This is a genomic window from Pseudoalteromonas sp. Angola-30 (assembly GCF_028599215.1).
In the GTDB taxonomy this organism is placed as follows: domain Bacteria; phylum Pseudomonadota; class Gammaproteobacteria; order Enterobacterales; family Alteromonadaceae; genus Pseudoalteromonas; species Pseudoalteromonas atlantica.
In genome coordinates this window covers 1-57,671 of record NZ_JAQREI010000007.1, presented here as the reverse complement: position 1 = coordinate 57,671, position 57,671 = coordinate 1, and the positions used below count along the sequence as shown (strand labels likewise).

The following is a 57,671-nucleotide window of genomic DNA, read 5'->3' as shown; positions in this document are numbered from 1 at the left end:
CGACCCTCATATATAAAACGTAATAGGTTTAAACAATAAAGGGTTAATGATGAAAAACGAACTCGATAACAAGCAGATCCTCTCTGTGTACGAACGTATTCAGCAGCGCGGTAAACAAAATGATATTGGTAAACATTATCAAGGTGTTACGGCTTACCCTGACATTGACGGCTACACTATTTACTTAGAAGGTAGCGGCGTATTGTTACGCTTTGGGTTTCATAATGCTTATCACCTAGATTATGAGCATGACAAACATAAAGACGACTTTTTAAAAAAACTATACAACATTGCTAATGAGGAATAATGCAGCCAAGACGCATTCGTAAACGCACCACAAACAAGCAAACCACCTCGTTTATAAACCAGGTCATTACTGAGCTGCAAGCGCACCCAGAAAAGCTGGAGATAATCCGTCGAAACCTAAATGAATACCGCGAACAGACTCACCTTAAACGCGGTTTTTTGCTGGCTATTGAACGCTTTGACTGGGTGTTTGAGGCCAGTAACGATGTTAATTTTATATGCCAACAAATCTTAGCCGATGATTACATAGGTAATCGCCTTAGACGCTACCCGCTATTATTTAAAGGCGTTATTAATAGCGCCTAATTTACACGCCTTTTTTAACCTTAACCCCTCCTCTTATAGCCATTACACACTGCTACTTTTTTAATTAGTACACTAATTAAACATGTGAAATGGTTTCGTTTGCTTATTTAAAATACCCTTCGTACTCTAACTATTACCATTCTAACGAATATTTATCTTTTTTATTACTCATACCCCGTAAACAAATCCTTACTATTTTTAGCGTTTAAAAATAAAAGTGTAACCCATTGAATATAGTTGACTTTATTAATAAAGACCTACATATGGTACTACTACAAATTAACCCGTTTTTATTAATAATCCATCTACATCTTGGTATCTGGTTGTTTACTTGCGCCTTGAATTGTTAGAGCTATTACATTAAGCTTATCTTTATTGAACGTTCAATTAATAAAAATTATGCCTAAAGTCGGAATGGAACCTGTCAGGCGTCAGCAGCTAATTGACGCGACCATTGAGTCAGTTGCACAGCGCGGTTTGCAAGGAACAACCATTAACACCATCAGTAAAAATGCGGGTTTATCATCTGGCATTATTAGCCATTACTTTGGTGGTAAGCAGGGGTTAATAGAGGCAACCGTTAGGTATTTGTTATCGAATTTAAAAAATGAATTAATTGAAAAAGTTGAGCCAACCACCAGCGCAATTGAGCGTTTGATGTTTATTGTTGAGGCCAACTTTGCACTTGTTCAACAGCGCAATGACACCACGCGTACGTGGTTAAGTTTTTGGGCGCAGTCAATGCACGATCAAGAGCTGCACAGGCTGCAAAATGTAAACAGTAATCGCTTGCAAAGTAATTTAGCATTTTCTTTTAAGCAACTAATGCCCGTAAAGCAAGCAAAACAAGCTGCAGAACTTAGCGCCGCCATGATTGATGGCCTATGGTTAAGAGCAGTATTAAGTCAATCTGACGAAAACCAATTTAAACACAGTGAAACATTAGCAAAAAGCTATGTACATTCACTCATCAAGCAATATGGAGCCTAGCGTGACTACACCTGTCTATCAAAACTTTATTAACGGCCACTTCCTTGCAAACCAAAGTGGTGAAACTTTTGATGTAAAAAACCCAGCCACAGATGAAGTTATTTACTCGGTAGAAGTAGCCGACGAATTTATTCAAAACGCGGCTATCGAAAGTGCAAAACAAGGCTTTGCTCAATGGTCAAAAATGAGCCCAATAGAACGTAGCCGTATTTTATTAAAAGCGGTTGCTTTATTGCGTGAGCGTAATGATGAGCTTGCCTTAGTTGAAGTGCTTGATACAGGTAAACCAATGCAAGAAGCTAACTGCGTTGATATAGAAACAGGCGCAGATGTAATTGAATACTTTGCAGGCCTAGCACCAGCGCAAGTTGGCCAGCAGCAAATGGTTGGCGAAGACTTTTACTATACCCGCAAAGAGCCACTAGGCATTTGTGCTGGTATTGGTGCATGGAACTACCCGCTGCAAATTGCATGTTGGAAATCGGGCCCTGCCCTTGCCGCAGGTAATGCGTTTATTTTTAAACCTTCAGAAGAAACCCCTTTAGGTGCTATTAAACTAGCTGAAATTTTTGTTGAAGCAGGCGTACCTGCCGGCGTATTTAACGTTGTGCAAGGTGCGGGTGATGTAGGTCAGTGGTTAACCTCTCACAGTGAAATAGACAAAGTGTCGTTTACTGGTGAAGTAGGCACAGGTAAAAAAGTAGTGGCAAGCGCTGCCGGTACATTAAAAGACGTAACAATGGAATTAGGTGGTAAATCACCTTTATTAGTGTTTGAAGATGCCAATATTGAGCAAGCAGTCAGTGCTGCCATGCTAGGTAACTTTTATACGCAAGGCGAAATTTGTACTAACTGTACCCGTATTTATGTTCATAAAAATGTCTATCAACAATTTATTGATGAGCTTAAAACACGTACTGAGCAAAATATTATTGCCGGCGACCCACAAGATTTAAATACTAACTTTGGGGCATTAATTTCTAAAAAGCATCAAGAATTGGTAATGAGCTACATAGAAAGTGGCTTGGCCGAAGGTGCAACACTACTTACTGGCGGTAAAACTCTTTCTCCTGAATCAGCGCCTAATGGCTACTTTGTAGCACCTACGGTATTTACCGATTGCAACGATGACATGACTATTGTTAAAGAAGAAATTTTTGGCCCAGTTATGAGCGTGCTTGTTTTTGAAGACGAAGACGATGTTATCGCCCGTGCAAATGGTACACACCTTGGCTTAGCTGCAGGCGTATTTACTAGCGATATTAAACGTGCACACCGTGTTATTCACCAATTAGAAGCCGGTATTTGTTGGATTAATGCTTATGGTAATTCACCTGCTGAAATGCCTGTCGGTGGTTACAAGCAATCAGGTATTGGCCGTGAAAATGGCATAGAAACGCTTGATCATTATACGCAAACTAAGTCTATTTATGTGGGCATGGCCGACATAGAAAGTCCGTTTTAAGGTGGCAACTATGAGTAACACTTACGACTATATTATTGTTGGCGCCGGTTCTGCAGGTTGTGTACTTGCAAATCGCTTATCTGAAGATACAAACAATAAAGTGCTATTGCTAGAAACCGGTGGTAGCGATAAAAGTATATTTATAAAAATGCCAACTGCGCTCTCTATTCCTATGAATACAGATAAATACGCATGGCAATTTCACACTCAACCAGAGCCGTATTTAGATAACCGAGAAATGCACTGCCCACGCGGTAAAGTGTTAGGCGGTTCGTCATCAATTAATGGCATGGTATATGTACGTGGCCACGCGAAAGATTTTGACGAGTGGCAGCAACACGGTGCTAACGGCTGGGATTATCAGTCGTGCTTACCTTACTTTAAAAAAGCAGAAAGCTTTTATTTAGGTGAAAATGCGCACCGTGGTGGCACAGGCCCGCTTGGCGTTAATAACGGTAACGAAATGCAAAACCCGCTTTACACCACCTTTATAAAAGCAGGTGTAGAAGCAGGGTATGCACACACAGGCGACTACAACGCAGCTCAGCAAGAAGGCTTTGGCCCGATGCACATGACTGTTAAAGACGGTGTGCGCAGTTCGGCCTCGCGCGAGTATTTAGACCCAGTAAAATCACGCAGTAACCTAACAGTTATTACAGGTGCTTTAGCACAAAAAGTGATTTTAGAAGGCAAAAAAGCCACAGGCATTGAGTACACAGTAAATGGCACTCTTAAAACGGCGCATGCGACTAAAGACGTTGTATTAAGTGCAGGTCCAATTGGCTCACCTCATATTTTACAGCTTTCGGGGATTGGCGATAAAGCCATACTTGAAGAAGCCGGTGTTGAGGTAAAGCATCATTTACCAGGCGTAGGTCAAAACTTACAAGATCATCTTGAGTTTTACTTTCAGTACAAGTGTAAACAACCTATTACCTTAAACGGTAAATTAGGTCTTATTTCAAAAGGCTTAATTGGCGCTAAATGGCTACTGACCCGAAAAGGCTTAGGTGCAACAAACCACTTTGAGTCGTGTGCGTTTATTCGCTCAAAACCAGACGTTGAATGGCCAGATATTCAGTACCACTTTTTACCAGCGGCGATGCGCTACGATGGGCGCAGTGCATTTGCGGGTCATGGTTTTCAGGTGCATGTAGGTCATAACAAACCTAAAAGCCGTGGTAGTGTCACTATTCAATCAGCTAATCCTGAGCAACCGCCAAAAATTTTATTTAACTACTTACAGCATAAAGACGATATTGAAGGTTTTAGAGCGTGTGTGCGCCTAACTCGCGACATTATTGAGCAAAGTGCATTTGATGACTACCGCGATGAAGAAATTCAACCAGGTAAGCACATTCAAACCGACGAAGAAATAGATGCCTTTGTACGCCAAGCAGTAGAAAGTGCCTATCACCCGTCTTGTTCTTGCAAAATGGGCGAAGATGACATGGCCGTGGTTAATTCTAATACCCAAGTTCACGGTATTGAAGGGCTGCGTGTTGTTGACTCGTCAATCTTCCCTACGGTGCCAAATGGCAACTTAAATGCCCCTACAATTATGGTTGCAGAAAAAGCAGCTGATCTAATTTTAGGTAAAACCCCACTTACACAGGCATCGGTAAACGTTGCCATGAGCAGTAATTGGCAAACATCGCAACGTAATAGCGAGATTTAATTAAGCCATAACGTGCCTAACACTATGTAGGGCACGTTCAACTTGCAGTGGCTCACGGCGTAAATTGGTTACGCGGTGTTTGTGCAAGTAATAAAACAAAAACGGAGAACTTATGAGTTACTTTTATTCATTTTGGGAGGGCGATAATGACTATATGGCTTAGTGCTGGCATTATATTTACGCTACTTGCTGTTATTACTATTTTATTTAAATGGGGTAACGTACGCGTAGTAGGCGTAACACCAGTGAGAACTTTTACCTTTATCGCAATCTTATTTACCTCAGGCCTAGACGTTGGCCTAATCATGTTTCCATTAACCGAATTTGCAGGTTATGCAGACATAAAAGCAAGCCCAGAATACGCGTTTGCAAACCCACTGGCTATTGAGTTTGGCTATTGGGGATTCTTGATCTGGGGATTTTACTTTCTTACGTGCTTTTATTTCTGTGTAATAGAGCCCAAAGTTAAATTTTTCGAAATTTCATGGGTTAAGTTCATTAATAACGTAGTTATTATTGGCACATGTGCCTTTACGGCTTACCTACTGCTTTCTAACTTACCCTGGTACTTACCAGAGCTAGGCGATGGTTCGAGCGTTATACCTACCTTCTACTTTATTGTATTTGCAGCTATTTGCTTTGCTGTGTACTCAAGTACAGATATTAAATACGTGCGCTTTTTAAGTATTTCTACAACGTGGTTATTTATCGCATTAATTGCCTTTATGTGGGCAGGTGCCTTTGTCGTTGGTGACAGCGAAATGTCGGCATTTACCAATAACCTTGCTGAAATTGGTACTTACTTTGCCAATATAAATCAGTTTGTTTTACCGCTTAATGACTACCATGAATTTTATCTATTTTGGTGGTTTGCGTGGAGCATTATGATTGGTCAATTTACGTCTCGTTTTGTAGGCGGCCTTAAAACATACCAAGTATTAGGTGCAATGTTGATATTTCCATCTATTCCGATTGCGATTTGGTTTAGCGTACTTTATCACTACCACGAAATGGGTATTTCAACAGCGGGTATTAAAAACTTTGCCATGGTATTTGTTGGGATAGTGTTTGTTATTAATTCGCTTGATTCATTAATACGCTTATACACAGATAACCTTAACTTAACGGTTAAACGTTTAGGTAAAATGAACTATATGATACTCAATATTGTTGCCCTTTCGTTACTAACCCTATTGTTTAAGCTTGAGTTTTTACAAATTCAATGGGTTGGCGCGTTAGTAATTGCACTGTTTTTTGGTTGTGCTGCGTTTATTGGCTACAGCAAATTTAAAACGGTTAACAATATAGACAGTTCGCCAAAAGCAAACAAAATAGATTACACAAAAATAGAAACTGTACATTAGGGATCAACAATGAATAACAAACTAAAACAACTAGCAGTAGCGCTACCTTTCGCTCTTTTATCAACTACGGTGTCAGCTAACTGGTCAACAACCATTACAGCAGCATCTGACTATACTTTTAACGGTGTAACACAAACTGATAACGACCCTGCAATTCAAGCAAGCCTTGATTACGCGTTCGACAGCGGTGTGTACGCAGGTGCATGGGCATCTAATGTAGATTTTGGTGATGACACTGATTTTGAACTTGATGCCTACCTAGGTAAATACGTGCAATTAACTGACACGGTTAGCGCTGATTACGGTATTGCTTATTACACATACCAAGGTAATAACAGCGACGGTAACTACGCCGAAGCCTACACAAAATTTGGCTATGCAAGTGAGTATGGTCAAACAGAGCTAAACTTTTGGTATAGCTGGGATTACTTTGGTACAGGCGCTGGCCATGTTATTTCTATGATTGCCCACACCTTTGAAATTGCCCCGAATCATGCCATTCGTGCAAGCTTTGATATTTCTAATTCGCTTGATGGCGAAAAATGGGCATGGGATGTAAACCAAAAGAAATCATACAAACATTACCGCCTAGCGTACCAAACTAGCTACGAAGGCTTTGGTATTGAGATTGCTGCTGAAGACACAAGCCTAGATTACGATTACGCTGATGAGCGTATAGTACTTGCTATATCACGCACATTCGATTTATAAAATTGTAGCTGTTAGATTCTACAAACAAAAATGCCACTTTTAAAAGTGGCATTTTTTTTACTAAATTTTAAGGCTGTAGTCCTAAAGAACTTAGTTTTATTTAGGGGCAATTAAGCACAATATAGGGTTTAACATTTCGCGGCCTGAATAGCTGCACCAGTGAATGCTCAAGTTAATCGCTATCGGTAGGGGCAATTTAATACCATAGCATGGGCCTAAAACCCTACATAAGCTATTAAATTACCTATAATAAACAGGCTCTAACTTTCTATTTCCCACGCGCTGGTGCCCGCTGCAGATAAGTTAGCCGTATTTTTACGTAAAACTTTGTTACCCACATTGATAGATGATTGAGGGCGACTAACCAAATAGCCTTGCACAGAGCTTACTCCAATGCGTTTTACAAGTTCAAACTGCTCGATTTCTTCTACGCCCTCAGCCACTATTTTAAGTCCTAACTTTTGACCTAACTCGCTAATCGTATTAAGGATGTCATTATACTTTGGACTTTTATCGGCTTGAGAGATAAACGAGCGATCTATTTTTATTACATCAATGGGCAAATCAGCCAATGTACTTAATGAACTAAAGCCGGTACCAAAATCGTCAATAGCAATTGTCACACCTTCTGCACGAAGCCGTTCAAGCTCTTCAATCATACTTTTACTGGCTTTAATAAACGTAGACTCTGTTATTTCTAGCATTAAAGAATGCGATGGCAGCCCTGTGTTTTTTAGGTTTTTCATTATCCAATCGTACACTGAGCGGTGTTTTAGTTGCACACCCGATACATTAACCGAAATTTTTACTTTGCGCATACCGGCATTATGCCATGCTGCCATTTGCCTACACGACTCATGCATAATCCAATCGCCAAGCTCTAAAATAAGGTTAGACTCTTCGGCAATAGGTATAAACTCCGCCGGTGAAATCATCCCTTCTATAGGATGTTCCCAGCGTGTAAGCGCTTCAAAATAATCTATCATGCAATCTTCTACATGCACGATAGGTTGAAAAGATAAGTAAAAGTCTTTACACGCAACCGCCAAACGCAGCTCTTCTAATAAATAGTGATAGCGGCGCATTTTATTACCCATCTCTGGGGAGTACACTTTAAAAATGCCTTTACCATCGCTTTTTGCACGGTACATTGCCACATCGGCCAATTGCAATAATGCTTGTGGGGTTGATGCGCTCTCTGGGTACGCCGCTATACCAATACTGGCGCTAATTTTTATTATTTTATTACCCAGTACAAAGTCTTTTTCAAGTTCACTGAGTACGTGCTTAGCAATATCGACCACTTTATTATCGGTATCTACTGACTCAATAAAAATTGAAAATTCGTCACCGCCTAAACGTGATAAATTTTGCTCTAACTGATTCGCCTCGTTAATATTACTTAACTTATGATGGCGTAATACGTTGGCTAAGCGCGTAGCAACCTGCACCAAAATTTCATCACCAAAGCTGTGGCCAAACGAGTCATTTACCTGTTTAAAGCCATCTAGGTCAATAAACAACAAGGCGCATTTAAGCTGCTCTTCGTCAGTAAAATTTATTTGCCTATCTATATGCTCAATATAAGCATGGCGGTCAATGAGCAAGGTTAGCTTATCTTGGCAGATACTTGTTTGTGTTTGCTTTAAATAATTAGCGACATGGGTATTTAAATTGTTTATTGACTGGCTTAAATTACCCAGCCCTGATGGGTTGTCGTGTTGGGGTTGTAGGTTAAAGGCTACAAGCAATTGATTAGCGTTGTTATTCAGTTGTGCAATTTGATGCTGATAAGATATTTTTTTACGCTCTTTACGAATAATTGTAAAGCCAACAAACAATACCATACACACCAATATAAAGTTTATTGGCGACGTTAGCGTCATTAAAATAAGCTTTGTTGCGTTTGCAGCGATAAATTCCGTGTCGGTAGTTTTAACTAACAAAAAATCGGCAGAAGGCTGGTGTATTAAATAGTGCCCATTGAGCATAGGGTTATACCAAGGCGCCATTTCGAGCGTTGTATCTACAATATCAAAGTGGCGTAAATCTATATCAGGGTTGAATAAATTAATGCGGTTAATTTGGTTTGTTAGTTCGATGTTTAAACAAAAGCAAAACAAGATAAATACAAAAAAAATGCCGCTTAAGGGTTTAAATTTATTCATCAACAAAATCCATCTAAATTACTTATCCTATAAACCCGTTACTAAAATACGATTATATCGCCTATTTTTAGTACTAAGCAAGCCATAGCACAGTCCTTATTCATTGAAATTTTTAGAACTGTACTCAAAAAGAATAAATTAATGCTTAATAATTAACTAATTATAGAGTGTGATGAATAAAAATAAACCTTAAGCTTAAAATGTTTGAAAAAACTAATATTACAAGTATTTAATACATACCATCGATTAGTTCGATAATTTTTTCTTTCGCGTCTATAAACTTATCCAAACCACCGCCGGTGCGATAAGATGCTTGCGCAATTTTTTTATTGGTTTGAGCGTCTGTAACCCAAATATTCGCGTATGACATGTACAACGCTAAATCCCAATGCCAGTTAGCCACGTAATAAGCAACGGCATTACACCCTGCGATGTCAGCATTAGGTAATTCAGTTTGATACTCCTGATGTTTCAATACATAGTTAGCAGCAATTACACGTGTTTTGACGTTATGTTTTGCAAACCCTTCTTCCATTGCTGTGACAACGCCTTCTTTAACTGCCTTATGCTCAGCTATACATACTACTTCTGGTTTCACAGTGTCAAAGCGAGTTATATCTTGCTTAGCAGCACAACCCGCTAGGGTTGCTACCATTGCAGCTGCGATAGTTATTTTTATTTTTTTCATATTCATCCTTTTAATGGTTATTTAAAGTTGCCATGCATAGCTCACTTTTGTAAAAAATGTACGTTGATCTCTTTCAACGTGTTTTAGGGAATCGTCTTGATAGCTTTTATCTGAGTAGCCTAAATAAAATAATGTTTGAGCATTAATTTTGTACGAGTAAACTAATTGGCTGCCATAGTCTTTATTAATGTGGCTAACTTGGTAGTAGTAGGCGTCTTTATTCCTATCAATGTCTTCAAATTGCAATATAAGCTTGAGCATAGCGCGCATGCTAAATTTATAATAAAGCCTAAAATCTAATAAGTTAGCAGTATAAACTCGCTCCCCTTCAGGGTTATCTAAAACGCTGTAGTTATGCGTAGCGTCTACTTGCCAATGATCGTTTATATCCCACGTAACTTGTGTTTGCGTAGCATACGAATCACCAATTTGCTCATTGGCGTAATCAATGCGGCTGCCATACTCACCATAAAACGAAAGCCATATATTATTTTTAGGTTTAAAGCCCGTATAAACAAAGCCAATATTTTGGTTATAAAAAGCATCATTATAGTTTTCATAACGATGCAGTAAGCCAATTTCAAAAATAGACTGCTTTTGCCCTTTTAATGTTATAAACCCTTGGTATTCTTCTTCAAGTAGGTCGCCATTTTGTGCCCATGTTTTATCCCAATCAGCCTCATAAGACCATGACGTTAATAAGCCAGACTCATCTGCATACCAGGTTTGCCCGCCCCCAAAGCCTACGTTCTCATAATCTACTTTTTCTTGATAACCTAAGTCAGTACGATAGTCTTTACCTATGTTTTCGTAGCTGGCAAACAAATTGTAGTCACGTTTATCACGGGTAAACTCTATAGCGTACGCTTCATCAGATTGAGTTTTAGATAAGTTATAGTTACTTGTTAAAAAATCAGAGTTTTTAGAATCTGTTGTAGCTACCTGGTAGGTCAACAGATCTGATTGATTAAACCAATAGCTGCCATCGACAGAAAGCACTGTATTGTAGTAATCATCGCTTTCGCGGTGAGTCGTACTTAGCCCTATAGTGCCTTGTTGGCCAATATCGTATTGATAACGCGCTGCTGCTGCATGGGTTTTATCCTCTAAAATTGCAAAACCAGAGCCTTGATTTGTAGGCAATAAAATATTGCTATTATTGTCATCGGCATACATAAATGCATAGCTATGTTGCCCTGTTTTACCTGTTAATTTTGCCCCTACTTCAGGCTCTGCAATAGTGCGGGTATACAATAGTTCAAATAAACTGCTTTTAAAGTAGGATGCGCCATCTAAAAAAAATGGTCGTTTTTCTGCATAATAAATTGAGTAGGTGGTATTTACATCAAGGGCTAACGCATCACTTTCTATTTGCGAAAAATCTGGGTTTATAGTGGCATTAATTACCGCATCTTGTGTAACCCCCCAGCGTAAATCAAGGCCAGCTTCGGTGTCTATATCGCCATTATCCCACGGCCCTGGCAAGGTAGGTTTTGAATCATTTCTGAGCGCCGTAAGTGTAGGCGTTAGTTGCAGATTTTTACTGGCTTTTATATTTTTAAAACCATTTAATTTATCAAACTGACATAAACTGCATTTTATATCTCGGTCAAACCCCATATTTGAAAGCTGATACAGTACATCACGTTGGTAATTTCGCATAAGGGCAAAGCCCCATGTTAAATCTGTTTTATTTTCAGGAAATCTTAGCGCTTTAAAAGGTATACGCATTTCAACCACAAACCCTTGGTCGGTAATTTGCCCTGCGCTATCCCATATTGCATCCCAAGACGGGTCTGATTGCCAGCCATCGGTGTCACTCATCCGCGTATCACCTTGCGCACCCAATGGGTTTACATAAAATTCGTAAGCTGAACGTTCGTCGTTAAAAGTGTCAATAATTAAAATAACCGTATCATCTTGCCAAAGCGTATCTCTGTCACGTAGTGACGCTGTAATTTCGCTCGGCTGTGGATCTTCGGCTACAAAAGCAACATATAAGTTGCTGCCATCTTCATACATGTAAGCATCGGTTTTAACCGGTGGGGTGCCCTTTTCGTTAGGCTCATCTTGAAATGCTATAGGAACTAAAGTGGCATTTTGCCAGTGGGGTTCATCAAGTACGCCATCTACAGTAATATCTGCATTTATATGTACAAGAGAATGCTGCTGTTTTTCACTGGCATAAAGGTGGTTAGAAAATAAAAGTGCTAATAAGAAGGGGAATAAAGCACTGCATTGTTTTTTTATAATTATTAAGTACTGCATAAACATCCATTTAGACGTGTTTACCCTTAAAAGGTAAACTTATTTATGCAGTGTAATTTAAGTCAGTACATTTGTTAATAGTTTGATACTAAAAACAATAGCTTTTTTAACTAATTAATATTAAAGGCTTAATTTAAAAGCTAGGTTTCAATTAATTTAAGCTTATTAGCCACGCCATTCCAACTATCGGCATCATTAGGCGCTGGTTTTACCTCAACAATGCGTGGCCACACCAATGCAAGCTCAGCATTAAGCTCGGTAAACTCTTTTTGGTCTTCTGGCAGCTCGTCTTCTTGGTAAATTGCTTCAGCTGGGCACTCTGGTACGCATAATCCACAATCTATGCAATCAATAGGGCTTATTGCTAAAAAGTTAGGGCCTTCGTAAAAGGCATCTGCAGGGCACACTGCCACACAATCTGTGTATTTACACTTAATACAGTTTTCGGTGACCACAAACGCCATAATAGTTTAAACCTAGTAATTAATTATTTAAAGCGAGGATCATACCCAACCCCATTAAAAACACAATAAATATGTGCCATCTGCGGTCAATTTAACGTAATATATGCGCCCTTAATGTATAGCCATTACGTGCCCTACACTTCTTATTGTGAGCGGATAATATTACCGCTAAGACACCTAAAAGAGATAACAATGATACGTTTAACCGAAATAAAGCTGCCGCTTGATCATAACGAAGACGCTATAGGCCAAGCCATAGTTGATAAACTAAAAATACAGCCAGCGCAGCTACACAGCTACAATGTGTTTAAACGTGGGTACGATGCACGTAAAAAAACGGCTATTTTACTTATTTATACCCTCGATATTGAAGTAGATAACGAAGAAGCGCTGTTAAACGCATTTGCTAAAGATCAGCACGTAAAACCTGCCCCTGATACCTCATACAAATTTGTTGCCCACGCCCCCGCTAACCTTACTGAGAGACCTGTAGTAATTGGCTTTGGCCCGTGTGGATTATTTGCGGGCTTAGTGCTGGCTCAAATGGGTTTTAACCCTATTATTTTAGAGCGCGGTAAAGAAGTACGCGAACGCACCAAAGACACCTTTGGCTTTTGGCGTAAACGCACCCTTAATACAGAGTCTAACGTGCAATTTGGCGAGGGTGGCGCAGGTACATTTTCAGACGGTAAACTATACAGCCAAGTAAAAGATCCAAAACATTACGGGCGTAAAGTTATCACCGAATTTGTAGAAGCCGGCGCACCAGATGAAATTTTATACGTAAGTAAGCCGCACATTGGTACGTTTAAACTTGTTACCATGATTGAAAAAATGCGCGCACGTATTATTGAACTTGGCGGCGAAATCCGCTTTAGTACGCGCGTAGACGACATTCATATAGATGATGGACAAGTAACAGGCTTAACGCTTTCAAACGGTGAAAAGCTAAATACCCGCCATGTAGTACTTGCTGTGGGACATAGCGCCCGTGATACCTTTAAAATGATTCACGATAAAGGCATTTACGTAGAAGCAAAACCGTTTTCTGTGGGCTTTAGAATCGAGCATAAGCAATCGATGATTGATGAGTGTCGTTTTGGGCCTAACGCGGGTAACCCCATTTTAGGCTCTGCTGATTATAAACTCGTTCACCATTGTGATAATGGCCGCACAGTTTACAGCTTTTGTATGTGCCCAGGAGGGACTGTTGTAGCCGCCACCTCTGAAGAAGGCCGCGTAGTAACAAACGGTATGAGCCAATACTCTCGTAGTGAGCGCAATGCAAATAGTGCCATTGTAGTAGGTATTACACCTGAAAAAGACTTCCCTGGTCACCCGCTTGCCGGCATTGATTTGCAACGTAAACTAGAAGAGCAAGCCTATGCATTAGGCGGTAGCAACTACGATGCACCAGCACAGTTAATTGGCGACTTTTTAAAAGGAAAAGCATCGGGCGATTTAGGTGATGTACAACCATCGTTTACACCAGGAATAAAACTCACCGATTTAGCAAATGTACTCCCGCAGTTTGCTATCGATGCAATACGCGAAGCCATACCTGCATTTAATAAGCAGATTCGTGGTTTTTCTACAAACGACGGTTTATTAACAGGGGTAGAAACCCGTACATCATCACCTATTAGTATCAAGCGCGATAAAAGCTTCCAAAGCATAAATACTAAAGGTTTATACCCAGCGGGTGAAGGCGCAGGTTACGCAGGTGGTATTTTATCTGCAGGTATTGATGGTATTAAAGCGGCTGAAGCCGTTGCACTCTCAATGTTAGAAAACGCTTAACCCTTTTAAATTATTAATCAAAAACCTCACTTAGTGAGGTTTTTTTGTTTACACCTTGAGCTAAATTGAGGCACAAAAAAACCTGAGTAAACCTCAGGTTTTTTATAAATGCTAAATTTTTTAAGCTTACTTTTTAAGGGTAAGCTTGGCGCCTTTTAAGCTTTTACGCACATTTGAAATACGTGAGCGATTTACCGCACGTGCTTCGCCTGTTGCTTGCCCTGTAGGCTTATTCGTACGGCTACGACGTAAATGCGCTGGTTTTTTACCTATTTTATCAATAAGTACTTCACGGCTACTTACTTCATAACCCTCTAAGTAAACACGTTTGATTTTTTGGCCAATTAACGACTCTATTTCAAACAAGGTGTTTTCTTCTTCGCGGCTTACAAACGAAATTGCTTGGCCTTGATTACCAGCACGACCTGTACGGCCAATGCGATGTACGTAATCTTCTGCAAGCCATGGTAAATCAATATTAATTACTCGTGGTAGGCCTTCAATATCAATACCACGCGCAGCAACTTCGGTAGCCACTAAAACACGTACTTTGCCTTCTTTAAATTCACGAAGTGCGCGTCGGCGGTTACCTTGCGATTTATCACCATGACATACAGTGGCAGGAATACCATCAAGGTTAAGTTCTTTAACCAGCTCATCCGCCGTTTCTTTCATGTTTACAAACACAAGTACCTGTTGCCAGTTCTTTTTACCAATCAGCTCAGAAAGCAGCTCTTGTTTACGGCGCTCTTCAACTGGGTACACAACATGCTGTACCGTACTTGCAGTACTATTAGTTTGATCTACGCGAACAATTTCAGGCTGTTTTAATACTTTTGCTGCAAACTGCTTAATAGCCGCTGGAAAAGTGGCTGAGAAAAGTAAAATTTGGCGCTGCTCGTCACAACTTTTAATAACACTTTGCATATCTTCAATAAAGCCCATATCAAGCATACGGTCGGCTTCATCAAGTACTAAGTGTTTAACACTTGCTAGGCTTAAATTACCTAAACGAATATGATCAAGTAAACGCCCTGGAGTTGCAACTACAACATCTACGCCGTCTTTAAGTGCATTTGCTTGGCCTGCGGTATTAACACCGCCAAATAGGCTCACTACTTTTAAAGCGGTATGTTTTGCATAGGCTTTAAAGTTATTTGCTATTTGCTCTGCCAGCTCACGAGTTGGCGCAAGCACTAACGCGTGCGGAGCATTGCTTGTGCTTAGCTCAGATTCAGTTAATTTTTGGATGATAGGTAAAGCAAACGCAGCCGTTTTACCTGTGCCTGTTTGGGCACTTGCTAAAACGTCTTTACCTTTACGAACAGCCGGAATAGCTGAACGCTGAATGGGCGTAAGGGTGTGGTAATTAAGTTCGTCTAACGCCTGAATAAGTTCAGGGGAAAAACTAAAAGATTTAAAATTCATGCTGTATAACCTGCGGCCACATTTATCAAGGGTCGCAAATTATACAGCAAAAACGAGTCAACAGTTAGTGATTAGTGTTTATAAACTTGATTAATCTTGCTTATACCGTTTAAAAATAAGAGATGTATTAATCCCACCAAATGCAAAGTTATTACTCATGACATAATCGGTGTTAATTTCTCGCCCTTGTGTCTTAATATAATCAAGCTCAGCGCAATCATTATCTATATCGGTTAAATTTATTGTAGGTGCAAACCAATTATCGCTCATCATATTAATAGTAGCCCATGCTTCTATTGCACCACACGCCCCTAAAGTATGCCCTAAATAGCTTTTTAAAGAACTAATAGGTTTAACTCCCAGCGCATTAAAAGTAGCATGAGACTCAGCAATATCACCTCTATCGGTTGAGGTACCATGCGCATTGACATAACCTACTTTATCAGGTGATAAATTGGCATCTTGCAATGCCATTTCAATGGCTATTTGCATGGTATCTGAAGATGGTTGAGTAACATGTTGTCCATCAGAGTTACAGCCAAAACCGACAACCTCAGCCAATATATTTGCCCCTCTAGCTTTAGCATGCTCATACTCTTCAAGTATTAAAGTACCGGCACCTTCTCCTATAACCAAGCCATCACGGCTTTTATCAAATGGGCGAGGCGTATTTTTAGGGGTGTCATTTTTAATACTTGTAGCATACAGCGTATCAAATACAGCTGCTTCGGTAATACAAAGCTCTTCTGCCCCCCCTGCTACCATTACTTTTTGACGACCAAACTTAATTGCCTCATAGGCGTAGCCAATACCCTGCGAGCCAGACGTACATGCCGAACTTGTGGTGATCACTCGTCCTTTTAAGCCAAAAAAAACGCCTACATTTACTGGCGCTGTATGTGCCATCATTTGAATATAGCTTGTAGCTGTGACTCCAGACATTGAGCCACTTTCCAACATATTTGCAAATGCGAGAAGCGGCGGTGTTGAGCCGGTGGATGAGCCATATGCTACACCGGTAGAGCCATCTGTAAGACTTTTATGTTCAAGTAAATCAGCTTGCTCAAGCGCACGCTCAGTTGCACGTGTGGACATAAGTGCCACTCGCCCCATTGAGCGTATTTGCTTACGTTTATAATGGTTAGGTTTTTCAAAATGGGTGACAGGGGCAGCTAAGCGTGTATTAAGCCCATCAGCTTTATCCCATTCACGCATTGTTACAACTGCATTTTCACCTTTAATCAAGGCGCTTTTAAATTCATCCCAATCATCGCCCAATGCGGTTATAACCGACATCCCTGTAACAACAACACGTTTCATTAAACCATCCCGCCGTTAACCGAAATAACTTGGCGAGTGATGTAAGCAGCATCATCAGACATTAAAAATGCAACTGTACCAGCCACTTCGTTCACTGTTCCCATACGTTTAAGTGGAATCATTTTCATCATTTCAGCAACCGGAAGCTCATCCGTCATTGCTGTTTCAATTAAACCAGGCGCTACACAATTTACAGTAATTTTTCGATTAGCTAGTTCCAGCGATAGGGCTTTGGTAGCGCCAATAATACCTGCTTTCGCTGCGCTGTAATTTACTTGCCCTCTGTTGCCCGCAATACCCGACACTGAAGCCATAGTAATAATGCGCCCACCTTTACGAGTTTGTACCATGGGCATAACTGTTGGGTGCACAACATTATAAAAGCCATCTAACCCAGTTCTAATTACGCTATCCCAATCATCGCCCTGCATTGCCGGAAAAGCCATATCGTTGGTAATGCCCGCATTACACACCACACCATAGTAAGCACCATTGTTTGTAATATCTTGCTCAATTTGTTGCTTTGCCGCTGCTCTATCGCATACGTCAAATTGTAGTAGTGTAGTGCTTTGTCCAAGTGCGTGTATTTCTGCACATGTTTGCTGAGCTTGCTCTAAACCAGTTCTGCAATGAACAGTAATGTCATAGCCTTGAGCTGCAAGTTTAAGTGCAATAGCCTTACCTATACCCCGGCTAGAGCCGGTCACTAAAATTCTTTTATTCATTGGTTTTCTCTTATAAATTCCAGCGGTTCTTCTGGCTGAAATACATTTATTTTTGCATCACACAGTATTTTTTTATTTTCACTTATTTGGCATTCAAACACACTTAAACCAGATTCTTCTTGGTAAAGCTTGTGAACATAAATAGTTAAGGTGCTGTTTTTATAAAACATAGTCTGATGTGTTTTATATTTTCGCGTGCCGATCAAAAAGCCAATTTTAACCGCTTCATTAATATCGTTAGCTAATGCTCCAGCATAGGCAGCTATAGACTGGGCCATATATTCAACACCGATATAACTTGGCACTCCCTCAATTTGCTCATTATAAAAAGGGCTTTGGGGTGTAATAGTCACAGAGCAGGTTGCACTTTCATCGCTGTATTCAACTAACTGATCTATTAAGATCATAGGAGCATCGTGGGGTACAACCTGCTCTATAGAATAATTATTCATTATGAGTACCTAAAATCAAACTAGCATTATTACCACCAAACGCAAATGAGTTAGATAGACAGTAATTTAATTTAACCGTGCTAGCTTGCTCAATAACGTTAACATCTGCCAGCTTATTTCTGTGTGTGCATTTATTAAAAGGCAAAGTAATATTTCCTCTCCCTCTGAGCAACAGCCAACAAATACCTGCTTCAATTGCACCAGCTGCACCTAAAGTGTGCCCAGTTAAGTACTTACTGGAGCTCAGCGGTGTATTGTTGCCAAACACACTATTAATTGCAAGGGCTTCCATTTCGTCATTTTTAATTGTCGCTGTGCCGTGTGCATTTATATAGTCAATATCACTAGGTAATAAGTCAGCAACGGCCAGAGCTGCTTTCATTGCCGATTTTGCACCATTACCGCTAGGGTCTGGCGCCGAAATGTGATGAGCATCAGAGCTTTCACCACCACCTAAAAACATGACGCCATTTTCTAACGGTGCTTCTTTACTCATGACAAATAACGCAGCACCCTCACCAATATTAATACCATCTCTGTCATCGCAAAAAGGCTTACACATTCCAGTGCTCATTGATGCCAAGGCATTAAATCCATTAATGGTAAGTTTGCAAAGGCTGTCTACGCCACCACAAATTACAACGTCTGCTAAGTCAGCAGTTATTAAAGCTTTTGCGCTAATGAGAGCTTTAGCACTTGAGGTACATGCCGTTGAAATACTATAACAAGGGCCTAACGCCCCTACTTTTTCGGCTATGTAATGCGCAGGAGTAGCAAGTTCTTGATCAGCATATAAAAAGTCACTTGGCCACACACCTGAACTGTCGTGTTCAGCTCGAGCTTGTTCGCCATCATGCACCCCAGATGTACTTGTACCTACCACAACAGCAATTCGTGATTTATCAATATGTGAAAAACGCTTAAGTGTTGGGGATATTTGCTCAAGGGCTATATCAATTAGCGTATCAATACGGTGCTTTTGATTTAGAGGAACGCAGTCCACGTGCCCAATATAAAATGGCAAACCCTCTGTGCTTAAATCTTTTGTCTTTAAAAGCTGTGGGGCTTCATTATTTTGTAAGTTATTTAGGCTAATAATTGTATCTTCAACGCCTTTGCCCATTGCACTTACAATGCCTAAATCATTTAACCAAAAAGTCACTAGTTTACCTTCTCAAATGTAATTTGATAATGTCGCTCACTATTATTTAGTACTGTTTTATTATCGCTATAATTTATTGTAATAATCGAGCGGTTATTTTTTACTACACGCCTTTGTGTGGCTATCTGCTTTATAATCGCCCCAGATATTTTCTCATTAAGAAATAATACAGGCCAATGCACTAAGGCAATATCTGCCAATATATAAGCTGGGTCTAAATCAACACCGACTATCATTTTAGTAACATTAGGTGGTTGGTTATTTAGTTTCTCAAGCTTTAAAATAGGTAAGCCTTGTGTAGTCATTAACAATAAGTTGATAGTACCCTGCTTGTTTATTTCTAATTGTGCTAATAATGTATGCTCTTTCTCATTGTTTTGAATATATAAAACATGCTGCCAATTTTGATCAAACATTTGTACAGGCACATGCGAAATATCAAGTGTAGTGGCTGCAGAAATATCAACACGCTCACTGCTTTTATATGTGCTACTACATGCTGTTATGCAAACACACACTAAAGCTATAAAAGTACATTTTAAAAAGTGTCTGGTATGAGCCTCAATAACTGGGATTAATTTTGACATAGCTGCGCTAATACATTTAAACGACGCTCACTTTGAGCAACAAATGGATTATTTTTATCCCATGCGTAACCCGCTAAAATAGCACTGATCATTTCACGAACCTGCGAGTTTTGTTCTGAATAAAAAATAACGTCTTGAAATCGGGTATCGTACCAACCTTTAACAAAGGTTTTAAAACAATCAACTCCTGCCTGCAATGGCTCGGCGTAACATTCCTCAAAATCAATCACTTCTCCATTTAAATAATCATCAATAAGGGGGGCAATTAAGTGTGCAGACTTTAAAGCAATAGTCACCCCAGATGAAAACACCGGATCTAAAAATTCACCCGCATTGCCTAGTAAAGCAAAATGCTTTCCATGTAGCGTACATACATTAGCAGAGTAACCACTAATGCTACGCGCTTGTGTTATAGGTACGCGATTAGCTAAAAGTTTTTTTAAGTAAGGGTCTTGCTCTATAAACTGTTTTAAGGTGTCAGCTTCACTACTCTCATTAAAGCGTGTTTGCTTTGCAACAACCCCAATGCTGGACGTGCCATCACTAAAGGGGATGAGCCAATACCAAACATCATTAAATTTAGGGTGAACGGTTATTAAAATTTTATTTCTATCAAACAGCTCGTCAGTAATGCCATCATTAAAGTGACTGAAATAAGCACTACGCACAGGAAAAGTAGAAGGTTTTTCTAAATTTAAAAGTTTTGGTAAAACTCGGCCGAAACCACTCGCATCAAGTACAAACTTAGCCCTTACATCATACGTTTGATTTTTATTATTTTGCACTTGCAGCGTCGCACTAGCAGCTTCATCAGTAAAACCAATAACACTATGCTGATAGCGAATTTCAACGCCTTGATGCTGCGCTCTATCAGCAATCAGCTTATCAAAATCAGCCCGTTTAACTTGAAAAGTAGTACCCGGGCCTAGGCTAAATTTTTCAGTAAAATTTATAGCTGTATTTTGGCCATTACGATGAAACGCAGCACCATCTTTAAATTGAAAGCCAAGCTCATCTGCATGTTCATGTATTGTGTTAACTAGCCCAGCATCAGCTAAATACTCCATACATTGAGGTAATAAGCTTTCGCCAATTGAAAAACGAGGAAATACTTGTTGCTCTAGCACCAGCACTTTCCAGCCTTTTTGTACTAATAAGCTACTTACAAGTGCACCTGAAGGCCCTGCTCCTATAACCACAACATCATACTGCTCAAGGTTGTTCAAATTATTATTCCTTTTGAGACTTTAATACACTTAATGGAGATAAAATATATACGGCTAAAATCCCTACCATAACAGTAAGGCCAAAACTAAAAATGGCGGGAGTATTTGAAAAGGCGAGCATACCAAATACACACATCGAAGAGGCGGCCGACAAGCTAATGGCCAATACATTTACCGCCGTTAAGTTGTTAATTTGGTAAAACACTAAATAATCTATGGCTAGGCCAATAATGAGTAAGCCACCTAGCAGATTAAAAATTGAGATACTTCCTTGCGCTGCATTACATACCCAAAGCATAGTCAATAGGCTGGCACTTAATGTTATCACCTGCACAGTGCCAATCCGAAGGCCAAATTTATAGCTAAATAAAACAAAGCAAATAACAATGGCCACGCCCAATGTAAGCAATAAATACTGGCTGTAGTTTTCAAGTAGGCTACTGATTTGCTCAGGCTTGTTATATATAAACGCATCTTCATAAGCATTAACGCTAGAAGTTAACGCGTGCGTGGATATTCCCGATACAGAAAACCAAGTAACAGCCTTATTAGGCTCAACAAACATTTGAGCATTTAAAAGTGCTGAAAAATGACTATTTGCTAAAGCGTCGTAACTCAAAAGTTCTGTGTTAGCTGACTCAACTTTTATCCCTGTATATTTTTCAGTGATAGTTAACACATCGTTTTTAACAGCCCCGTTAAAGAGCGCTAAATTATTTTTTTGCGTGCGCTTACTAGGTAACCAACGCTTAATAGCATTGTGTTTAAGATGTGGGTTAATACGCTTTAAATCATCTATTAGTTGCTCTTGCTTTTGCAGTAGTTGTTCAGCATTTGATGCAAATAAAAATACAATGTGGGCATCTAACTGTCCCATTAAAGTTAAATGCTTTTGCTCATTAAGTATTAGTTGTTGTGGGCTTGCATTTAGTAAACGTACATCGTTGTTAAATGAAATGGGTTTAAGGTAAAACAAAAACATTAACACCAGCCCCAATACGAGTAAAACCGATTGCTTACAACGGTTAAAGCGCACCATTAAACCTAATAACTGCTGACTTTTAATCAAACTTCGCTCAGAGAGTACAAGCTTAGATTGCCAGATAGGTAATATAATTAATGTGAATAACCAGGCGCTCGCAAGCCCAGCAATTACAAACACTGCTACTTGCGATAAAAGTGAAATTGGCGCACCTAATAAACAGCTATAGCCGAGGCCTGTTGTAATAAAAGATAAAAGCAAAGCTGTTTTTGTGCCTTTACTTAACCCACTACTTTGGTAAAAACTGTTGCCATACGCTAAATCAGTCATCGCATGAAATGCATAATCAATAGCTATACCAATTAGGGTTACAGCAAAAACCAGTGTTAATAAATGAATCGAATTAAACACAAATACCATGGCCGTAGCACCACCAGCCAGTGCACTAAGTACGGTTAAGCTTGCAAGTAAAATGCTACTGACTTGCCTAAATACCCAAAACACCATTAAAAGTAATGCGATTACACTAAGGCCACCAAATAAGCTCATTTCATACTTAGCTTGCTGAGCGTTTTCAGCTGTATGAAAAAGAGCACCTGAATAGCGAATAGTGGTCTGTGGGTACGTATCATTTAAACTTTCAAGCTTATTTTTAATGCTGCTCGCAAGCTTAATAGACTCATCAATTGGGAGGCTATTGTTAGGAATGGTAGCCAATATAACAGCATAATCAGTATGATTTAGACGGCGCGTTAACCGCTCATTTTTTAAAGAGAATAACTGACTTTGTTTTAAATTATCGCCTATAAATGCAGCAAGACTTAAACTAATATCGGCTTTTAGGGTGGCACTTACAAAAGGGTTTCCTAATTGATTTAATTGAGTAAGGTAAAATGACTCAAACTGTGCTTTATCAACCATACTATTTTTATAATTGTCGCTAAGCAGCGCATGTTGATACGCAGAGAACACTGAAGATAACTGCACAATGCTTGGCAGTTCAAAGCTATTTTTTATATCACGTTTTAACAGCCATGATTTAAGCTCGTCATGTGCTAAGTTTTTACCATCACCAGTAAATGAAAACATAATACGGTTTGCATTTTTTTTAAAAAAGACCTCTTCGCCGTACGCCAATTGAGAATGTGATTTTGGTAATAAACTAAACATATCAGCATTTAATACAGGCTTAGTGATATACAAAGCAGCACAAAGTAAAACAGCTAAAAAACCAAACCATGTAATAAGTACACTAATACGTTTAATCACATCACTTTTCCGAAGGTTACTTACACTTATTAATTATTAGGTGTATTTGCATAAGAAAACTCTATTACTGTGTTGCTACCCGAGTGCTCATTTAAGGTTATACTTTGTACACGCTGGTTATTTTCACAAAGAATAAAATGGCTAAACAGCTGTTTTAATAGCGTATCTTTTGGCTTTAATAATAAACAGCCTGTTTGATTTGTTACATCAAACCGCGCATATAAGGCTTTCATATCTAATGCGAGTAAGTCAGTTAATAAGCCTACAAACTGCTCGCTGCCAGGCTGAGGAGTAAGCTCACCCTCTTTATTTTTCACAAATACTTGGCCATTCTCGATTAGTAATGTACTTTGCACTGGTGTTTTTACATACCAAAGCAGCTTTTCCCCTTCAAGTGTAAACTCCCCTTTAGAGATGAATGGTTTAGAGAAACCGGCAAAATGCTTTAATTGCTTAAATTCACCCGAAACTGTCGTAGCAGCTAATAAACTGGCACTAAAAAAAACAAAATAAAGAGCACTAACAAACACACAATTTTTTAAATAATTCATAGCATCATCCAATATTAGCTAAGTATTTTTGCAAGCTTATCAACTATCACCGCTGGTGAGGCAAACTGCATTTCTTTAGTCGATATCTCAACAGCAACTTGAGTGGTAGTCGCTTTAGTAATACGCTTATTCGTTATGGCATCTGTAATTACATAATCAATTTTTAATCGGTTTTCGAACTCTTTTAAATGCGCGGTCACTTTAATTTTTTGGGTAAATATGGCGGATGCCACGTACTTAATTTGCATATCCACTATTGGCCACGCATAACCCGACTCCATCATTTGAGGATAGTCGTAATCAAATAATCGCAGTAACTCACAGCGAGCCACCTCTAAGTAGCGAGGGTAATTACCATGCCATACAACATTCATCGGATCGCAGTCATGAAATGGAATTTCAATTTCCACTTCATGAGTTAGCAAAGCGCCTTTACTATTCATATAAAGCCCAACGTTTTTCTTGAATATAACTAATGGTTTGTCTAAGTACCGCTTCCATTGGCCTATCTTCAGTTAGGTTTTCGAAATAATGAGTTATGTCAGTATACATCGCTTGCATATCTGCAGTTAAACTTGAAAATTCAAGTTCGCCTTGTTTAATACGCAGCCTCACTCCTTGAATACTTGCTAGTAACGTACTTGCAACAACCTGCTCTGTAAGCTGTAAAATACGCAAACAATCACGTGAGGCAATAGTCCCCATACTTACTTTATCTTGATTATGGCACTCAGTAGAGCGAGAAAATACACTTGCAGGCATCGTTAACTTAAGCGCTTCAGCAGTATAGGCACTGGCGCCTATTTGCACGGCTTTAAAGCCATGATTTATGTAACGACGTTCAGCCTCACTGTCTGATAAATTTGATGGTAATCCATTATTAAATTTAGTATCGACCAATGAAGCGATTTGCCTGTCAGCTAAATCTGCCAGATTTGCAATCGCTGTTTTCATACTATCCATTGCCATTGCAATGTGGCCGCCATAAAAATGGCCACCATGAAGTACATGCTCACCCTCGCCATCAATAATAGGGTTATCGTTTGCAGAATTAAGCTCGTTTTCTATCATCTGCCTGAAAAATGGCAAACTATCTTGCAATACACCAATAACATGCGGTGCACAGCGAATAGAGTACCTATCTTGCAGTCTATCAGCGTTACGAGGATGGTCATGATGGTTTAAATCATCTCGTATCCATTTAGCAACTTGTTGCTGCCCAGGATGAGGCTTAACAGAGAATAAAATTTCATCAAAATGATGACTATTACCTTTAAGAGCAAGGCTAGACAATGCAGTAATCCTACTTGCAAGTTTTGCTAAATAATTAGCTCTATCAAACGCTAAACAAGCCAGTGCGGTCATCACAGCTGTACCATTCATAACTGCAAGCCCCTCTTTTGGGCGAAGCGTTAAAGGCTTTAAACCTGCCGCTTGCATTACCTGTGCGCTGTTAAGTATTTTATCTTTGTAAAAAACATCACGTTCACCAACCATAGCACCTGCTACATACGACAGTGGGGTTAAATCACCGCTAGCGCCTACCGAGCCTTCTTGAGGAATAACAGGTACTATATCAAGGTTTAAATAGTCTTTGAGAAGATTAAGCATTTCCCAGCTTACGCCAGAATAGCCTTGTGAAAGTGATGCTAAGCGCGTAGCTAAAATTGCACGCCCTTGCACTTTATTAAACACATCGCCTAGTCCACAACCATGAAAGCGCGTTAAATGTAATGGCAGCTCATCAACTAAGTTAAGTGGCACAGGAACCGTGACTGAGTCACCATAGCCTGTAGTTACCCCATAAATCACACCATCTTCTTTGAGTAGAGAGTCTAAAAAGCTAAGCGCGCTATCAATTTTTGCGCTAAATTGCTCGCAGCCACTTAATTGCACCTGAGTATTTTGATGTGCAATATTAACAATATCTTCAATAGAAAGTTGTTGGTTTCCAAAAAGCTGTACTTCCTGAGCTGACACTCTACTTCTCCTTTGCATTGCTGCGTTCTACTTGCTGATCGTTTTGCCAAAAATCATAAAAATTAAACCACTGATAAGGATACCGCGCGGCATAAAAGCCTAAACGTGCAGAAAAATCTGTAATTACAGTGGTTAATAGACCTTGCCTTTGTGAGCGGGGTATTTTTAATGTTTGGCTATAATGTTCAAAAATCACATGATACTTTTTTGTTTTTTTATCTTTTAAGCAAAATAAAAAGTAAACGGGGCAATCTAATAATGCAGCTAATATAAAAGGCCCTTGAGAAAAAGATGCTGGCTTACCTAAAAACTCAACACGTGTTGATCGCTCACCCGTTGTAGCGCTTGTTCTATCACCAACAATAACGACTATTTCACCCTGCTCTACTTTATCTTTTAATAAAATAGCTAGATCAGGCCCCATATCGCTCACTTGAATTAAGTTAACCGACACCGCGGGGTTAATTTTTTTAAGCATTTTATTAAATTCAACAGCGTGATGAGTAAATACAAGCACATTAATTTTTTTACTGCTGCGATGCTGGCTCAGTGCTCTACATACCTCAAGGTTACCCAAGTGAGAGCCAATAAAAATGGCCCCTTGCTGTTGCTCATTTAAATCAATAAACAGCTGTTCATTAGTATATTGGATATCCTTTTTTGAAATTCGACCGAGCCAACCATCAATTTTATCAAGGGCGCTATCGGCAAAACTACAAAAATGCATAAGCTGTTGTTTAAAAGTTACTTTACGCTCAACATTATTGTAATTATTAACTTGGACTAAAAACTGCTTAGAAGCCGCGCGTGCAACTTTACCGGTAATAAACAAATAGCAAACAACCGGGAATAAAATAACCCACAACCCTTTACGGCCAAGTACTTTATGGGCAAATAGTAATATTTGTATACCTAAAAAGTTACCTCGCTCTTGCATTTTAGACCAATGTTTAACGGCCATAACGTCTCTTATATTTATGCCATAGTAAGACAGGTGAACGAAGCAGCATGCCAAAAAATAAACGCGTATGTAACCACGAAATACGCACATTATCTTGGAGTGGCTGGAAGTGTGACAAGCCATTTTCTGGGTAAATAACCTGGCTTGGTAAAAAAACAAATGGAACGTTGCGCCAATATAACCTAACCAGTATTTCTGGATCAAAGTCCATACGCTTACCGAGATTAACCTCACTTATAAGCTTATTAGTCACATTTAAAGGGTAGACTCTAAAACCACACATTGAGTCCACAATTTTAAAGCTGAGCGTTTCTATCCATACCCACACATGGGTTAAATAACGTGCTAAGTAACGGTGCTTAGGAACCGATTCATCATACACTGGGCAACAACTAATTAATGCCTGTGGGTGTGTGTTTGAAAGCTCAATCAACTTTTTGATATCTGATAAATTATGTTGCCCATCTGCATCTACTTGTATTGCATGGCTATAACCTTGCTCATACGCGCAGCGCAATCCTGTTTGTACCGCACCGCCTTTGCCTTCATTTTTCTCATGCGATATAAGAGTGAGGTGGGCATATTTTTTCTCAAGAGTAGCAAAAAGAGATTTAGCCTGCACACTACTGGCATCATCAACCATTATTATTGGCAGCGTATACTCAGTTAACGTTGCAAGTACTTCATCAATAACACTTACATGATTAAAATTAGGTATAACAATACAAAAATTATTCATCTGTATCACTTTTAAACACTATACGCCCTGAGGCGTGTTGGCCTTTATCTGATTGATACGAAAAGCCATACTTACCGCCAGGCTTTTCTTCTACAGTTAATTTAATTGTTAGACCAGGGGTAATAACAACCTGAAACTTAAGCACTTCAATATCTTTTACTTCACGTTTAACATTAAAGTATTTTCGCACGGCATCTACTGCCCAATCGAGCTGCACTACACCTGCTAAAATAGGGCCTTGACTAAAGTGACCTTTAAAATAATCTAAACTTGGCGGTATAAAAAGCGTTAGGCAATGATTCTGTGTTGACGATACACAGTTAACAAGTTCAGGCTTTGTGTTAATCAACTTTGACAAAAAGAGACTCCAATACTTTTAAATTTATTTTAGCTTGCGTGTTGTAGGGTAATTGATTTAGAAAACGCCATTTTTTAGGCGTGCAGATCCCTTCAAAACGATTCAATGTATGTGTTTTTAAAAGCGTATTAGTCGCTAACTTTCCATTGGCGTTTAAATATGCTCGTCCTTTATGTGTAAGCACTATAACAGCGCCTAATACTAAACGTTTCCCATTTAGCGTTATTACTTTAGCTTCCTGTACCCACTCACTTTTGCATAAATGTAGCTCTAGTTCGTCAAGGCTTAAGCGTTTTTCTTCAAGCTTTATAATACGGTCAAAACGACCTAGTAATTCAAATTGGCCATTTTGAAATAATGTACCTCGGTCATCTAATAAATAGTTTGTTTGCTCAACTAAAGGCGAATTCAACACTAATCGTTGTTCAGAGGTACTGTGTAATGTGATCCCTAAAAATGGCTGCCAATGACTAACGTTCTCTAAAGACACAACCTGACGATATGCAATTCCGCCAGTTTCGGTGCTGCCAAATACTTGAGTAATGGGTTTATTTAGCTGTTTATTTAAAGTGACAGCGTCTTCATTTTGAAGCGGCCCACCGGATGAGAAAACCCACTGTAAATGTGACTTTTCTTCTATTAAAACGTTATCTAGATGCAGCCGCTTTAGCTGTGCCGGACTGGATATAAATACGGCCTGTGTAATTGTTTTAAGTTTAGTAGCAATATGTTCGGGGTAGTTAAGCAAGTCTGTATCAATTATTTGGTTATTGCTAAGCGGCCATAACACTCTAAATAACAAACCGTAAATATGCTGATGCGAAACACTGGCAATAAATACAGGGTTACGTGTTAAAGCAAACGTACTGTTGAGCGTTTTTATCTCTTTATTAAGCACTCGCCACGATTTAAAAATAGGCTTCGCTTGACCTGAAGAGCCAGAAGTATAAAAAACAAGGTTACCTTCACTCGGCCAAGCAATTTTATTGAACGGTGTGTAGTTAGGTGTAGTTGTTAAATTACCAATATTTTCAAATGGCGTAGTCGCATGCTCGACCAAATCACTATCGCCCAAATAGTAAGGGGTTTGCTCTAAAAGCGCATTGAGTGTTTCGCTTTGACCATTAGGCGGTAAAATTATAGTCCAGCCTTTATGCGCCAATGCAAAAAGGTTTACAGCAAAATCATAGCTACTACTGTTGAAAAGCACTGCCGATGCTTTAGTAGGCGATTGCGGAATTTTAGCCAAAACTTGATTAATATCATTAACAAATTGACGCTCAGATAACGCTGAGCCATTATGATTAAATCGAATATTTATGCTTGCGTTATCTAAAGTATTAAACACCTGCATTCCTTTTTACTTTTTTCCTTACTAACCACTCTACTGCAAATAAAACACCCATAATAATGTATGCAATAAAACCGTTATAAAATGCCCACACATCAAGAGCTGTATACACACTAGTGTATAACGCTATACTGGCGTTAAAAACAAAAAAAACGCACCATATTTTAGTTACATTTTTAGTGTACGAAATGGCTCTTTTATCAAGCTTTGGCTCAGTGATACGCGCAAACGTTTCTATGATACTTGGACCTTTATAAAGCGAGTAAGCAAAAACAAAAAACATAACAGTATTTACAATAACCGGATAAAGCCGAATACCAAAATCACTGCCCATCGTTTTAGATAAGCCAATAGCTAAAATTCCAAGTAATGAGGCTGGCTTTATCCATGGCATTTTAGCTAATAAAGGCTTGCTTAGCCAAAGCCTTATTATTAACAGTGTTAATAAAATCACAGTGAGTAAATAACTGTTGAAACGTGTCAGCCCTATATAAACAATGAAAGGGTAACAGGTTAAAAAAATCATTATTAACGCTGTTAAAAATGCCTTAAACATGCTTATTTAACGAGCTTTTCTATTTCAGATACAACATCTTGCACAGTGCGAACTTGTTTAAATGCGTCAGGCTCAATTTTCTTACCTGTAATTTCACGTAACTTAACAACTAAATCTACAGCGTCAATACTGTCTAAGTCTAAATCTTCGTACAGGTTAGCTTCTAAAGAGATATCTTCAGCATCTATTTCAAATTCATTTTCTAAAATGCCGTGTAATACATCATAAATTTCAGCAGCGGTTTTCATTATTATTCCTAGTGTGTGTTAATTAAGTACGTGATTGTTCTATAAATTGCGCTAAAGAGTTAACACTCGCAAAATGCGCTTTAGTTTGTTCTGAATTTGCATCAATTTTTACGTCAAATTCTTTTTTGATAGCAAGCCCGAGCTCTAGCGCATCAATGCTATCTAGCCCTAAACCATCTACAAATAAAGGCTCGTCGTCTTTTATATCGGCAGTGGTCATATCTTCAAGATCTAGGCTCGAAATAATCAATTGTTTAATTTGTTGTTTTAATTCACTCATATATAGCTAAGCTCTTTTGTAAAGTATTGTTGTAAGCCTTTCGTAAGCTGGCGGGACTGTATTGCAGGTACGTCGCTTGTATAAATAATATCGCTTTTGAAAGAATGTGGTGCTAGTTGCATAAAAAAATGCGCTTGGTATGGGGCTACTTTGTACCAAGGCGTCCCTTTAGTTAACGTATTAGGTTTCATTTTAATCAATACGGTGGTTATAGGGGCATGACATCTAAGGGCTATATTTGCAGCCCCTCTTTTAAATTTAAGCGAATTATGAGGTACTGAACGTGTTCCCTCAGGAAAAACAATTAAGTTATTCCCTCTTTTTAGTGTTTGCTCGCATTCTTTTAATAATTCTTGCGGGTCTTCATTGCTTATATAACCTGTACTTTTTATCACACCACGCATAAAAGGGTTTTTAAAAAGGTGTGCTTTTACAACGCAATCAACATTTTTAATAACCGATATAAGTACCACAACATCAATAAGTGATGGGTGATTAGCCAAAACAAGCTCGCCTTTCAAATTAGCTAAATGGGCTTTATCTTTAATATGAAAACGGATAGCGCCAGTATAATGCATTAAAGCGACAAAAAATTTAAAGCTATAATGCACTACCGTACGCGCATCTTCTTTTTGCTTTACAGGACAGCGTTGAAATAAACGTTGAACGGGGAATAGTAGTAAGGCTAAAAATAGCCCACCCAAACCAAATACACTAAAACAAAGGCCAGTGGCTATAATGCGCCAAACAAGGCCTATTACTCTTATTATTGTATTAAGCATAGTGTGTTAACAACCAACCATTAGCACTGGCGCTTTGTTTGTTAAACATTGCTTTAGCAAGCTCTAAACTTAAAGGAGTAGTTGTTTGTTCGCTATTGTTAGTGGCTTGTTTAGTTAAACTAAAATGAGCTTCTTTTTCTGTAGCTAAACGTATAACTAACGCAATAGAATGTGTTATTTGTGCCTCATCAACAAATGTTGTGTACGGCTCTGGGAGTGACTCATCTGTATGCACAAGTAATATATGTGGTTGTTTATACTCAACCAACTTTATATATGCTTCAATCAAAGCGCAAGCAAAGCTATCCTTACCCGCTGCGATAGCGTTCATAGGTTGGGTGTTACCGCTAATAATGCTATACATACCAATCGCAGCGTTGTGCACACTTAAACCAAAGCCTGTCGGAGATAGAGGTTGTTTCTCACCAAGCTCTCCTAATAAATTAGCTGTTTTATGGAAATCGCCATGGCGTGATGAAAAAATAACAGGCATGTTTTCATACCCTTTATCATTTGTAACCTGGTGCGCAGTATGTAAAACCATTTTTACAAATGGTGTCATTCTTCTGCGCTGCATTGCAGGTACCCAACTTAATGTAATTGGTGATGAGTCGTACCAATTTTCAGAGGGGCTTTGTCGCTGTTCAGGCTTAATCCATGTAGCGAGTTGTTCAACAACAAATTTCACAAATAAACGTTATTTAGTAAGTAAGGGGGCGAGAATTTTACCGATATTAGCAATAAAAGTAAAATATTCATTAAATAAATGCCAGCACTTACTAACTGTTCAGCGCTGGCTCATATAACCTAAGAAAGCAAAGCAATATCACTTTGTTTTATACACTTAGCTTTATTGCCCACAATATCATCAACGTTAAGCGCGTTTATTAAGGCCTCGCCTTGTGCTTGTTGCTCATCGCTCAGTGGAACATACGGTAATCTAAATACGGGATTTACCGCGCCTGTCATCATCATTGCGGTGTTTATTGCAATCGGGTTTGGCTCGCAGAATAGCCAGTTCATTAAAGGTTGTAATGAGGTATTTAACGCATCATTTTTAGTATCCATTAATTGGCGGAACAACCCTGGTATAAGATTAGATGTGACCGATATAACACCGTGTGCATTGTGCGTGTGACGTGCATCGTGTGCTTCGTCATCGTTACCTGACCAACACGCAATGCCTTGCTGTTCGTAATGAGCAATACGCTCGTTACCACCACATTCTTTTACACCAATTAAATTAGGGTGTTTTGCTAATGGCTCAATAATATCAGGGGTTAAATCTTGCCCTGTGCGCCCTGCTACGTTGTAAATAAACGCAGGGCCAATATCCAGTACACGTTTAAAGTGCTCGTTAACACCAGCAATAGAAGTGCGGCCATAATATGGGTTAATTTGCAGCGCGGCATGCATACCACTTGCAAAGCCATACTTAGTGGCTTTAATAGCTTCGCGGGTATTATTGCTACCCGTATTCCCTACAATCACGAGCTTATCGCCATATTTATTTGCACTGTGCGCGATAAGCATTAAATGCTCTTCCCAGTTCATTAGCTGGCCTTCGCCGGTTGTACCACCAACCACAATGCCATCTACACCCGCTGCAATTTGTATTTCAACGAGTTCATCGTACTTTGCTAAATCTATTTCACCATTGGCTAAGTATGGGGTTTTAATGGCGGTAATTAAGCTTGCTTGTTTAATTTGTTCTAGGGTGCGCATAAAAATTCATTATTTATAAAACTTGCGCTATTTGTAACATACTTGCACGCATTTTTGCAGGCCTAAGCGAATAATAAACGTAAAATGGCTTGTGTTATTTAGTTTGATAATACAAAATACAAATGCTGTACATTTAAACAGTGTTTGTATTTTTAACTTTAAGCGAGCCATTATGCGTTTATCTGACTACTTAGCCACTCATTTTTATAACACCGATGAGCTTTGCCATGCTTTAAATATTGATGCCGAGCAACTAGATACATGGCAGCAGCAAAGTATTTTTCCTAAACCAAGTTATTGTATAAAAAGCCAATTAAGTTGCAGCTCGTACTCTGGTTTGTATGAATGTGAAGAGTACGATGACTATTACCCGCGCGGCTGTGTAAATTGGGGGCAAGGGCTAATAAAACAAAAAATTGAATCCTCAAGCAATGCCTTTAATTACTTTGCGCAGCAGTACACGGCAAGCCTGAGTAAACTTGCCCAGCAAGGTTTTATTTTTAATGAAGAATTATTTGGCTGCGAAATAGACGAGCATTTACAGCAAGTGTGGCAACAGTTTTTATGCAGCAAATACGGCGTACTGACACAAAACGGTTTAATTGACGAAATAGTATGTGTGGATATAGGCCGCTTGCTGGTAGACGATATTACTGAATTGCGCACTAAAGGAAGTTTAAACCAGCAAGAGCGGACGCAGCTTCACCCCGCGATGAAATTACTCAATAAAGCATTGGGCCACGGTGCCGATCACGAAAAACAACACACATTACGCGCCCGTTACATAGATGCACTTATTTTAAAGTACGATTTATCGATTAAATAAAATGGCTGAGGTTTTAATACGAGGTGGGTATTTAAAAGACTAAGTAACGCAAATGGCGATGTATGTTTACGCCGCCACTGAATTTTACTCATTAACCAATATTAAGAGTGCTTTTTACTAGCCGATGGTGTTGTACACATCAATATTACTGCTTGTTACAAGCCCGGTAACTTGGGTACCAAATGCTTTGTAGTGAGGCTCTTGTTTATGAGCTTCAAAGTGTTCTTGCGACGCCCATTGCTCACTTACAAGGTACTCGGTATTGTCTGAGTCACGTTTAACCGACAACTCATAACGCAAACAACCCACTTCTTGACGTGAATACTTTTGCAGATTTTCGAGCGCAGTTAAAACAACCTCTGCGTCGATATTTTTGCTCGCTATAGTGGCAATTACCGTTAACATGCGGAGTCCTTTTAAAAAAATAAAGGTGCAGCTTTGCTACACCTAATGTTGTTTTGCGTATTTTATTACTGATCCCACTGCGGCGCAAAATCAGGCGTTGCTTGGCGGTCGCCACAATCAAGTCCGTCAATACGAGCAATGTCTTCAGCGTCTAATTTAACATGGTCATTAAAGTTATCTTCTAAGTTTTTACGCTTAGTTGACGATGGAATAGTGGTCATGCCGTTGGCATTAATCCATGCAATAACTACTTGCGCTGGCGATGCCTCATGCTTATTAGCAATATCTATAATAGTTTGATCTTTAAGTACTTTACCAACTACAAATGGCATATACGCTGTAACGTGAATATCGTGCTGGGCACAAAAAGCGCGTAGCTTAGTATTGGTTAAATACGGATGCACCTCAACTTGGTTAGTAAATATTTCTCGCGAATCAAGTGTTTGCATTGCTTCGTTTAAGTTGGCAATAGTAAAATTAGATACGCCAATATGTTTTGTTAAACCAAGCTGCTTAGCTTTTAAAAGCTCCGTTAGGTACTCACTCATTGGTTCATCATTTGAAGGCGCTGGCCAATGAATAAGCAGTAGATCGACAGAGTCTACTTGTAATTTCTCAAGTGACTTTTCAACGCTGGCAATAAAGTCAGTTTTGTTAAGCTTGTTGTTCCACACTTTGGTGGTTAAAAATATTTCGCTGCGCGGAATGTTACTATCTTTTATAGCTTGGCCTACTTGCTCTTCGTTACCATAAATTTGCGCAGTATCAATATGACGAAACCCCACTTCTAACGCCATTTTTACTGAATTGTAGGCGGTATCGCCTTCTAAACGGAATGTTCCCATGCCTAAATCTGGCATTTCTATTACACGTTGTGTCATGGCTCTGTCCTTATAAAATAATCGGTTAAAAATACAAACTGTTTAAAGTTTTACGAAATACACCTTTTACTTCTTTTGTGTTGTCACCTAAAAATTATGACCTCAATACAGGTAATGAGGTCATAAATTTAAGTTTCAACCTTAGCAGAATACTTTATGCTTGTTTCACTTCTCGCTTATCAAGCATGCCACTGTAACGAGTTACTACTAATGCTAGAGCACAAATTGCTGCGCCAATCCAAGCGGTATCTTGAAGTGACATGCCCTCTACTACACTGCCACCAATAATTGAGCCCAATGCGATACCAATATTAAACGCTGCTATGTTTAAGCCCGATGCGACATCTACCGCATTAGGAGTATGCTTTTGCGCCTGTTTTACGACATAAAGCTGTAAGCCTGGTACGTTACCAAACGCAAATGCACCCCATACTAAAATAGTCAGTACGGCCGCTACTTTTGATTCCATCGTAAAAGTAAAAGCCAATAAAATAATTGTCAGCGCGCTAAATATAATACTCAGTGCGCTAATTGGGCCGCGTTTATCAGCCAGTTTTCCGCCCCAAATATTACCAATGGCTACCGATACACCGTAAACCAGCATAATTAAACCAATCGCTGAAGGAGCAAAACCTGTTTCTTGCTCTAAAATAGGTGCTAAGTAAGTAAACGCAGTGAACGTGCCGCCGTAACCTAAAATTGTCATTAAATATACGAGTAATAAGCGCGGCTTAACAATAACCTGAAGCTGCTCTTTAAACGTTGCCGGAATAGACTGTTTTAAGTTTTTTGGTACTAAAATAGCGCTGCCAATTAAAGCGATTAAACCCAGTACCGACACCACTAAAAACGTTGCTCGCCAGCCAAAGTGTTGGCCAATCCAAGTGCCTAGTGGCACACCCGTCACTAGCGCTACAGTAAGTCCGGTAAACATAATAGCAATAGCACTGGCTTCTTTATCTTTACTTACTAAGCTTGTGGCAATCATTGAGCCAATTGAGAAAAACACCCCGTGAGCCAAGCCTGTTAAAATACGCGCTAGTATTAATGTTTCGTAACTAGGCGCTTGCCATGCAAGTAAGTTACCTAAAACAAATAAGCCCATTAAGCTTATTAGTACAATTTTACGGTTCCAACGCCCAGTTAGTGCGGTCAGTACTGGTGCACCAATGGCAACCCCTACTGCATATAAACTAACTAGCAAACCAGCTGAAGGTAGGCTTACGCCTAAATCGTTTGCAATAGTAGGCACTAATCCCACTATTACGAACTCGGTTGTTCCTATTGCAAATGCGCTTAAGGTGAGCGCCCACAAAGCCAATGGCATAATTAAATCCTCATTATTAGTTAAGACTTACAGTTTGACTAAAAATGTGTTTGCAAAAAATAGCATTAGTGACAAAATACTTTTGTAATTAATGCAAAAGTAAGGTGCTCACGTATGGCTCAGCATGCAAAAACCGAAGACTTAGAAATGTTTTTAACGGTAGTAGATAGCGGAAGTTTTTCAGCAGCAGCTAATTTGCTTGATCAGCAAGTAGCAAAAGTGTCGCGGGCCGTGTCCCGCCTTGAAAACACGTTACAATGTACATTACTAAATAGGACCACTCGCCGATTAGAACTAACCGAAGAGGGCCATACCTTTATTAAATATGCTCGCGATGGCTTAAACACTTTACAAACCGGCGAAGAAGCAATAAAGCTTTTAAAACAAGCCCCTAGTGGCAAATTACGTATTGATGCAGCCAGCCCCTTTGTACTACACCAATTGGTACCTTTAATTGCTGAATTTAATAAGCAATACCCCCACATTACGCTTGATATAACCTCCCACGACAGCATTATTGACTTGCTCGAACATAAAACCGACTTAGCAATTCGTATAGGCGAGTTAAAAGACTCCAACCTACATGCAAAAAAGCTCGGCGTAAGTAAATTGCATTTAGTTGCAAGCCCTAGTTACCTTAAACATACACCGACTATTTCGCACACCAGCGACTTAAACCAGCATAAACTCATTGGTTTTACCGACTCGCCCAAACTTAATAACTGGCCGCTAAAATCGCCCACAGCTTTAAATTTTGGCTTAACCGCCAGTAGCGGCGAGACTGTACGCCAGCTATGCTTGGCAAACCAAGGGGTGGCGCTGCTTTCGCACTTTATGATTGGTGGTGATTTAAAATCAGGCAAGCTAATAGAAATACTGCCAGGGAGTATTAACACGCCAAACAACCGCGAAATTGTGCAAGCGGTGTATTACAAAAACAGTGCTGTATCGTCGCGTATAATGGCCTTTTTAGACTTTATAAAACCACTGCTGAAATTGTAAGTGACGTTTTTATACCAAACGCTTAATTAAGTAATCTATATTGAGGCTGGGAAAACGTGTTGATAGCTAGGCAAAAAATTGGCTATTTCGTTGTTCTCAGCAATTGCTCCTGCATCCTTATAATCGTAAATTAAAATTTTTTAACGCAGGTAGCGACACGTTTAGCCCCGCAATATGATTAAGTATTATTGTGGATTGGTTTTAAGCCCAAGGGCAGTATAACTAACTCCCTAAATAAAAAGGAATAAAATGGACTCGTTAACGCAGGTAGTTTTAGGTAGCGCAGTAGGTTACGCCGTATTAGGTAATAAAATTGGCCGAAAAGCCGCTTTATGGGGTGCTGCTTTAGGTACTTTACCCGACTTAGATGTTTTTATTCCTTATGGCGGGCCAGTGGAGGCATTTACTTATCATCGCGGTTTTAGCCATTCGTTTATTGTGCACTTATTAATTAGTCCCCTTATTGTTTGGCTTATTTTAAAAATACACTCCGGTATGCAAATACATAAAGCCCGCTGGTTTTGGCTGGTATTTTTATGTTTATCGACCCATGCATTACTCGATAGCTTTACAGTATATGGTACGCAATTAATCTGGCCGCTTAGCGAGCACCCTTTTGCTATTTCAAATATATTTATAATCGATCCCCTGTACACCTTGCCGTTATTGTTGGCCTTTCTGTGCACTTTAATACCTAAAATACATACACCGCGCATGTATAAAATTAACGCCGCTATGCTTGTGCTCAGTAGCCTTTATTTATGTAGCTCTCTTATTTTAAAAGTAATAATTAACAATAAAATAGACGCCGCGTTTGCACATAAACACATACACATTAATAACTATGTAAGCAACCCCGCCCCGCTTACAACCTTGCTATGGCGAGTTGTTTCAATGTCTGATGGGCAATATTACATAAGTTATGCCTCGGTATTTGACTCCCCTGAAGAGGTTACAATAAACCGCTATAACACAAGCCCCGCTTTACTAAACGATATTAAAAATGAATGGGGCGTACAACGCTTACAATGGTTTACTAAAGGTTTTTATAGCGTGAAAGAGCAGCAAAATAAAATTGTTTTATCTGACTTACGTATGGGCATGGAGTGTTATTACGTATTTAATTTTGCAGTTGGTGAAAAAACCAACAAAGGAGTGCAGGTAAGCAACTTTGAAAAACTAAATCAGCGCTCAAATTTAAGTAGCCTAAGTAAAGTGTGGGATAGAATTTGGAACCCTGATGTCAGTTTAGCCCCGCCCTATGCAGACAAAAACTGTATGAAAACGCCTTAACACTCTGATTATAATTGCATTTATTAATCTGAGCTGTGGTTATAATATTTAAGTTTGCTTTCGCTAGCTAAAAATTTTATGTGAAACAAAACAAATTAGCAGCTTGAGATGATTTTATTATCCAAAGCTCAGGTTGGTGGTTAATTAATAAGGCGCAGCTAAGTGAATGTTTAACCAGCGCCTAAGTATTAATTTTGGTGCTCGTATTGTCCGCGGTATACCTCAAACACTTTTAAAACAGTGTGCTGTTCTTTATTTAGATTATCAAACCAATCGTCAAATAGTTCGTCGTTATCTTGCTCACTTAACGCCATATATTGTGCTAATAGCTCAATAATATCGTTGTGTGTACAGTCTATTGGATTAATTTGCTCAGATAAGACTGTGTGATCGCGCTCTCTAAGGGTTTCCATCACCCCTTGGTCTATTTGTTCTTGTTGTGCTGAGTCGCTCATAGCTTACCTCTAAACCGTAAAAAATTTTCTTGTTAACACTTTTTATATAGTTATAACAGCCTAAAAACTAATAGCCAGTATTTTTGGTTTAAGTGGTTATTTTTTGAATTGTTTGCGCAATTAGCCAGCAAAAATGTCAGTAAATGAGAGTAAAAATCATTTGCACAAATGCCGTAAACGCGATAACCTATAGTTATATTATCACATAACAACTTGAGGCGTATTATGAAACCTAATATCCATCCAGATTACAACGTGGTTGCTTTTCACGATACAGCTGCCGATAGCTACTTCATTATTGGCTCAACCATTAAAACAGACCGCACAATTGAGCTTGAAGGGAAAACGTATCCGTATGTGCCTATTGATGTGTCTAGCGACTCGCACCCATTTTATACTGGTAAGCAAAAAACAGTGGCTAGTGACGGACGTGTCGCGCAGTTTAACCGTCGCTTTAAAAACTTATCTACTGCCAAAAAAGGTGAGTAATGAAAGTATTAAGCTCGCTTAAAAGCGCTAAGCAACGACCAGGATGTCAAATAGTGAAGCGAAAAGGACGTGTTTTTGTAATATGTAAAGACAATCCACGTTTTAAAGCAGTACAAGGAATGAAGAAAAAATAACACTAATTCCGTGAAGTATACGGGTAAACGATACATGTTTACCCGTATTTTTTATTTAACAACTACAGAAAACTCAGGTTGGGCCTGAATCACTTTTTTAACAGTACACGTATTAACCGCAGCAATAAGTGCTTTTTTATATTTTTGAGGAAAGCCATCTGGTAAATTAATTTCGATAGAAAATAATTTTTTACCTTCTTCATCTACGTTTTCATTATTTTGCGTAAGCGTCATCCCTTGTGTAGAGATATCGCGTTGCTCACAAAATTTACGTGCATAAAACCCAGCACATAGCACCATGCTTACTAAGAAGTAGTCAAACGGTTCTGGGTGTTCGGCACCGCCACCAGCATTAATACTTTGATCGCTTATTACTTCAAGGTCGCCAAATTTTGCACTTTGTTTTTGACCCTCTAACAATGACACTGAAATTTCCATTACTATTCCTTAATTAATCTGCACCCTAGATAAGAGCTTTACTAAAATATTGAAAAATGAGCATTCAAACTACTTAATCTGCAGCTATACATTTTATTAAAACATCACAAATCTGCGCATCAATAATGCGCTACTGCGAAAAAGTTAACCTAGGTAGCGCTGAAATAACTGCTCGACATTAATTTACAAAAAAGCTGAGGTTAATTACCAAACAATAAGTCAAAAAAACCTGGAGGCTCGTGCAACTCATGATACTTCTTGCGTAAATCATCTATATTTTTAAGGGCTGGCTTTGCTGCATCAAGCCCGCGCTCATTCGCTAATTTTTTTGCCAACTTTGCTTGCGCAATAACTTTATCTAGCCCTTGTAGCGACATTTGTGCTTCTTTATGAAAGGTCGCTTTTTTACTGGTTTCAACCAAAGTAATAAACTTATCTATGGCGGTATTAAAGCCACCTATACCTACTGCTTGCACCGCATTTTTATAAGCAAGGCCTGTATTTTTCATATTAACTTCGAGATCAACTTCTTGCTCTGAAATGGCCGCAGTACTAAATAAAAAAGTAAAAATTAAAACTAAAAACTTCATGGTAAAACCTATTTATAAAAAACAGTGTAAGTGTATCAAGTTTACGTAATAAAGTAACTCAAGGCGCATAGGAAGCTAGGTAACTGTAAAGGGGCTTTACAATAAACGAGTAAGTAACAAGTATTACCTTTATAAATGTAACTAAACAGTAAACAAAAATAATACACCTTAAAAACACACCCCATAAAAGGGACAATATAAATTAGCACCGCCTAATAAAAACTCAAAAATCTCAATATAAACACATGAATTACCTATATTAAATACGATTTAAAAACAGTGACAACAATTTCAATTAGAAGAATAATCTTTTTTTAAAACAAAGGTTAAGCATGTTTTTTTCATTTAATTAACACTGTGTTTGGGCTTATTTTATTGTGATTTCAGCGAAAAATAGTTGTTCCCATATATATCCATGTTAATTGTTAATGTGCAATGTAAATAATAAATAAACAGCTCGTAGTAATTAATACACATTGCACAAGAGCTGTACCTAAAATCACAAGTAATCATCTAGGGAATTTCAATGAAAACGTTTAATATAGTCTCTCACAGTATTAAAGCTGCACTTTGTCTCTCAACTGCAGGTTTAGCATTTTCATCATTAGCGGCAGAAGAGGATGAAAAAAAATTAGAAAGAATAGAAGTAACAGGTTCTAAGATCAGCCGTGTAGGCGCAATAGCCCCAGCCCCTGTTACCGTTATCTCTGGCGAAGATCTTATTAACACCGGCGCAGTTAATATTGGTGAAGCCTTAAACAAATTACCAGCGTTAGGTAATACATACTCACTTGCAAACTCAGGCAGGTTCATTGGTACTGCCGGTTTAAACATTCTTGATTTACGTAATATGGGTACAGACCGTACCTTAGTACTTGTTAATGGTAAGCGCCATGTTTCAAGTTCTGCGGGCTCTCAATCAGTCGATACGAATACTATTCCAAGTGTATGGGTTGAGCGCGTTGAAATAGTTACCGGTGGTGCATCGGCCGTTTATGGTGCGGATGCGGTAACGGGCGTAGTTAACTTTATCTTAAAAGACAACATTGAAGGCTTAAACGTAAGTGTGACTAAAGGGGTTTCTGATCTAAGTGATTATAACAACGAAAAAGCCACTTTTTCATATGGTAAAAACTTTGATAATGGCCGCGGTAACGCAGCATTTGCAGTTGAATACTCTGGTCAAGACTCATTAAACGCACTTGATCACCCGTGGACAGACGGCTCTTACTCAAGTTTACGCAACCAAGCACAAACTGATGCTAATAAAGATGACCCAAACTTTCCTGATAAAATTTACACACCAAATGCAGGCTACTATGCAATTAATAACGCAGGCGTATTTAGCGTAGGTAACGGCTATGTAAATACGTTTAATCCAGATGGAACACAGCGTGATATTTATATTGGTGACAATGTTGATGGACTACTGTGTGCCGATTGTGACTCGTTTAACCTTGCACAATTTGATGAAATACAACCTGAATTTGAAAGATACAATGTTAATTTCAAAGTCAACTATGACGTAACAGAAGACTTAAATGCTTATTTTGAAGCAAAATACGTCAACAGTGAAGGTGAAAGCATTGGTCAACCAGCATTCTTCTTTGGCGATCCTAGAAATACAATCAGTATAGATAACCCATACTTAGATGACAGCGTCAGAACATTAATGGAAGAGGCTAATGATGGTGAAGGCGTCGACTCGATTAATGTTTTACGTATGATGACAGATTTAGGTCGTCGTATCGAAAATAACACGCGTGAAACCACGCGCTTTGTAGCGGGTTTAAAAGGAACAGTTTTAGAAGATTGGGATCTAGATGCTTCAGTGGTTCGTGGTAAAACCGAACTTGAGCGTGTAAATGGCGCTAATATGATTTTAGATAACTATTCTTTCGCGCTTGATGCAATTGAAGATGACGAAGGCAACATTGTATGTCGTAGTGAAGCTGCACGTGCTGACGGCTGTGTGCCTGTAAACATTATGGGTTTTGGCGCACCTAGCCAAGAAGCCATTGATTATATTAATACCGTATCGACCGGTACTTCTGAAATCACACAAACAGTGGTTTCAGCTTCACTGGCAAATGGTGCACTTTTTGAAGTGCCGGCAGGTTACGTTGGTATGGCATTTGGTGTTGAATACCGTAAAGAAGAAAGTGAAACAATTGAACCTGATAACGCTGAGGGGACTTTCTTCAATGCTTTAGGTGAGGATAAGGGCGAATTTGATGTAAATGAAGTTTTTGCTGAGGCCACTATTCCTTTAGTCTCTGACCTTCCTTTTGTTCAAGATTTAGTACTGGATGCAGCTGTGCGTTACGCTGATTACAGCACTATTGGTGATGCAACAAGCTGGAAGCTTGGCTTAGATTGGACTGTTAATGACCAAGTACGCTTGCGATTTACACAGTCAGAAGCACTAAGAGCGCCTAATATTGGTGAAATTTTTGGCGCACCTAGCCAAACTTTCTATAACGTAGATGATCCTTGTTTAGCCGATAACTTAAATGATTTACAAAATAGCGACACTCGCCGTGCTAACTGTGCTGCGCTTGGTGTACCAGTTGGCTTTGAATCAGACTACGATTCACAAACACTTGAAGGCTTACAAAGTGGTAACCGTGATGTTAAAGGTGAAGAATCAACAAGTACAACGATAGGTTTAGTGTACCAGCCTGATTTCATTGAAAATGCAGTATTAACGCTAGATTACTGGAAAATAGAACTAGAAGATGCGATTTCTACAATTGCATCTCAAGAAATTCTGGATCGCTGTGTCGACAGCACTTCAGGTATTGAAAATCAATACTGTGATTTAATAACGCGTGATGCAAACAGTGAAATTACGCTAATTCAAAACTCAGTTCTAAACGTATCAGGCCAAGAAGCTTCTGGTATTGATTTTGAACTTGCTTATGACTTTGATGCCCTTGAGGGTAGCTTTGCAACCCGTTTAATTGGTACTTACTTAATTGAACGTAAAGAGTTCCCATTCCAAGATGAACCAGAAGAGTTCATTGAATATGCGGGTACAACTGGCGAAGCTGAGTGGCAAGCTAACATTAATATAGAGTATAGCTACGAGCGTTTCTACACCTCTTTAAGCACTCGCTATATTGAACAAGTGAGCTTATACACAGAGCAAGAACTTGAAGACAACCCTAACCCTAGTAGCTTAATGAACTATGGCACTTATATTATTTCAGATATAACAGTAGGTTATAACTTTGATAATGGCATGGGTGTTAAATTAGGCGTAGATAACGTATTTAACAGAGAGCTTCCATACGGTACACGTGGTACAGGTAGTGGTAGTGCAAGTTACGATAATATTGGCCGTTTTGGCTATGTAAACTTATCATACGATTTTTAGTTTTTAACCCTCCCTAGAAAGGCCCTTAATTGGGCCTTTTTTATTTTTTTAGATGAAATTTACTCAATTTATTGTTTTTAGAAACATATAACTGTTTCATCATGTTACTTTTTCGGGGCCAACTGACACAAAGTAATTACATTAAAAACACATTAAAGCTCACTTTCAACTCAGCAGTTCAATTTACGAGCAAAACATAGTTAAGCCCCACGCCAACTTCAAAGCCATTAAAAGATTAAAAAACAAACCAATAAATCAACCAAACGTAAACACACCTGTAAAACAACAACAAATGTAACACTAAGCCCTTTCAACCCTCATTACCATTAACAAAACCCGAGTGATTTATTGTTGCGTTAATACTAACAAGCGGCAACTTTAGACAATTTAATAAAGAGTTAACTTACTGAAAAAGCGAAAATTACGACGCTTCTATTCATTGTTTCAGCATGCAATAATCGCCGGCCCTATAACAAAAGTTATAGGGCTTAGGCTAAATGCACTGTGTATTTAGCTAAAAGATAATGTATTTAATTATTATAAAATCTCCTTTGGGAAACACATGAAACGTCATAATTTACTTTCTACTAGCATTAAATGTGCATTGATTACTGCTGCTGCAACAGCGAGTAATTCTGTGCTTGCACAAGATGAGCAAGCGACAAAAATCGAACGCGTTGAAGTAACGGGTTCGCGTATTTTACGTGAAGGCGCTATTGCGCCGGCACCAGTAACAGTTATAAGCGGCGAGCAGCTAATTAATACTGGCGCTGTAAACATTGGTGAAGCGCTAAACAACTTACCAGCACTTGGCAATACATATTCAATGGCTAACTCAGGCCGCTTTATTGGTACAGCTGGTTTAAACATTCTTGATTTACGTAACATGGGTACCGACCGTACCTTAGTACTTGTAAACGGTAAACGCCACGTATCTAGCTCAGCGGGCTCTCAAGCTGTTGATACAAATACTATTCCGAGCGTCTGGGTTGAGCGAGTAGAAATTATTACTGGTGGTGCATCAGCTGTATACGGTGCTGATGCGGTTACAGGTGTTGTCAACTTTATATTAAAAGACAACATTGAAGGTATGGATTTTAGCGTTACCCGTGGTTTTGCCGATTTAAACAGCTACAACAACGAAAAAGCAACGTTCTCGTACGGCTCTAATTTTGATAACGACCGTGGTAATGCCGCTTTTGCTATTGAGTACTCAGGCCAAGATTCATTAAATGCACTTGACCACCCTTGGACTAGCACATCTTTTAGCAGCTTACCTAACCAAGCCCAAACGGATGAGAACAAAAATAGTGCTGACTTTCCTGATGATATTTTAACACCTAATGCGGGTTATTTCGCCATCAATGATGCAGGTGTTTATGCACTTGAAGATCCAAGTAAATTTATTAATAGCTTTAACCCGGATAGCAGTGCTCGTGACTTATACATAGGCAATAACGCGGATCCATATTCATGTGCAGAATGTGACTTTTTTAACCTAGGCCAATTTGAAGAAATACAACCTGAGTTTGAGCGTTACAACGTAAACTTTAAAGTTAACTACGATGTTACCGACGATTTAAACGTCTACTTTGATGCAAAATACGTAAATAGCCAAGGCGAAAGCATAGGTCAACCTGCGTTTTTCTTTTTTGACAGCGACAACAGCATTAAAATTGATAACCCTTACCTAGACCCAGATATCAAAGCGCGAATGCAAGAGGAAGGCGTTGATTCAATCATGGTTAACCGCATGATGAGTGACCTTGGCCGCCGCGTTGAAAATAATACCCGTGAAACAACGCGTTTTGTTACAGGCTTAAAAGGAACTGTGTTTGAAGACTGGGAATTAGATACATCAGTTGTGTATGGTCAAACTGACTTAGAGCGCGAAAATGGCGCTAATATGATTTTAGCCAACTACTTTAATGCCCTTGATGCCGTTGAAGATGCAGATGGCAACATCGTATGTCGCAGCGCTGCTGCACAAGCTGATGGCTGTGTACCGGTAAACATTATGGGTTTTGGCGCACCATCTCAGCAAGCGATTGATTACATAAATACGGTATCTGTAGGTACGTCAACTATTAAGCAAACCGTGGTTTCTGGTTCACTTGCCAATGGCGCTATATTTGAATTACCAGCAGGTTATGTAGGTGTTGCATTTGGTGCTGAATACCGTAAAGAAGAAAGCGAAACAAAAGAGCCAGATAACGCAGAAGGTACATTTTTTAACGCTTTAGGCGAAGATAAAGGCTCGTTTAATGTGCGCGAAGTATTTTTTGAAGCAACTATGCCTATTTTAACTGACTTACCGCTTATTCAAGATTTAGTATTTGATACCGCAGTACGTCATGCTGATTACAGCACAATTGGCGAAGCAACTAGCTGGAAACTAGGCCTTGATTGGACTGTTAACGATGAACTACGTGTGCGTGTAACGCAATCTGCAGCACTTCGTGCGCCTAACATAAGTGAAGTATTTGGTGCAGCAAGCCAAACTTTCTACAACGTAGAAGACCCGTGCCGCGCTGAAAACATAGCTAATTTATCAAATGCAGCAACACGCACTGCAAACTGTGCTGCATTAGGTGTTGCAAGTGACTTTAACTCAGGTTACGACTCAGCCTCTTTAGATGGCTTAACAAGCGGTAACCGTGATGTTAAAGGTGAAGAGTCTACAAGTACAACGGTTGGTATTGTTTATCAACCAGAGTTTTTAGAAAACGCTGTGCTTACTATAGATTACTGGGAAATTGATCTAGAAAATGCAATTGACACAATCGACGCACAAGAAATTCTTGACCGCTGTGTTGATAGCACAACAGGTATAGACAATCAGTACTGTAATTTAATTACACGTAATGCCAGTGGTGAAATTTCGCTGATTCAAAACTCAGTACTTAACGTAGCTGGTCAAAAGGCGTCTGGTGTTGATTTTGAACTAGGCTATGACTTTGATGCGCTAGAAGGTAGCTTTAAAACACGTTTAATTGGTACTTACCTTATTGAACGCAAAGATTACCCGTTCCAGGATGATCCTAGTTCATATATTGAGTACGCAGGTACAACCGGCGAAGCGAAATGGCAGACTAACCTATCGGTTAGCTACGTAATGGATAACTTTTATTCAACGGTTGAAACACGCTTTATCAGCGAAGTTGATTTATACACAAATGTAGAGCTTGCGAGTAACTCGAACCCAAGTAACCAAATGTCTTACGGTAAATACTTTATTACCGATATGACAGTGGGTTACAACTTCGATAGCGGCTTAGGCGTTAAAGTAGGTGTTGATAACCTATTTAATCGTAAACTTCCGTACGGTACACGCGGGACAGGCGAAAACAGCGCAAGTTACGATAACATTGGCCGCTTTGGCTACATTAACTTAAGCTACAGCTTATAATTAGTAACAACGTTTATTAATTAAGTTAAAGGCTCGCACTGCGAGCCTTTTTATACCAATGAGCTTAATTAAGTGATCTATTTTGCAAATTGGTATGACTGCACTTTATTTAATATTACTTAACCATACACTTTGATAAGGCTCTAGCTCTATAGTGAGTTGATCCTCGGTAATTGTTTCATTAGCCACTAAATCAAACCACTGCTGGGTGTTAATTAAGTTTAAATCTGCAAGGGTAAGTACTTGTGGTTTATCACTTATGTTATAAACGCAAAATATACTTTGGCGCCTGTCTATACTTTGCCGCCAAAAACCAAATAATCCCCCCGCTAAGTGCAGCGTAAATTGCGTGGCATTAGGATGAAATGCACTTTGTTTTTTTCGAATACCTAATAAATGCTTAATACCATTAAACACTTTGTGATGATGGCTATATTTATCACCTAAAGCCGATAATAGTTTTGACTCTTGCCAACGATGACGGTTAATTGCACGGTTATGCTGTGAGTTTTCAAAGCGTTCGTAATCGTTCGTTGTGCCAAGCAAGCTATGAATATAAAGTCCAGGGATCCCTTCAAGCGCAAACATAATGGCGTGTGCACACATAAATCGCTCAAGGCCAAACTTATCTTGTCCATTGTGCGTGCCTTGTAATGCATCAAAAAGTGCAATATTTAGTTCATACGGTGTGTGCGTACCATCGTTACTGGTGCGCATTGATACACGCCCACCAAATTGCATAGACGTACTCACCAATGACGCCACTTCGCTTGGTTGTAACAAGCCTTCTATTGGCCTAAGTCCAATGCCATCGTGCGAGGCAATAAAGTTAAAGTATGTGGTGCCGTTTTGCGCAGGCGGCATACTCATCATCCAGTGCTTAATGGCCGTGCTATCTCCACTGAGTAATGTATGCAGTAATAAAGGCGGTAAGGCAAAGTTATAAATACTGTGGGCTTCGTTGGCGTTACCAAAGTAAGAGAGGTTTTCTTGGTTTGGTATGTTTGTTTCGGTAATTATGACAACGCTTGGCTCAGTATGCTCTATAAGGGTGCGAATAAGCCTAACTGCTTCATGCGTTTGCGGTAAATTAATGCAATTTGTATTGAGCTGTTTCCATAAAAATGCAACCGCATCTAGCCTAAACAAGCGTACGCCGTTATCTAAATAATGGCGAATAATACTTATAAACTCTTTTAAAACTGCCGGGTTACCAAAATCAAAATCAACTTGGTCGTGGCTAAACGTACACCATACATGTTTTTCGCCGCTTGGCGTGGTTACCGTATTTAATAACGGTGAGGTACGTGGGCGTACTACATTAGATAAATCATCGGTTAAACTTGCCGTTTTAAAGTAATCTTTGCCGGGGTCTAAATCGTTTAAAAAGTTTTCAAACCATACACTTCGGCTAGAGCAGTGATTAATCACTAAATCTGCCATTAGCTTTACATCTTTGGCAATATTTTTTATATCTTGCCAATCTCCTAGCGATTCATTTACTTGCACGTAGTTCATTACCGCAAAGCCTTCATCAGAGCTATACGGGTAAAATGGCAATATATGCAAAGCATTAAGCTGCATATCGCACTGCTCTTTTATAAACCGGTGCAAGGTTTTAAGCGGTGCTTCTACCGGTTTTGCAACAGCTTGGTCTCCCTCATCGTGCTTAATAATAGAGTCGCCATAGGCTATTAGTATAATATCTTGCTCGTCCCAGCGGTTAGTATGGGGTGTGGGGTCGCGCAGCGGGCTGTCGCCTAAAATTATAGTTATAAGCTGCTCAGCCAGCTCTGTAATACTTAAGGGCAGTTCAACATCTTTATAAATAATATGTAGATGTTGCTCTACCCGCTGTAAAAATAATTCGCTTACTGTATTCACACGCGCCCCTTATTATTGTTTTATTTATTCACTAAATTCTTTATTATCAAGATCAACCGCTTCTCTTAAGCGCTCAAAAACATCTGGCATGGCAGATACAACACGGTTCCAACTTGGCACAAATGGCGCTTCCATTGGGTTATCTAAAAAGTGCTGACCTGCTTCCATAACATTTTTGGCAAACATTTCTACGGCTTTTTCTTCTTGGTGCACATCTAAGGTTAAACCATTCATCAGTGCATCGTTATGATACGTTTCTATAAAGTCTAAACCAATACGGTAGTAAGTTGCTTTTAAAGAACGAATTGTTTCGCTGGTAAATGTAACCCCTTGAGTGGCTAATTTTCTAAATAGTGCCTTGGTTATATCTATCGACATTTTAGATAAACCGGCGTTTTGGTCATCAAGAGAAAGTTCCTGATGCTTATGATCGTAGTTATCAGCAATATCAACTTGGCATAAGCGATTATGCGAATAATTACGGTACATTTCACTTAGTACGCCAATTTCAAGGCCCCAATCACTCGGAATACGAATATCGTTTAGCACATCACGTCTAAACGAAAACTCCCCTGCTAACGGGTATCTAAAGGTATCCATGTACTCAAGGTAGTCGGTATTGCCTAAAATAGTTTTGAACGAGCGTAATAACGGCGTTACTAATAACCGCGATACTCGGCCATTAATTTTGCCGTTTGCAGTACGTGGGTAAAAGCCTTTACAGAATTCATAATTAAAACGAGGGTGCGCTACAGGGTAAATTAAGCGCGCTAACAAACCTCTGTCGTAAGTTAATATATCGCAGTCGTGCAGTGCTATCGACTCTACCTCTGAGGTGGCCAATTTATAACCCATGCAATACCACACGTTTCTGCCTTTACCAAGTTCACGCGGTGCAACGCCTAGCTCTTGTAATTCTTTATCAAGCGCTTGCAAACGAGGACCATCGTTCCAAAGCACTTTGTGGTTTTGGTTAAGCTCTTTAAAAAAGCCTAAAGCATGGCGATATTGTGACTCGTCTGCCCTGTCTAAACCTATGGTAATTTGCGATAAATAAGGAACCTCTCTGAGTTCTTTTACAATGTTTTGCAGCGCTGGGCCTTCAAGCTCACTAAACAACGAAGGGAGTATTAACCCCATTGGACGTTGTTTACTAAAACTAATTAGCTCTTCTTCAAGCGCTTCTACTGGTCTATCGGCGATATTATGTAAGGTTGTAATGATGCCATTTTGATAAAAATCAGCCATGTGATTTTCGCTCCTCAATAGTATTTAAAATGCTGCTAATACAAGGCAATGTGGTTATTTCTTCAATCCAACCCAGTGGAGCGGGCGATTGGGAATAACGCGCCTTGTTATGTGTTAACTTAACCGGCTTTTTACTGCTTGGGTTATGTATGATAATGGCGATATCAGCTTGCTCTAGCATCTGCTTATCGTTGTCACTATCACCTAGTGCAATTACAGTGAGAGGCTTTCTAAAATGTTGTGAAATTTGTTTAACTAACCACTGCTGTGCAGCGCTTTTATCGGTGTTTTTAGCAATATGTATAAACCGCCCGCCTATTTTTATTTCGTAGCCGAGTGCTTTAACATCGTTTACAAACGCATTAAGTAATTCATCGCTGCCGTGCCAATAAAGTGGGTCTGAAAAATCGCGTGTTTGAGCGCGCCTTGCATGCGCTTCATCAAGCCCGGTGAGGGATGATATTTGCTCGCTCGACAAATCACTAAATAACTTATAATGCGATTTATATTCGCTGCTTAAGGAGTCTAAATCACTAAGTAAGTTAGATAAGGGTGATGCAAATGCATAACACCAATACGCCCCTACTTGTGTGCAGCCAATGGGTTTAAGCTCAAAATAATCTACGGGTAAATAAGCAGCCGCGCCATTTTCAACAATAAAAGGCTGTTGAATATTCAGCTCGTTTTTAAGTTCAACCACTTCGCAAAATGTTTTACTCGTATTAAACACCACAGGAATGTGGGCTGCTTGTAAATCTTGCAGCAAGCTACTGATATTTTTAGTGTTGTAATCGGCGTGATCGAGTAACGTGCCATCTAAGTCGGTAAATATAATAGGTTGCAGCGTATCGTCGCTGGTTAAGTGCATAGCACTAATATCGCGATTACTATCAAGCTCTATAAGGGCGTTAGCTTTAGCGCTTAGGGTGTTTAAGTTTTCGCGAGTAATACGCTCAAAATGAGAAATAAAGTGCACCAGTTGCTCATCACTCATGGTGCCATCACCCTCGCCTTTAGTGGCAATAAGCTTTTGTTCTTGCTCTTGTCGCCACTTAAATACATCTTCAAAGCTCGGCGCTTTGAGCATCACCGTGTAATCTATTTTACTAAACACACTTTTGTATTCATTTGCTAGGCAACTGTTTACACAACGGCGCCACACGCCTTCTTTATCGTGCTGTGTTTCTAACTCGTTTATAGGCTCACTTAAAGAAAATAACGGTTGTGGCTCACTGCCTACACACCAGCCTTCTAAAATAATAATATCAATGGGTTTATTGTTACATTGCCATGTTTGCTCGGGGCTGCAATCGTCGTGATGCTTGTCAAATTTAGGCAAAGGCACGCCAACCTCTTTTGCAAGTAACCGGCTTATGGTGGTATTCATTAACCCTACATCGTGGGTGCCAGGCACACCACGGGTGGCAAATAATGGGTGTACGTCTTTGGCAAGTCCTTGGCGGTGCGCTTTAGATAAGTAAAAATCGTCAATAGAAAGCGCGACACTGGTAAACGGCGTGTTGTTACTAAACCAAGTAACTAAAAAATCTGCGAGGGTGGTTTTTCCTGAACCTTGGCAACCATTTATGGCGACAAAAATAGGGGTGTTATTTTTTTTTGATTCTAGAATATCGTGTGCAAGCGGGATAAAAAATTGCTCACTAAGGTACTGATACTTTAAAGGCAATTGGTGCTTTGCTAAAAATGGGGTTATATCCACAATACTGGCCTCTGACATAGTAACTCCTTATATTATGAAGTAACAAATGCAGGTACTAGACCACTATTATTTTTATTTAATTATTAGTAGGTTACAAAAATAGCGCAATTAGTATGCGCTATTTTGGTGCGTAAATTTTACATACAGTGCAAAATTAATCAGTTTCTGGTTCAGCTTTTGGCAATACCAAGTTAAGCACAATACCTAAAATGGCGCACAAGCTAACGCCTTCTAAGCTAAATTGGCTACCCCCAATGTGCATACCGCCAATACCGCATACTAATATAAGTGCCACAATACTTAAATTACGGGGTGCAGTTAAGTCATCACCAGATTTAACCAACGTATTTAAGCCCACTACCGCAATTGAGCCAAATAACAAAATCATTATGCCGCCCATCACAGGTACAGGAATTGTTTGTAAACCAGCGCCCATTTTTGCCACAAAGGCCAGTACCACAGCAATTATAGCAGTCCACATCATTACTTTAGGGTTAAAGTTTTTGGTCAGCATCACTGCGCCAGTTACTTCAGAGTAAGTAGTGTTTGGCGGACCACCAAATAAAGAGGCAGCGGCAGTGGCTAAGCCATCACCAAATAAGGTGCGATGTAAGCCTGGTTTTTTTAAAAAGTTTTTATTGGTTACTTGGCTAATAGCCATCATATCGCCAATATGCTCAATAGCAGGTGCAATGGCAACAGGCACCATAAAGAGAATGGCTTGCCACTTAAATTCGGGCCATGTGAAGTTTGGTACAGCCAACCAGCTCGCTTCATTTACGCTACCAAATTCAACCACACCCATTACCAGTGATAAAACATAACCCGATATAACACCCGCTAATATAGGGATCAGCTTATATACACCTTTGCCCCACACAGCAAAAATAAGTGTTACAACAAGAGAAAACAGCGAAATAATAATGGCTTTATCGTAAGCAATAAGTTCAATACTGCCGTCGCCACTTTTACCCATTGCCATATTTACCGCAACCGGTGCAAGGGCTAAACCAATCACCATAATAACGGGGCCTACAACCACAGGCGGCAAAATTTTATGAAGTGTTGCCACCCCTTTAAATTTAACCAATAGCGCTAACAGCATATAAGCACAGCCCGCTGCCATTAAACCACCCATGGTAGCTGGTACGCCCCACATTTGTACTGAGGCAATAATAGGCGCAATAAACGCAAATGATGACGCTAAAAATATAGGCACCTTGCCTTTCGTCACTACCTGAAATAATAAAGTACCTATACCCGCTGTAAACAAAGCGACACTTGGATCAAGCCCCGTTAATAAAGGCACTAACACTAACGCACCAAATGCTACAAACAACATTTGGGCGCCGGTTAAAATGGTTTTTATAGAAAATATATAATTATTTTGCACTGTTAAACCTTAGTAAACCGTACCGAAAATTTTGTCACCTGCATCGCCAAGCCCTGGGATAATGTAACCCTTTTCATTTAAATGGCTATCAACTGAGGCAGTAAAAATCTCAATATCAGGGTGAGCGGCTAATGTTTTTTCAACGCCCTCAGGTGCAGCAACCAGTACAATTACTTTAATGTCTTTACAGCCTGCTTTTTTAAGCATATCAATTGTAGCAATCATTGAGCCGCCAGTTGCAAGCATTGGGTCTATAACTAAGCTTAAACGCTCATCAATATTGCCTACTAACTTTTCAAAGTAAGGTACTGGCTCAAGCGTTTCTTCGTTACGCTCAAGGCCCACTACACTTACCTTAGCCGCTGGGAGTAATGACATTACGCCATCCATCATGCCAAGGCCTGCACGTAAAATTGGCACAACAGTAATTTTTTTGCCCTTAATGTGCTCTACTTTTAATTTGTTGCCGTCCCAGCCAGTAATTTCGTTATCTTCTAACTGTAGGTTCTTAGTTGCTTCGTAGGTTAATAAGGTACCTACCTCAGAGCATAATTCACGAAAGCTTTTAGTACTTATACCGTGAGCGCGCATTAAGCCTAATTTGTGTTGAACTAGAGGGTGTGAAATTACGTGAATTGACATGATAAAAACCTACTGATACAAGAATTGGCGGTATTTTATATTAAAAAAGGTCATTTGACCTGCAATTTTAAATAAGTTTTCATAGATCGTGCCAAAATGTATTGATTTGCTTGATATTTATGCAAGCGACACACTACTTTATGTTTATAAATTGTTATCTGATAACGTTAAATTTACTTGCGCCATCATGTAACTATTTATTTTAAAATGAGTTGGGCTCCAACCCGCTAAAAATCGATAAAAGTCGGCCCAAGCTAATGGCCATAATGCATGCCACTTTGCAATTACGTCATCGGCATTTATTTGCGGTTGAAACACTAAAAGCGCATTTTTTAATTGGCTAAAATAGTAATGTAAATACTCATCGGCGCAGGTATGTAATTGCTCGTCGCTTAAGCAGCTGGTCATAAAATACATTACATCGCAAATCCCTACCCCAGCCCCAACATACTGAAAGTCATAAGCGAGTATTTCACTTTGCTCATTTGCAGCAAAATTGGCGAGCTTAGCATCGCCATGTATCAAGGTTTTGTAGTGTGATGATTGCAGTATTTTATCAATTTTATGAGCCGCATTTTTAATATCGGACTTTTTGTCAGCGCTTTGTTTTAATTTATTAAACTCATCGGGCCTTGTGCTCAAATGCCAATAGTTCCCTTGTTGCCATAAGCCCTTTGCTGGCTTATTTAAATTAAAGGCATGAAAAAATGCTAACCACTTTAGTATTGCCTTTATATGCTGGGAGCTTGCTTGAGAAAAACCATATTGAGTAAAGTTTTTAAATACTAACGCATAATCGTCACCATCATTAATTGCATTAATACAGGTAATACTTTTAGCGCTTCTCGGTAAGTACGCGCTGTATAACCTATAAAAATTATATTCAACTTTATAAGACTGCTGCTTTCTCTTTAATGCAAATTCGCTTTGCTTAATTTTTGGATGGTTTATGTGGCGTGGTATTTTAATCGCTTTAATAACACATGGCTCAGCATCAAGCATGCACTCGACAATACTGCCACACCCGCTCCAAAGCGATGTTAGCGTATTGCCAATTTCAATGTGTTTAAAATGAGGCTGTAAAAGAGGAAGATAAAATGCCATTGCTATATTAAGTCATTAAGTTTTTTATAGTTTAACATTAGAAGGTATTTTTAATAAAACGATAGTATCCATAAGCCTCTTTCTTTTTAGCGTGACACCCACTTTAATTCCAGCCTTTCTTAAAGTGACATCCACCTTAATTTCTACAAAGTAAATTACAAAAAGTTAAAGTTAACTAATGAATTTATGTTTTTTAACTGTCCAAAAATAATTTGAGTTTTAAAATAGAGATATTACTAAATAAAGCTCAAATGGCAGCCACAAAAATTCCTACATTATGTAGTTGGAGTGCTCAAAAAGTGATTAGGCTCTAAGCGAATAACTTTGCGCAGTTACTGATATTCGCTCGCCGCTTTCGGTTTAAGTTTTCGCAATACCCTTTTTGTGAGGCTGGCCTGCCCACTGCACCATGAAATACGCGCGTAAATTGTGTGGTGAGTTTTAACCAGTTTTCTGATGATATATTAAGCCTTTCTAACAAAGGAAGGGTCACATTATCTATATGCCCGTGCTTATCCTCTCGCATTACTCGCCCTGTTAGCTCAATGAGTTCAAGGTACGATTTAAGCTCAAACGGCAGCCCTTTAGGCATAATTTGACGTGGCATACCTGCAAAGCGAAGTAGTTGCTTTGGCTGCTTGCCTTCTTTTGCGCATATTAAGCGTACTTTAGCGCTGGTATGGTCTGACTCTTCTGCCGTGTTAGCCATCTTGGCTCTAATGGGGTTTAAATCGACATAGGCCATACACTCTGCAATTGCGGCTTCATCAAGTAAAGCTTGCGATTTGAATCTCCCCTCCCAGAACCTCCCTGTGCAATTATCTTCTTTATTTGCTCTTCGCGCTATATCTTCATTTAACAGGCGCATAAACCAGCTAATACTTGCTAAACGTTCTCGGTATTGTTTTACCGTTTGATTGAAAAAGATGAGTTCAACTTTACTTAGCTTCTCGCCTTGTATGTATTTTTGCGTTAACAATGTGCCTTTACAGAGTTTATGCCAGCGAATAACAATCGCTTTATCATTCAGCCTATTTGCCTTTTTATCATCTACATACAGTACTAAATGGGTGTGATTGCTCATTACGGCATAAGCGCACACATCAATACAAAATACCTTAGCTAATTCACCCAGCTTATCTTCAACCCATCCTCGTCGATGCTCGTAAGATTGACCAGTGAAACGGTCTTCGCCACATAAAAATGCACGACGAACACACCGTGAAATACAGTGATAGTATTTTGTATCAACCAAACTTACTTGTCGCTTTCTTGCAATTGCCATAAGACACTCTGCCTGTTTTTTGCACTAAACAAAAGCTAGCCTCTAATTGCGTTAAGTACAAAATTTAAGATGGGTGTCTTGTTTATTTGCACGATTCTATATCACCAACCTTAACGGTAGCTTCTAAATATTCACCTTCTGAATCGATAAATGTGGCTCGCATATTCCTAGCCTGCTAACTTTTAAATAAGGGGCGCAGACGTGTGGGCTAAAATACGAACGAAGTGAGCAGCCCACAGGTTTGCGTCCCAGCCCGCGCAGCGGGCGAACTTAATTTTTTTGTTATACATACCTTACACCAGACAATATCCCAAAGATGTAAGCTGGCAAGATAAGCAATAGATTTGTAGCTATTAACACAAAGTTAAAATATTTATGAAACTTAGTTTCTTGAGGATCTTTCACATCTTCTTCTGGTTCATAAATATAAGAGTGCCTATATTTAAAGTGATATGCACTTCCCAATGCAACAAGTATAAATATATAACCTCCTAGAAAATCACCTATCTTGGGATAGTAATATGCCAACACCAATAATATTGAAACACCCGTTATAGCAAACCCCTCTAGGATTTCGCCATATTTTGATAAATTAAAATAACAATATTTATAGGCATATACCGTTACGCCAATATTTATAGCTAGATACAAATAAATGATGATGGGCAATCGACTAACCTTCCGTGTATGTATAACGCCCGCATAAGGGGCTGATAATTGTTTGCTAAAATGTGAAGCGTAGCGGAACCGAGCAAACTGTTAGCAGTCCCGTGCTTAATGCGCTTGTTATGTGTAAATTTTCTCCACACAATTAAAATCTGCAAATGTAACTTTAAATGTAGAACCTGAGCGTAACTCAATAATATGCTGAAATCCA

At 39.2% G+C, this 57,671-nt stretch carries 54 protein-coding genes; 15 read left to right on the top strand and 39 right to left on the bottom strand.

Features of this window, described 5'->3' with window-relative positions; genetic code table 11:
- The first annotated feature begins 49 nt into the window (after positions 1-49).
- From PSH54_RS10900 to PSH54_RS10870, 7 genes are all read left to right on the top strand, one after another.
- Entirely contained in the window at positions 50-307 is a 258-nt protein-coding gene (locus tag PSH54_RS10900; protein WP_273606196.1) for a DUF3081 domain-containing protein, read from the top strand.
- Positions 307-612 (top strand): hypothetical protein, encoded by a 306-nt coding sequence (locus tag PSH54_RS10895; protein ID WP_024031789.1) that lies wholly within the window; start codon positions 307-309, stop codon positions 610-612. The genes PSH54_RS10900 and PSH54_RS10895 overlap by 1 nt, the downstream gene beginning before the upstream one ends.
- Before the next feature lie 414 nt (positions 613-1,026).
- Entirely contained in the window at positions 1,027-1,602 is a 576-nt protein-coding gene (gene betI / locus PSH54_RS10890) for a transcriptional regulator BetI (RefSeq protein ID WP_024031790.1), read from the top strand.
- Position 1,603: 1 nt separating this feature from the next.
- On the top strand, positions 1,604-3,067 hold the full coding sequence (gene betB / locus PSH54_RS10885; protein WP_273606130.1) for a betaine-aldehyde dehydrogenase: 1,464 nt from the start codon (positions 1,604-1,606) through the stop codon (positions 3,065-3,067).
- A 10-nt stretch (positions 3,068-3,077) separates the two neighbouring features.
- The gene (betA, locus tag PSH54_RS10880; RefSeq protein ID WP_273606129.1) at positions 3,078-4,745 is read left to right on the top strand and encodes a choline dehydrogenase; all 1,668 of its coding nucleotides are present in this window, start codon (positions 3,078-3,080) and stop codon (positions 4,743-4,745) included.
- A 146-nt stretch (positions 4,746-4,891) separates the two neighbouring features.
- A complete protein-coding gene (locus tag PSH54_RS10875; RefSeq protein ID WP_004586453.1) occupies positions 4,892-6,109 on the top strand; it encodes a BCCT family transporter in 1,218 nt (405 codons plus the stop codon).
- A 9-nt stretch (positions 6,110-6,118) separates the two neighbouring features.
- Complete coding sequence (locus PSH54_RS10870) at positions 6,119-6,820, top strand: TorF family putative porin (protein WP_004586454.1); 702 nt, start codon at positions 6,119-6,121, stop codon at positions 6,818-6,820.
- Positions 6,821-7,080: 260 nt separating this feature from the next.
- Here the strand turns inward: PSH54_RS10870 and PSH54_RS10865 are convergent, their stop codons facing one another.
- From PSH54_RS10865 to fdxA, 4 genes are all read right to left on the bottom strand, one after another.
- Positions 7,081-8,988 (bottom strand): putative bifunctional diguanylate cyclase/phosphodiesterase, encoded by a 1,908-nt coding sequence (locus tag PSH54_RS10865; protein WP_273606128.1) that lies wholly within the window; start codon positions 8,986-8,988, stop codon positions 7,081-7,083.
- A 229-nt stretch (positions 8,989-9,217) separates the two neighbouring features.
- Positions 9,218-9,676, bottom strand: a complete 459-nt coding sequence (locus PSH54_RS10860; protein WP_273606127.1) for an Sbal_3080 family lipoprotein — start codon at positions 9,674-9,676, stop codon at positions 9,218-9,220.
- Between the two features lie 21 nt (positions 9,677-9,697).
- A complete protein-coding gene (locus tag PSH54_RS10855) occupies positions 9,698-11,944 on the bottom strand; it encodes a carbohydrate binding family 9 domain-containing protein (protein WP_273606125.1) in 2,247 nt (748 codons plus the stop codon).
- Positions 11,945-12,084: 140 nt separating this feature from the next.
- Positions 12,085-12,408, bottom strand: coding sequence for a ferredoxin FdxA (fdxA, locus tag PSH54_RS10850; protein WP_024031795.1), 324 nt, complete (start codon positions 12,406-12,408; stop codon positions 12,085-12,087).
- A 192-nt stretch (positions 12,409-12,600) separates the two neighbouring features.
- Between fdxA and PSH54_RS10845 the strand changes: the two genes are divergently transcribed.
- Complete coding sequence (locus PSH54_RS10845; RefSeq protein WP_024031796.1) at positions 12,601-14,208, top strand: NAD(P)/FAD-dependent oxidoreductase; 1,608 nt, start codon at positions 12,601-12,603, stop codon at positions 14,206-14,208.
- A gap of 126 nt (positions 14,209-14,334) precedes the next feature.
- Here the strand turns inward: PSH54_RS10845 and PSH54_RS10840 are convergent, their stop codons facing one another.
- The 21 genes from PSH54_RS10840 to dapA form a co-directional block, all read right to left on the bottom strand.
- Positions 14,335-15,636 (bottom strand): DEAD/DEAH box helicase, encoded by a 1,302-nt coding sequence (locus tag PSH54_RS10840; protein ID WP_004586461.1) that lies wholly within the window; start codon positions 15,634-15,636, stop codon positions 14,335-14,337.
- A 90-nt stretch (positions 15,637-15,726) separates the two neighbouring features.
- Positions 15,727-16,956, bottom strand: coding sequence for a beta-ketoacyl-ACP synthase (locus PSH54_RS10835; RefSeq protein WP_029772006.1), 1,230 nt, complete (start codon positions 16,954-16,956; stop codon positions 15,727-15,729).
- Positions 16,956-17,681 carry a 3-oxoacyl-ACP reductase FabG gene (gene fabG / locus PSH54_RS10830; RefSeq protein WP_273606124.1) on the bottom strand — a complete coding sequence of 242 codons (726 nt, stop codon included), beginning with the start codon at positions 17,679-17,681 and terminating at the stop codon, positions 16,956-16,958. Before fabG ends, PSH54_RS10835 begins: the two co-directional genes overlap by 1 nt.
- Positions 17,678-18,133 (bottom strand): hotdog family protein, encoded by a 456-nt coding sequence (locus PSH54_RS10825; RefSeq protein ID WP_273606123.1) that lies wholly within the window; start codon positions 18,131-18,133, stop codon positions 17,678-17,680. The genes fabG and PSH54_RS10825 overlap by 4 nt, the downstream gene beginning before the upstream one ends.
- Complete coding sequence (locus PSH54_RS10820; RefSeq protein WP_273606122.1) at positions 18,126-19,295, bottom strand: beta-ketoacyl-ACP synthase; 1,170 nt, start codon at positions 19,293-19,295, stop codon at positions 18,126-18,128. The genes PSH54_RS10825 and PSH54_RS10820 overlap by 8 nt, the downstream gene beginning before the upstream one ends.
- On the bottom strand, positions 19,295-19,882 hold the full coding sequence (locus PSH54_RS10815; RefSeq protein ID WP_004586466.1) for a DUF3261 domain-containing protein: 588 nt from the start codon (positions 19,880-19,882) through the stop codon (positions 19,295-19,297). The genes PSH54_RS10820 and PSH54_RS10815 overlap by 1 nt, the downstream gene beginning before the upstream one ends.
- Positions 19,870-21,108 (bottom strand): NAD(P)/FAD-dependent oxidoreductase, encoded by a 1,239-nt coding sequence (locus PSH54_RS10810; protein ID WP_064387203.1) that lies wholly within the window; start codon positions 21,106-21,108, stop codon positions 19,870-19,872. Before PSH54_RS10810 ends, PSH54_RS10815 begins: the two co-directional genes overlap by 13 nt.
- A 4-nt stretch (positions 21,109-21,112) precedes the next feature.
- Positions 21,113-23,359, bottom strand: a complete 2,247-nt coding sequence (locus PSH54_RS10805) for a transporter (protein WP_273606121.1) — start codon at positions 23,357-23,359, stop codon at positions 21,113-21,115.
- Positions 23,360-23,388: 29 nt separating this feature from the next.
- Positions 23,389-23,910 (bottom strand): outer membrane lipoprotein carrier protein LolA, encoded by a 522-nt coding sequence (locus PSH54_RS10800; protein ID WP_004586469.1) that lies wholly within the window; start codon positions 23,908-23,910, stop codon positions 23,389-23,391.
- A gap of 14 nt (positions 23,911-23,924) precedes the next feature.
- Positions 23,925-24,353, bottom strand: coding sequence for an acyl-CoA thioesterase (locus tag PSH54_RS10795; protein ID WP_096042938.1), 429 nt, complete (start codon positions 24,351-24,353; stop codon positions 23,925-23,927).
- The gene (locus PSH54_RS10790; protein WP_443197771.1) at positions 24,346-25,908 is read right to left on the bottom strand and encodes an HAL/PAL/TAL family ammonia-lyase; all 1,563 of its coding nucleotides are present in this window, start codon (positions 25,906-25,908) and stop codon (positions 24,346-24,348) included. The genes PSH54_RS10795 and PSH54_RS10790 overlap by 8 nt, the downstream gene beginning before the upstream one ends.
- The gene (locus PSH54_RS10785; protein WP_029771996.1) at positions 25,892-26,851 is read right to left on the bottom strand and encodes an LpxL/LpxP family acyltransferase; all 960 of its coding nucleotides are present in this window, start codon (positions 26,849-26,851) and stop codon (positions 25,892-25,894) included. The genes PSH54_RS10790 and PSH54_RS10785 overlap by 17 nt, the downstream gene beginning before the upstream one ends.
- The gene (locus PSH54_RS10780; protein ID WP_256846295.1) at positions 26,841-27,590 is read right to left on the bottom strand and encodes a glycosyltransferase family 2 protein; all 750 of its coding nucleotides are present in this window, start codon (positions 27,588-27,590) and stop codon (positions 26,841-26,843) included. The genes PSH54_RS10785 and PSH54_RS10780 overlap by 11 nt, the downstream gene beginning before the upstream one ends.
- Positions 27,583-27,948: an ApeI family dehydratase gene (locus tag PSH54_RS10775; RefSeq protein ID WP_256846296.1), complete on the bottom strand. Its 366-nt coding sequence runs from the start codon at positions 27,946-27,948 to the stop codon at positions 27,583-27,585. The genes PSH54_RS10780 and PSH54_RS10775 overlap by 8 nt, the downstream gene beginning before the upstream one ends.
- Entirely contained in the window at positions 27,932-29,302 is a 1,371-nt protein-coding gene (locus tag PSH54_RS10770; protein ID WP_273606119.1) for an AMP-binding protein, read from the bottom strand. The genes PSH54_RS10775 and PSH54_RS10770 overlap by 17 nt, the downstream gene beginning before the upstream one ends.
- Complete coding sequence (locus tag PSH54_RS10765) at positions 29,289-29,693, bottom strand: hypothetical protein (protein ID WP_256846298.1); 405 nt, start codon at positions 29,691-29,693, stop codon at positions 29,289-29,291. The genes PSH54_RS10770 and PSH54_RS10765 overlap by 14 nt, the downstream gene beginning before the upstream one ends.
- A gap of 164 nt (positions 29,694-29,857) precedes the next feature.
- Complete coding sequence (locus PSH54_RS10760) at positions 29,858-30,103, bottom strand: acyl carrier protein (protein WP_004586477.1); 246 nt, start codon at positions 30,101-30,103, stop codon at positions 29,858-29,860.
- A gap of 22 nt (positions 30,104-30,125) precedes the next feature.
- Positions 30,126-30,383 carry a phosphopantetheine-binding protein gene (locus PSH54_RS10755; RefSeq protein WP_004586478.1) on the bottom strand — a complete coding sequence of 86 codons (258 nt, stop codon included), beginning with the start codon at positions 30,381-30,383 and terminating at the stop codon, positions 30,126-30,128.
- Positions 30,380-31,165 (bottom strand): lysophospholipid acyltransferase family protein, encoded by a 786-nt coding sequence (locus PSH54_RS10750; RefSeq protein ID WP_273606118.1) that lies wholly within the window; start codon positions 31,163-31,165, stop codon positions 30,380-30,382. Before PSH54_RS10750 ends, PSH54_RS10755 begins: the two co-directional genes overlap by 4 nt.
- Positions 31,158-31,853 carry a beta-ketoacyl synthase chain length factor gene (locus PSH54_RS10745; protein WP_095206597.1) on the bottom strand — a complete coding sequence of 232 codons (696 nt, stop codon included), beginning with the start codon at positions 31,851-31,853 and terminating at the stop codon, positions 31,158-31,160. The genes PSH54_RS10750 and PSH54_RS10745 overlap by 8 nt, the downstream gene beginning before the upstream one ends.
- Positions 31,854-31,972: 119 nt before the next feature.
- On the bottom strand, positions 31,973-32,890 hold the full coding sequence (dapA, locus tag PSH54_RS10740; RefSeq protein WP_029771987.1) for a 4-hydroxy-tetrahydrodipicolinate synthase: 918 nt from the start codon (positions 32,888-32,890) through the stop codon (positions 31,973-31,975).
- Between the two features lie 172 nt (positions 32,891-33,062).
- On the opposite strand from dapA, the gene PSH54_RS10735 reads away from it, so the two are divergent.
- Positions 33,063-33,716 carry a DUF6058 family natural product biosynthesis protein gene (locus PSH54_RS10735; protein WP_024031799.1) on the top strand — a complete coding sequence of 218 codons (654 nt, stop codon included), beginning with the start codon at positions 33,063-33,065 and terminating at the stop codon, positions 33,714-33,716.
- A 117-nt stretch (positions 33,717-33,833) separates the two neighbouring features.
- On the opposite strand, the gene PSH54_RS10730 is transcribed toward PSH54_RS10735, so the two are convergent.
- The 3 genes from PSH54_RS10730 to PSH54_RS10720 all read right to left on the bottom strand — a co-directional run bounded on the left by PSH54_RS10730 (position 33,834) and on the right by PSH54_RS10720 (position 36,329).
- The gene (locus PSH54_RS10730; protein ID WP_004586483.1) at positions 33,834-34,121 is read right to left on the bottom strand and encodes a putative quinol monooxygenase; all 288 of its coding nucleotides are present in this window, start codon (positions 34,119-34,121) and stop codon (positions 33,834-33,836) included.
- A 65-nt stretch (positions 34,122-34,186) separates the two neighbouring features.
- Complete coding sequence (gene dkgB / locus PSH54_RS10725) at positions 34,187-35,002, bottom strand: 2,5-didehydrogluconate reductase DkgB (RefSeq protein WP_004586484.1); 816 nt, start codon at positions 35,000-35,002, stop codon at positions 34,187-34,189.
- Positions 35,003-35,156: 154 nt separating this feature from the next.
- Positions 35,157-36,329, bottom strand: a complete 1,173-nt coding sequence (locus tag PSH54_RS10720; protein WP_004586485.1) for an MFS transporter — start codon at positions 36,327-36,329, stop codon at positions 35,157-35,159.
- Between the two features lie 114 nt (positions 36,330-36,443).
- Between PSH54_RS10720 and PSH54_RS10715 the strand changes: the two genes are divergently transcribed.
- Both PSH54_RS10715 and PSH54_RS10710 read left to right on the top strand, forming a co-directional pair.
- A complete protein-coding gene (locus PSH54_RS10715; protein ID WP_273606117.1) occupies positions 36,444-37,331 on the top strand; it encodes a LysR family transcriptional regulator in 888 nt (295 codons plus the stop codon).
- A 249-nt stretch (positions 37,332-37,580) separates the two neighbouring features.
- Complete coding sequence (locus tag PSH54_RS10710) at positions 37,581-38,624, top strand: metal-dependent hydrolase (protein WP_273606116.1); 1,044 nt, start codon at positions 37,581-37,583, stop codon at positions 38,622-38,624.
- A 188-nt stretch (positions 38,625-38,812) separates the two neighbouring features.
- Here the strand turns inward: PSH54_RS10710 and PSH54_RS10705 are convergent, their stop codons facing one another.
- On the bottom strand, positions 38,813-39,079 hold the full coding sequence (locus PSH54_RS10705) for a hypothetical protein (RefSeq protein ID WP_273606115.1): 267 nt from the start codon (positions 39,077-39,079) through the stop codon (positions 38,813-38,815).
- Between the two features lie 225 nt (positions 39,080-39,304).
- Here PSH54_RS10705 and PSH54_RS10700 point away from each other — a divergent pair, with 225 nt between their 5' ends.
- Positions 39,305-39,568, top strand: a complete 264-nt coding sequence (locus PSH54_RS10700; RefSeq protein WP_004586488.1) for a type B 50S ribosomal protein L31 — start codon at positions 39,305-39,307, stop codon at positions 39,566-39,568.
- On the top strand, positions 39,568-39,702 hold the full coding sequence (gene ykgO / locus PSH54_RS10695; RefSeq protein ID WP_004586489.1) for a type B 50S ribosomal protein L36: 135 nt from the start codon (positions 39,568-39,570) through the stop codon (positions 39,700-39,702). Before PSH54_RS10700 ends, ykgO begins: the two co-directional genes overlap by 1 nt.
- 51 nt (positions 39,703-39,753) lie before the next feature.
- On the opposite strand, the gene PSH54_RS10690 is transcribed toward ykgO, so the two are convergent.
- Positions 39,754-40,140: an OsmC family protein gene (locus PSH54_RS10690; protein ID WP_004586490.1), complete on the bottom strand. Its 387-nt coding sequence runs from the start codon at positions 40,138-40,140 to the stop codon at positions 39,754-39,756.
- A gap of 200 nt (positions 40,141-40,340) precedes the next feature.
- Positions 40,341-40,730, bottom strand: coding sequence for a cytochrome b562 (locus PSH54_RS10685; protein WP_264389850.1), 390 nt, complete (start codon positions 40,728-40,730; stop codon positions 40,341-40,343).
- A 526-nt stretch (positions 40,731-41,256) separates the two neighbouring features.
- On the opposite strand from PSH54_RS10685, the gene PSH54_RS10680 reads away from it, so the two are divergent.
- Together PSH54_RS10680 and PSH54_RS10675 are read left to right on the top strand one after the other, a co-directional pair.
- On the top strand, positions 41,257-44,109 hold the full coding sequence (locus tag PSH54_RS10680; protein WP_029771981.1) for a TonB-dependent receptor domain-containing protein: 2,853 nt from the start codon (positions 41,257-41,259) through the stop codon (positions 44,107-44,109).
- 562 nt (positions 44,110-44,671) lie between these two features.
- Positions 44,672-47,518 carry a TonB-dependent receptor domain-containing protein gene (locus tag PSH54_RS10675; RefSeq protein ID WP_273606114.1) on the top strand — a complete coding sequence of 949 codons (2,847 nt, stop codon included), beginning with the start codon at positions 44,672-44,674 and terminating at the stop codon, positions 47,516-47,518.
- 105 nt (positions 47,519-47,623) lie between these two features.
- On the opposite strand, the gene PSH54_RS10670 is transcribed toward PSH54_RS10675, so the two are convergent.
- The 8 genes from PSH54_RS10670 to PSH54_RS10635 all read right to left on the bottom strand — a co-directional run bounded on the left by PSH54_RS10670 (position 47,624) and on the right by PSH54_RS10635 (position 57,463).
- Positions 47,624-49,402, bottom strand: coding sequence for a sugar phosphorylase (locus tag PSH54_RS10670; protein WP_273606113.1), 1,779 nt, complete (start codon positions 49,400-49,402; stop codon positions 47,624-47,626).
- Positions 49,403-49,426: 24 nt separating this feature from the next.
- Positions 49,427-50,650: a hypothetical protein gene (locus tag PSH54_RS10665; protein ID WP_029771978.1), complete on the bottom strand. Its 1,224-nt coding sequence runs from the start codon at positions 50,648-50,650 to the stop codon at positions 49,427-49,429.
- Complete coding sequence (locus PSH54_RS10660) at positions 50,643-52,388, bottom strand: HAD-IIB family hydrolase (RefSeq protein WP_273606112.1); 1,746 nt, start codon at positions 52,386-52,388, stop codon at positions 50,643-50,645. Before PSH54_RS10660 ends, PSH54_RS10665 begins: the two co-directional genes overlap by 8 nt.
- 136 nt (positions 52,389-52,524) lie before the next feature.
- Positions 52,525-53,763, bottom strand: a complete 1,239-nt coding sequence (locus PSH54_RS10655; protein ID WP_273606111.1) for a uracil-xanthine permease family protein — start codon at positions 53,761-53,763, stop codon at positions 52,525-52,527.
- A gap of 9 nt (positions 53,764-53,772) precedes the next feature.
- On the bottom strand, positions 53,773-54,405 hold the full coding sequence (gene upp, locus PSH54_RS10650) for a uracil phosphoribosyltransferase (protein ID WP_004586497.1): 633 nt from the start codon (positions 54,403-54,405) through the stop codon (positions 53,773-53,775).
- Between the two features lie 144 nt (positions 54,406-54,549).
- Positions 54,550-55,509 carry an oxidoreductase family protein gene (locus tag PSH54_RS10645; protein ID WP_273606110.1) on the bottom strand — a complete coding sequence of 320 codons (960 nt, stop codon included), beginning with the start codon at positions 55,507-55,509 and terminating at the stop codon, positions 54,550-54,552.
- 310 nt (positions 55,510-55,819) lie between these two features.
- Positions 55,820-56,794: a transposase gene (locus PSH54_RS10640; protein ID WP_273606109.1), complete on the bottom strand. Its 975-nt coding sequence runs from the start codon at positions 56,792-56,794 to the stop codon at positions 55,820-55,822.
- A 282-nt stretch (positions 56,795-57,076) separates the two neighbouring features.
- Positions 57,077-57,463 (bottom strand): hypothetical protein, encoded by a 387-nt coding sequence (locus PSH54_RS10635; RefSeq protein ID WP_163107777.1) that lies wholly within the window; start codon positions 57,461-57,463, stop codon positions 57,077-57,079.
- Positions 57,464-57,671 lie beyond the last annotated feature (208 nt).

Excerpts from the sequence above, each read along its gene's own strand:
- dapA (WP_029771987.1), bottom strand. The coding sequence starts at position 32,890 with ATGCGCACCCTAGAACAAATTAAACAAGCAAGCTTAATTACCGCCATT.
- dkgB (WP_004586484.1), bottom strand. The coding sequence starts at position 35,002 with ATGACACAACGTGTAATAGAAATGCCAGATTTAGGCATGGGAACATTC.
- PSH54_RS10660 (WP_273606112.1), bottom strand. The coding sequence starts at position 52,388 with ATGTCAGAGGCCAGTATTGTGGATATAACCCCATTTTTAGCAAAGCAC.
- PSH54_RS10800 (WP_004586469.1), bottom strand. The coding sequence starts at position 23,910 with ATGAATTATTTAAAAAATTGTGTGTTTGTTAGTGCTCTTTATTTTGTT.
- PSH54_RS10825 (WP_273606123.1), bottom strand. The coding sequence starts at position 18,133 with ATGAATAATTATTCTATAGAGCAGGTTGTACCCCACGATGCTCCTATG.
- PSH54_RS10690 (WP_004586490.1), bottom strand. The coding sequence starts at position 40,140 with ATGGAAATTTCAGTGTCATTGTTAGAGGGTCAAAAACAAAGTGCAAAA.
- upp (WP_004586497.1), bottom strand. The coding sequence starts at position 54,405 with ATGTCAATTCACGTAATTTCACACCCTCTAGTTCAACACAAATTAGGC.
- PSH54_RS10730 (WP_004586483.1), bottom strand. The coding sequence starts at position 34,121 with ATGTTAACGGTAATTGCCACTATAGCGAGCAAAAATATCGACGCAGAG.
- PSH54_RS10785 (WP_029771996.1), bottom strand. The coding sequence starts at position 26,851 with ATGGCCGTTAAACATTGGTCTAAAATGCAAGAGCGAGGTAACTTTTTA.
- PSH54_RS10735 (WP_024031799.1), top strand. The coding sequence starts at position 33,063 with ATGCGTTTATCTGACTACTTAGCCACTCATTTTTATAACACCGATGAG.
- PSH54_RS10855 (WP_273606125.1), bottom strand. The coding sequence starts at position 11,944 with ATGCAGTACTTAATAATTATAAAAAAACAATGCAGTGCTTTATTCCCC.
- PSH54_RS10710 (WP_273606116.1), top strand. The coding sequence starts at position 37,581 with ATGGACTCGTTAACGCAGGTAGTTTTAGGTAGCGCAGTAGGTTACGCC.
- fabG (WP_273606124.1), bottom strand. The coding sequence starts at position 17,681 with ATGAATAAAAGAATTTTAGTGACCGGCTCTAGCCGGGGTATAGGTAAG.
- PSH54_RS10665 (WP_029771978.1), bottom strand. The coding sequence starts at position 50,650 with ATGGCTGATTTTTATCAAAATGGCATCATTACAACCTTACATAATATC.
- PSH54_RS10645 (WP_273606110.1), bottom strand. The coding sequence starts at position 55,509 with ATGGCATTTTATCTTCCTCTTTTACAGCCTCATTTTAAACACATTGAA.
- PSH54_RS10845 (WP_024031796.1), top strand. The coding sequence starts at position 12,601 with ATGATACGTTTAACCGAAATAAAGCTGCCGCTTGATCATAACGAAGAC.
- PSH54_RS10765 (WP_256846298.1), bottom strand. The coding sequence starts at position 29,693 with ATGCCATGGATAAAGCCAGCCTCATTACTTGGAATTTTAGCTATTGGC.
- PSH54_RS10860 (WP_273606127.1), bottom strand. The coding sequence starts at position 9,676 with ATGAAAAAAATAAAAATAACTATCGCAGCTGCAATGGTAGCAACCCTA.
- betI (WP_024031790.1), top strand. The coding sequence starts at position 1,027 with ATGGAACCTGTCAGGCGTCAGCAGCTAATTGACGCGACCATTGAGTCA.
- PSH54_RS10895 (WP_024031789.1), top strand. The coding sequence starts at position 307 with ATGCAGCCAAGACGCATTCGTAAACGCACCACAAACAAGCAAACCACC.
- ykgO (WP_004586489.1), top strand. The coding sequence starts at position 39,568 with ATGAAAGTATTAAGCTCGCTTAAAAGCGCTAAGCAACGACCAGGATGT.
- PSH54_RS10790 (WP_443197771.1), bottom strand. The coding sequence starts at position 25,908 with ATGCAAAGGAGAAGTAGAGTGTCAGCTCAGGAAGTACAGCTTTTTGGA.
- PSH54_RS10835 (WP_029772006.1), bottom strand. The coding sequence starts at position 16,956 with ATGAAACGTGTTGTTGTTACAGGGATGTCGGTTATAACCGCATTGGGC.
- PSH54_RS10840 (WP_004586461.1), bottom strand. The coding sequence starts at position 15,636 with ATGAATTTTAAATCTTTTAGTTTTTCCCCTGAACTTATTCAGGCGTTA.
- PSH54_RS10715 (WP_273606117.1), top strand. The coding sequence starts at position 36,444 with ATGGCTCAGCATGCAAAAACCGAAGACTTAGAAATGTTTTTAACGGTA.
- PSH54_RS10900 (WP_273606196.1), top strand. The coding sequence starts at position 50 with ATGAAAAACGAACTCGATAACAAGCAGATCCTCTCTGTGTACGAACGT.
- PSH54_RS10770 (WP_273606119.1), bottom strand. The coding sequence starts at position 29,302 with ATGCAGGTGTTTAATACTTTAGATAACGCAAGCATAAATATTCGATTT.
- PSH54_RS10640 (WP_273606109.1), bottom strand. The coding sequence starts at position 56,794 with ATGGCAATTGCAAGAAAGCGACAAGTAAGTTTGGTTGATACAAAATAC.
- PSH54_RS10750 (WP_273606118.1), bottom strand. The coding sequence starts at position 31,165 with ATGCTTAATACAATAATAAGAGTAATAGGCCTTGTTTGGCGCATTATA.
- PSH54_RS10675 (WP_273606114.1), top strand. The coding sequence starts at position 44,672 with ATGAAACGTCATAATTTACTTTCTACTAGCATTAAATGTGCATTGATT.
- PSH54_RS10755 (WP_004586478.1), bottom strand. The coding sequence starts at position 30,383 with ATGAGTGAATTAAAACAACAAATTAAACAATTGATTATTTCGAGCCTA.
- PSH54_RS10780 (WP_256846295.1), bottom strand. The coding sequence starts at position 27,590 with ATGAATAATTTTTGTATTGTTATACCTAATTTTAATCATGTAAGTGTT.
- PSH54_RS10815 (WP_004586466.1), bottom strand. The coding sequence starts at position 19,882 with ATGTCAAAATTAATCCCAGTTATTGAGGCTCATACCAGACACTTTTTA.
- PSH54_RS10680 (WP_029771981.1), top strand. The coding sequence starts at position 41,257 with ATGAAAACGTTTAATATAGTCTCTCACAGTATTAAAGCTGCACTTTGT.
- betA (WP_273606129.1), top strand. The coding sequence starts at position 3,078 with ATGAGTAACACTTACGACTATATTATTGTTGGCGCCGGTTCTGCAGGT.
- PSH54_RS10865 (WP_273606128.1), bottom strand. The coding sequence starts at position 8,988 with ATGAATAAATTTAAACCCTTAAGCGGCATTTTTTTTGTATTTATCTTG.
- PSH54_RS10720 (WP_004586485.1), bottom strand. The coding sequence starts at position 36,329 with ATGCCATTGGCTTTGTGGGCGCTCACCTTAAGCGCATTTGCAATAGGA.
- PSH54_RS10875 (WP_004586453.1), top strand. The coding sequence starts at position 4,892 with ATGACTATATGGCTTAGTGCTGGCATTATATTTACGCTACTTGCTGTT.
- PSH54_RS10700 (WP_004586488.1), top strand. The coding sequence starts at position 39,305 with ATGAAACCTAATATCCATCCAGATTACAACGTGGTTGCTTTTCACGAT.
- PSH54_RS10760 (WP_004586477.1), bottom strand. The coding sequence starts at position 30,103 with ATGAAAACCGCTGCTGAAATTTATGATGTATTACACGGCATTTTAGAA.
- PSH54_RS10870 (WP_004586454.1), top strand. The coding sequence starts at position 6,119 with ATGAATAACAAACTAAAACAACTAGCAGTAGCGCTACCTTTCGCTCTT.
- PSH54_RS10705 (WP_273606115.1), bottom strand. The coding sequence starts at position 39,079 with ATGAGCGACTCAGCACAACAAGAACAAATAGACCAAGGGGTGATGGAA.
- fdxA (WP_024031795.1), bottom strand. The coding sequence starts at position 12,408 with ATGGCGTTTGTGGTCACCGAAAACTGTATTAAGTGTAAATACACAGAT.
- PSH54_RS10685 (WP_264389850.1), bottom strand. The coding sequence starts at position 40,730 with ATGAAGTTTTTAGTTTTAATTTTTACTTTTTTATTTAGTACTGCGGCC.
- PSH54_RS10795 (WP_096042938.1), bottom strand. The coding sequence starts at position 24,353 with ATGAATAGTAAAGGCGCTTTGCTAACTCATGAAGTGGAAATTGAAATT.